This window comes from Pseudoalteromonas sp. M8, assembly GCF_018141365.1.
In the GTDB taxonomy this organism is placed as follows: domain Bacteria; phylum Pseudomonadota; class Gammaproteobacteria; order Enterobacterales; family Alteromonadaceae; genus Pseudoalteromonas.
The window spans coordinates 480,172-537,842 of sequence record NZ_CP047239.1 but is presented as its reverse complement, the minus strand read 5'-3'; the positions used below and the strand labels follow the sequence as shown (position 1 = coordinate 537,842).

Genomic DNA, 57,671 nt, shown 5'->3' with positions numbered 1-57,671 from the left:
CTGGGAATTGCCAAGACGACGGAACCGATATTCCGGTGTTTTATATTCCTGATGACCTTAAAGATCACTTGTCGTGCGGGTGCTCTAAGGCCAAAGCAATATTAAAAGGACTTGAAGAAAAAATGGCTAAGCCAATTACGCAAAAACGAGCTGCGAAAAAAGTGCCTCGCAGCGGTACTCGAACAAGACGGTAATGGATATGAATGGTACTCACGAATGTGATGTGCTAGTAATTGGTGCTGGCCCTGCTGGGGCTAGCACCGCATTAAACTTGCTCAATCACACAGACCTATCAGTCATTTTAATCGAGCAGTCTGATTTACAAAAATTAAGAATTGGCGAAAGTGTATCTGCAAGTGTGTTTTCGGTATTGGACTATTTGCAGATAGATAGAGCGGATTTCGGTCCGCACTGTTTTACTCCAACTCAAGGTAATAGTGCATTTTGGGGAAGTGAGAAATCTGCTAATCGTCACGCGATTTTTGCACCAGACAGAGCAACCTATCAAATTAATCGCGAGATATTTGATCTAACCTTGCTCGAAAGCACAATCCAGCGCGGTGGAACGGTGTTCCCGCGCACTAAAAGCAAAGCAATTACTCAGTTACAAGACGGTCGTTACTCAGTGGTGGTGAGTCATCCTGACTATGGTCAGTTCACCATTGTTTGCAAGTATCTAGTTGATGCGTCAGGGCGTAATTCGTCTATTGGCAAATCTCTAAGAGCGGCTGTTCAGCAATATGACAGACTTACTGGGGTTGGTGCCTTCTTTAAAGTAAAGCGGGGGGCGCTTGAGCAACTTCAACTAATTGAAAGTGATGAATGTGGCTGGTGGTACAGTGCGGCGCTTTCTAACGATATGTTAGTTGTAACGTATTTTAGTGATTTTGAATTGCTCTCAAAGCAGCGCTTAAATCGTTTGGCACAGTGGCAAGCGCACTTAGGTAGCAGTAAATATATGTCAAGGCGTGTTGAGGGGGCAAGGATGGTCGACGAAAACCTATGGGTCCGACCTGCCGGGAGCCATTTTAACAGTTTTGCTCATCTCAAAAATTATCTACCAGTGGGGGATGCGGCTTGTGCGTTTGACCCTATTTCCTCTATGGGATTAGGGTTTGCCATGACATCGGGATGCCAAGCAGCAGCCATTATCGGCAATACCAAAACATCTCAAGCGTTTATCCACAGTAGCAAGATGTATCAACAAGACTTAGCGCGTCAGTTTGATCAGTACTTAGCGCTAAAGCAGCAGTTTTATAATAAGGAAAAACGTTGGTGTGATGCGCCTTTTTGGTTCAAGCGGCAGCAACTTATCAACCAGGTTGCTTAGCTGAAACTAACCGAAGAATAACAACTGCTAGCACACAAGTTGTTATTCTGATCTCGGGTTAGCTCATATTAAAGCAAGCTTAAAATGTGTTTGGCGTTTTGTCGGGCAAGACAGCCCTTGACGGGATCGGTTGAAAACGTTTTAGCCGATATCTCCATAGGCTCCCCTTCATGAAGTACATCACCGCTATAGACTTTAACTCGACAGGTCGTTTTGTTTTGCTCTTCTGAATAAACAAGCTCCACTTTTTCGGCCTTCATAATTAAGTTTTTGTAGGGGTATCCCGCATCGGTAAATACTTTTTCAGTTTGTACCTGCTCGGATGTTGATGCGAGTGCTGCTAGAGGAAATGCAAGAATAATTGCGTATTTCATGATAAAGACTCCTTCCGTCTCTGATTTCACTGCTAAGTATTGTGTGCATTCATAAAACTGACAAACTAGAAATTCTGACCTATAGTTAAGTTTTAATTAAGTAAGATGGCGAATGAAATCACCTCCACTCAAAGGACTTTGGTATTTTAAAACGGCGGCGGAATTAGGCAGTTTTAAGCAGGCGGCGGAAGCCTTATTTGTGACTCAAGCCGCCGTGAGCCAACAGATAAGAACCCTTGAGCAACAGCTTGGATGTATGTTGTTTGAACGACAAACAAGAAAGGTATTGCTAACTCAGCAAGGACAAGACTTGTTGCCTTACTTACACAAGGCCTTTGGGCAAATGGAAATGGGTCTATCGACGTTAAAATCAGATCCTAACCCAAACACTATTAACCTGTCGGTTTTGCCTTCATTTGCTACTTGTTGGCTGTTGCCAAGATTGGCGAGCTTCAACAAAGCATTACCAGACTACCAGCTACGTATTGATCCAACCGAGCAACTCGCCGATTTTAACCACGACGATATTGATATTGGGATCCGCTTTGGATTTGGTAACTATCCGGGACTGAAAAGCGAGCTCATCGCGGAGGATGAGTTAGTCCTTGCCTACCGTCCTGGATTAATTGACCCAAACAAACCGTTGCGAGAACAGCTATCTAAACTCAATTTTATCTATGATGAAGGCCGGGATAATGAGCATGCGTGGCTTGAACTAAACAAACAACTGGATTTGAGTGGTCATACATTCAGTAATCTCAAAATTGATAATGCGGCGTTGGTACAGCAAGCAACGGTGGCAGGGCAGGGGTTTTCTTTGTTACGTCGACGTTTAGTGAATCAATCTTTAGAGCTAGGCCAATTAGAAATCTATCCCGACTTTGCATGGTTATGTGAATATCGGTATTACTTGGTCGCGCCAGAGCGCCATTTTGAGTGGCCTAAATTAAAGGCGTTTCGAGATTGGATTGTGGCTGAGCTTAGCGCATGTTGAAATTGCGATCTTATATGTTCTTGGTTAACTTTAGCTTGAGCCATAAGACGGCGAGTTGAGTACTGCAAAAATAAAGCGGATAGGATAAACAGGCCAAGCCACTGTTAAATACGCACCAGTGGCTAGGCTGAGTTATAAGCAGCTATTTCAGGTCAAATCGGTCTGCATTCATTACTTTGGTCCATACCTCAACAAAGTCACGGACAAACTTCTCTTTGCTATCATCTTGTGCGTACACTTCGGCGTAAGCGCGCAAAATAGAATTAGAACCAAAGACGAGATCAACGCGAGTCGCGGTCCATTTTACCGTGTCCGTATCACGTGTTTTTATCTCATATAGGTTCTCTCCACTTGGCTCCCAGCGATATGCCATATCGGTCAAGTTGACGAAAAAGTCATTACTCAAAGTGCCAACGTTATCGGTAAATACGCCATGCGATGTTTGCCCGTGATTGGTGCCTAGCACGCGCATTCCGCCGATCAGTACGGTCATTTCCTTGGCTGTGAGGCCCAACAGTTGAGCTTTATCAAGTAGCATTTCTTCTGGTTTTACGCTGTAGTGCTGTTTTTGCCAATTGCGAAAACCGTCATGTACAGGCTCTAATACATCAAATGACTCAATGTCGGTTTGCTCGTCTGTGGCATCGCCTCGCCCAGCGGCAAAAGGCACTTGGATTGATACACCGGCATTTTTAGCCGCTTGTTCAACGGCAGCGCAGCCACCCAATACGATTAGATCGGCCATGCTTACGGTAGGCGTAAAATTACTTTGCACGGTTTCTAATGCCGCAAGTACTTTCGCTAGACGCTCCGGCTCATTTCCAAGCCAATCTTTTTGCGGGGCTAGGCGGATCCTCGCACCATTTGCACCCCCTCTAAAATCGGAATATCTAAACGTTCTAGCACTATCCCACGCGGTGGCTACTAATTCTGAAAGCGTCACATTGGTTGCTAGAATTTGTTGCTTGAGTGCGCTAATTTCACTGTCGTTTAGGGTGTAGTTAACGCTGGGGACGGGGTCTTGCCAAAGTAAATCTTCGTTAGGGACTTCAGGGCCTAGATAACGGCTTTTTGGGCCAAGGTCGCGATGCGTAAGCTTAAACCACGCTCTTGCAAAAACATCGTTAAAATAGTCGGGATCGGCATAGAATTTCTCTGAAATTTTACGATAAGCAGGGTCCATTTTCAGCGCCATATCGGCATCTGTCATCATCGGCATGCAGCGTTTGGATGCGTCTTCAGCATCAACCGGCTTATCTTCTTCCTTTATATTAATAGGCTGCCATTGCCATGCACCCGCAGGGCTTTTGGTCTGCTCCCACTCGTACGTGAACAGCAAGTAGAAGTAGCCATTGTCCCATTGAGTTGGGTTCGTCGTCCAAGCGCCTTCAATACCACTGGTTACTGCATCAGAGCCAATGCCACGCGAGCTATGATTCATCCAACCAAAACCTTGTTCATGCAAGTCCGCGCCTTCTGGTGCCGGGCCTAATTCATCGGCATTGCCATTTCCGTGCGCTTTTCCCACAGTGTGTCCGCCAGCGGTTAGGGCAACGGTTTCTTCATCGTTCATTGCCATTCGAGCGAAGGTAACACGCATATCTTCAGCTGTTTTTAACGGATCGGGATTACCATCTACGCCCTCAGGATTAACGTAGATAAGACCCATCATCACAGCGGCAAGCGGGTTTTCTAAATCGCGTTCACCGCTATAGCGGCTGTTTGAATTATTGGAGGGAGCCAGCCACTCTTTTTCGCTGCCCCAGTAGGTGTCTTTTTCTGGATGCCAGATATCTTCTCGGCCACCGGCAAAACCAAAGGTTTTGAATCCCATCGACTCATAAGCAACGTTGCCCGCCAGCACGATTAAATCGGCCCAAGAAATACGATTGCCATACTTTCTTTTAATCGGCCAAAGTAAACGCCGGGCTTTATCTAAGTTTCCGTTGTCCGGCCAGCTGTTTAGCGGAGCAAAGCGCTGATTACCCGTGTTTGCACCACCGCGACCATCCGCAACACGATAACTGCCCGCAGCGTGCCATGCCATTCTGATCATTAATCCTCCATAGTGTCCCCAATCTGCGGGCCACCATGGCTGCGAGTCTGTCATAAGTTGCTCGAGATCTTTCTTCAGGGCGGGGTAATCGAGGCTGTTAAATGCGCTTTTGTAATCAAAATCGGCATCCATCGGATCGGTTTTCGTATCGTGCTGATGCAATATGTCTAAGTTCAGGCTATTTGGCCACCACTGGTGCTCGCTATGCTCTGACGACGTATTTGCACCATGTGCAAAAGGACAAATCGATGGTGTGTTTTGCTTCTTATCCATGGGAGATCCTTGTTTGTTCGATGACGGAAGATTGCTAGGGCCTGTTTATCTTTCAAGTTTGTTTCTGCAGCAGTTTGATTGATGTATACATAGGGCAAGTTGTACGCCGCGAGCAAAACACGCTCAGAGGAACAAAAATCAAACAGCAAAGGTCAACAGGCCCTAGATAAAGGTAGTCCCGATAAGTGCTTTTTACCAGATTTAGGTGGCCTTAAAGGCCAATATTGAATACCAAGAAAGTGGTGACATTTGTAACTTTCTGGGGTGTGTTCACGCCAAATCTGACTGATTACATGATTTTTAGTTAGATGCTTGAATATTCAATAAAAGTAAATAAATATTGCGCAAATCGTCTAGAATCATTTGTTGGAACGATTTAATTGTGTTATCAGTATAAAAAGGCGCAATAAATAACCTATTTCATTCCCTGTAGTGATAATAAGAAACTTTCTATCGTCAGCGTCTAACTATAATTTGGAACGTTACAAAGGAAACCGTTATGACAATAACAAAACAAAAAACGACTTTGGCGTTGGCAATAGCCAGCTTGTGTGGTTCGGGTGCTATGGTGTGGACGGCCCCTGTGTTTGCCGAGGAAGCAGCGTCGGAACCCGTTGAAAAGATTATGGTAACGGGGTCACGTATCGCGCGGGCAAACCTAAGTAAACCCGGCGCGGTAACCACAATATCTAGATCGGATATTGAGCAAACCGGGTTTAAAAATATTGGTGATATGCTGCAAAATCTAACGGTTTCCGCCAGTGCTCCTAATGCTTCTCAAAATGAAAATACGTCTGGCGTGACAAACTTCGACTTACGCGGTCTAGGTGCGCAGCGCACGTTGGTCTTGCTAAATGGCCGCCGCTTACCAAACGGGGGAAATGGCGCGGATGCTGCGGTTGACTTAAGTGCTATACCTACAGCGATTATTGAACGTGTTGAAATTCTATTGGATGGTGCCTCTTCTATTTACGGCTCTGATGCGGTGTCTGGTGTCGTAAACATTATTACTCGCCAAACGGGCGATATTTTTGAGGTCAGTGGCTCAATTGGCCAATCCGCTGAAGGTGATGCTGATACGACTTCTTTGGAACTCGTAACAGGGATTGTTGGCGATAAAGGGCGTTTTATGGTGAGTGCCAGCTACGATGAAAAACAAGAAGTGTATGCTGGCGACAGAGACTTTAGCCGCTATGATTTAACACTTAATCCCGATGGCAGTTACGGCCAAGGCGGTAGTTCCGCAATGCCATGGAGTAACCTAAAAGTCACGGATGAAAACGGTAAGGAAATATTTGTTACCCGAGGCCCAGAATATGGCGAGTGGCGTGAAACTATCTCCGATGCATCACTTGCACAAAATGATTTATACAACTACCAAGAGCCTAGCTTGCTACAAACGCCTTTTGAACGCTATAGCATGAGTGCGTTTGGCGAGTATGATCTTGGCAATTTGAAGTTTTCGGATGACGTGGTATTCAATTTCGAGGCGCTTTATTCACATCGAAAATCCACAACCAATGGCGCGCCTCAGCCATTAGTTCCAGTTTGGGGTGGGTATTTAGATTTTACCTACTCTCCTGATAACTACTACAACCAGCAATTTGGTCCGAAAGACAAAGATGGTAATCCTTATGCCATCAATGACTGGCGTCGCAGAATGGTAGAAACCAATGGCCGTATGAACCATGTGGAAAACAGCCAATACCGTATCGTGATGGCGCTTTCTGGTGATTTTAATGCAGATTGGAGCTGGGAGTTGGCCTACAATTTTGGTCGCAACTCAAACAAACGACTAAAAACCGGCATATTCAATTGGCCAGCGGCTAAAAATGCGGTTGGTCCTACCCACTTTGATGAGCAAGGTGTGCTGCGCTGTGGTGCTACACCGGATGCGCTAATTGCAGGTTGTGTGCCGCTTAATATCTTTGGCCAACCCGGTACCGACTCCGAAATTTCCGAGGACATGCTAAATTATCTCTCTGGTGATTGGCCGGGGATCCAACAAGGTCATAACCAGATTAAAATCGCCAGCGCGAACCTAAGTGGCGTAGTGGCGAGTTTGCCTGCGGGCGACCTAGGTGTGTCTTTTGGCATCGAAAATCAAAAAGTTGAGGCGCGTAATCAAACAGATGCCGTTTCTATTAATATTTTAGTCACGGATGGATTAGGTAGACCAACTGGCGGCGAATATTCGCTCAATGAAGCCTACCTAGAAGCTGTCGTACCACTACTATTAGACCACGATTGGGCGCAGAGCCTAGAGTTAAATCTCGCGACTCGATATTCAGACTTTGATACGTTTGGTTCGACCACCAATTCAAAAGTGGGCGTATTTTGGGCGTTGCATGAGCAGTTGAGTTTTAGAGGGACTTGGTCACAAGCATTTAGAGCGCCTAATGTGGTGGAACTCTATAAAGGAAGGTTACCTGGTTTTGAAAATGGCGACGATCCTTGTGCCGTAGCAAATCCAAACCAAAACTGTGTCAGCACAGGCGTTCCCGCAGATGGTAGTTACCGAGAAACGATCGGACAGATCAGAACTAATACTGGCGGTAACACCGAACTTGAACCAGAAACCGCGACGAGCAAAACACTTGGGGTGATATATCAGCCGAGCTGGCTTACTAACGGTTCAATCACCTTAGATTTTTACGACATCCAATTAAAAGATGCCATTGGTAACATTAGCGCGGTGACTAAATTGAGTGAATGTATGAATAATGGTTTGTACTGCGACTCTGTACATCGTGTTCAATCTGGAGAGTTTCAGGGGGTGATCACCGGTGTTGATGTGTTTAATGAAAACCTCAATGCGTTAAACCGTCAAGGGGTGGACGCGGAAGTTCGTTTTGACATCGGGCAGTTTTCATTTGGTGATTTGAGTACTGCACTAAACTGGTCATTTGTGAGTAAACATGAAGTTATTGAACCAGGCCTTGCAACCAAAGACAGAGCCGGACAGCGCGTTAATGGCCAGATGGCGGTGCCTGAGCACAGAGTTAACTTTGCACTTAATTGGCAGCATGACGACTTTAGCGCAAGTTGGCAAAGTTACTATATCGATTCAATGTTAGAAGAAGTATCGGTTAAACAAGGCGACCAAATCGTTAACTTTACCAATACCGTTGATAGCACGCTGACACATAATGCTCAAGTAACCTACCATTTAGACTCTGTTGATACTCAAATTACGCTGGGCGTTAACAATCTACTGGATGAAGCGCCGCCTTTCGCGACCGGCAATGGAAATAACGCAGATCCCATTCATTCGTCTTTATATTTGGGTCGTGAGTACTACCTAAGATTTAAGACAGAGTTTTAACTTCACATTGTTTCCCTGTGAGAGTAAGACAAAGCGGGCTATGTAAGCCCGCTTTTTTAGTTCGCAGTTTGGTGCGAAGTTTGTTCAGACGAAGTTGCGCTTGTGGTTTGCGCTGCGGCGTTGAACCGTGACACTGCCTTCCAACAGATCAAGGCCATTAGTGCTATTAGTCCAATCACAATCGCGAAGTCTACTTTAGTTTGTAGCGGTAACAAGTTGTATTGGTTACCGAAGTAGGCCAAATTCATCACTAAACTTAAACAATAGCAAATCCCACTTAATCCTAATAACACCTTGCTAAAGGACAAAACATCTTTGGCAAATTGGCTACTTATCAGGGCAAAGAAAAAGGCTATAAACATAGAGGACTTGACGGTTTCTAATTTGTCGGCATGCGTCGCAGGAAGTAAAGTGGTTAATGTAAAGCCAACAGCAACCGCTAAAATCACCCCAATAAAACTGCCGCTGGTCAGTCTTTTGACAAACATTAGGCTTTTAGGACTTTGCTTTTTCTGCTTTGCTCGTTTGTCAATCCACATCAAATTGCCAGTAACAATTAAGTAGGCGGTTGCAAGACCAAGGCATAAAAACGCCAGTCGCATGCCATATCCAGCAAAATCACCAAAGTGCAGACTTGCAATGGTAGAGAGTCCCGCTCGTACTGCATTATCATAGTTGTTTTCTGTGAGGTAAACTTGCGAGCTGTCACTTAGCTTATACTGAATTTCTTTAATATTAGAGAAAGCATCATTGCTTTTTGCTGTAAAGCCCACCACCGCATTCTTGTCACCAAAGTGGCTAATTTTAACCATAGTAAAGGTAACATCCCCAAGCTTAGCCTGTGCTTGAGCTCTTAGTTGATCAATGCCTTGCATGGGTTGTATTTGGTTTATGGCCTCAATTTTTGGCTCGTTAAATCCAGCTGCTTGCAGTAATGCAGTTTGGTTGCCACCATAGAGCATCACGGCGTATGAAATCTGGTAGATAATCACGAGGTTGAAAACAAGCCCTGTGAAGGCGTACATAATGTGAAAAGGTAGGCCCATCGTGCCGATCAGGTTATGAGCATCCAGCCATTTGTCTTTTTTACCTTCGGCGCGATATTGAAAGAAATTTTTTGCAATTTTACGCCAATGGATCACAACGCCACTTAGTATAGCAACGAAGAAAAACAACGTAATCACTCCAACAAAATAGAGTCCAGGCCTACCTAACCCCAAATCGAAATGGAGTTCAAAAAGCAACGTAGAAAACTCAAACTTATCGGCGTCAGCAAGTACCTCACCAGATTGCGGTGATATCAACAGGTGTTGGTCCTGATGATCCTCCCCCGTGATCGGGTGGGGCTGATCTAAATGGGTTGCAAAATATACTTCAATAAACGGATTATGCGGCGTAGGCTCTCGCATAAAAAAGCTATGATCGGTATCAACATCGTATTGTTGTTGAATAGAGTTTATGGCTTTGTCATAAGAAATTGTGGTTATTGACTCGTTTGATTGTACAGCCAGAGGTGCACGCTCCCAACCCCGAATATTATCTCTAAATAGGCTAAGTGAGCCTGTGATAAAAACGATAAATAATACCGTTGAAATAATGAGTCCAATCCAGGCGTGTGCTTCGGTTAATGATTTTAGTGTTTGATTTTTCATTGTTTATCTCATTAACAGTAATGCTGTATTTAGTAGCAGCGAAGGGATAAAAATAGCAAATAACGGCTTGCAGGCTGCCTTTGCACTTGGAAATGCATAGCTCCATACGATAAAACCCGCCCAGATAGGAAATGCTAAGATCAGACCCAGCATGAGTTTTGCCGATTCAGAAAAAGGTAGTAACAAGTTGAGGTTTAGCACCAAAGAAATAGACAGTAATAATCCCAATGAAAATCCAAGTAAGGTTTTAGGCCACATAACTTATTCCCCCTACAAATAGAGATAACAAGAAGACTAATGCTGAACTGAGATAGAAACGTCTTATTGAATACCCACTTAACAAAGTTACTGAAACTAAACTAAACATCAAGATAACAAGTGCTGCTAACATCGCAGAGATAACAGGATATTGCACAGTTAAAATACCAAGTCCGGACAAAATTAGTAGAGTGGCTAAAGGATATGCTGCGAGTCTACTAATAGATGAAGCCAAAAATCGTTGTTTAGGGCTTGCCAAGTAGAGTAACACTGCGGCAAACCAAAACGGTATAATTGAGAAAAAGCTCATGATGGTGATAATCATTATTGTTTGCAATTGATTGTAATGATTATAGGTATGTTCTTCAAGGCTTGAGTAATAATTGTCACAAATTAGATAAATTAATGATATGGCAAAAGCAGGGCTGCGCTGTGAGGCTTCAGGAAGTCACGGTTTGATCCCTGCTCTGTAGCACTTTTAGCTAAGTGTAAAAGTGCCTTGCATAATGGCGAAATGGCCCGGGAAAGAACAGAAGAACTTGTAGCTGTCACCTTGCTTTAACTGCTCAGTAGAGAAGGTCACTGTGGTTTGCTCGCCACCGCCAATCACCTTTGATACGGCTAAAACGCGACTGTCGTTTGGCTTTACATAGCTATTATTTGCACCTGCCGACATACCATCGGTTGCAACGGCTTGAACATCTGCTGCTTTGCTCAACACCCAGTTGTGGCCCATGGTGGTGGCTGGCAGTTTGCCCGTATGCTTTAACGTGACTGAAATTTCTTTACAGCTAGATGGCGCACTGAGTGATTTTTTAGAAAACTGCATCATGTCGTTGGCTTCGATGCTGAGTTCACATTCGTTTGCCGATGCAGTATGAGAAAACAGAAAGACACCTAGGCTAAGCAAAGTGATGGAAAGAGAGGTTTTCATATTTAACTCCTTAATTAAAAATCATTCTCATTATTATCTTTGCCGGGATGAATGTAAATGGATGCAGATCAATAAAACGGTTCTTTGCGTGAAGTGACTGAAATTAAAGAGTGAAAAGCAAAATGAAAGCTCAACAGGCCCAGATATTCAGGGCATCAATGCAATGGAAAGCCGTCAAGCAGCCAAAACAAGAGGGTAGTTCTTTTAAAACCATTGTCTTTTGGCTGATGTCGTTGATGTAATCATGATCAGTCAAGACATCAGCTAATCCGACTTATTGCTAATTTGTTTATGAAGCAGTGATAGTGCAGTTATCCACCCTGCGTACCTTTTGCAGTGCCGAAAAGAGTCTAGTTTTGTCGTTTGCAAAGAGCTGTTCGGTGTTTATTATTTGGTTAAACAAGCCTGCCAGTTCATCCGTGAGGTTACCGTGCTTGGCAAGATGCTGGGTCAGTGTTTCAAGAATGGCTGCACCAAGCTGATTTAATGTGCTTCTTAGCTGATCCAAATTGGCATCTTCGTTTGGTACGCCTTCAGCCAGCCATTGTGCCCGGTATCTGTATTGAATCGCCTTTGCAGCATCCATTTGTGCTTGGAAAAACGCCTCAACGCTTGCACTATCCAGACATTGCTGGCGGGCTTGCTCTAGCGCTTTTGAGAGCACAGTGGCTTCACGGGATAAGTCTTCAATTGGCCTGTGTTGTTGTGCTTTAAACAGTGCTACAGGCTGCATCTGAGCAAGACGTTGGTTGATATGTGAGAATAGCACCTCAGCAGAGTCTGTTCGCGTTTTGACCAATGTATTTGCCTTTTCAACGACCTGCGCCAGCGCGCTGCGAGCTTCATCTTCGCTTATCGGCTGAGACCGTTTCTCCACTTTCATCAGACCAAACAGCGTATGGTTATCCGCGTTATCCTGAACGCTTACTTCGCGCAGTATCAGCTCTGGGTAAACCACTTTGAGTGCGCAGCTACCTACGGCAACGGTGTTTTGGTCAAATTGTCCATTTGCAAGTAAGCGAGCCGCTTCGTTGGTGCCTTTGGGCACGGGCTTGGTTTGTACCTGATGAGCATTGAGCCAATGACCAATTTGGTTCAGGGCTGCCGGGTGGGATGCTGCATGCGTAATTTTAGTTGTCTTGTTCAATCCAAAAACACACATTTCGATGGGCATATGCACAGCGGCACTCAGCTCCGTTACCTTGTAGTTACGCATCGCATTGACAATGGCTGGGACCAGTTGTCCTTCAATAGTGGAGTTGGCCAGCGCGCTAAAGGCCCAGCTCTGCGCTTGTGCGGCATTGGCATAAGTATGCTCCGGGGTGCCCGAGTAAAAACGCTCATACTCCTGCGACTGGCGGTTGGCGAGTAGGTTAAGTGCGGCATGATTAAAACTCCCCGGCCCGGCTTGTATATAAACAGACTCGGCCTGAGTTGTCAGCGTAAACAGCAGCGCGGATAACAACAGTAAGCGAAACATAAATGACAATTTCAAGGGCTTTTCCAAAGGTTCTACAGGCAAAAAACGCATCCTAACAGAACCTCTACGCGCTGTCCTGCAAGCGGAGTGATTTATTGATAACTCACAGCGTACTTTATGTGCCTGCTTAATCGCCTTTTAGCATCAATAAGTGCTTTTGTTGTTACCGCCAGCCAGACGCTTATGAAACGAAAAAAGAATCATACCAAGCACGTTAAAAAGCGGATGAAACTGTGTCAGTGACAGGGCGGGAACGGCGGTCTATGCTTGAAATGACTGCAATTAAAGGGGGATTTTAAAGATGAAAAAATACTGGCTGCTGCCATTGTTGTTTACTCCACTATTTGTCAATGCGGCGACATCTTCTACCGTAACATTGGCTTCCGATTATTTATTTAACGGCGTGAGTCAAACTAAGGAAGACGAAGCGCTTCAAGTTAGTCTTGATTGGTTTGGAAAAAGTGGTTGGTATGCTGGAGGCTGGGTATCTCAAGTAGATTTTGGTGATGGTACGGATTTAGAAGGAGATCTGTATGGTGGCTACAAATTTACGCTAACTGAAAAATTAAAGCTTGATGTTGGCCTCTCCCAATATACCTATCATGGTGATGATGTGAGTTCTGATTACAACTATGCAGAAGCCTTTGCAAAGTTTAATTATGGCCAGACAAATTTAGACTTTTGGTATGCATGGGATTACTTTGGAACAGGGGCTGCTCACGGGATAGTGATGCTCACGCATAGTATCCCAATTACAGATCGGTGGTTACTGACGCTCGGGGTTGATCATTCAATGAGCTTTGATAGTGATAAATACGAATGGGAGTCGGGTGATGATGACTATACCCACTGGCATCTAACTGGAACTTACTCGATTAGTACTTGGTCTTTTTCATTGGGTTATGAAAGCAATGACATTGATTCTTATGCAGATTCTACATTTGTGGCGTCAATTTCAAAAACATTTAACTTCTAAATTTACCTTTTATTAACTTTTGTGTTGATTTTAGTTGCGAATTGTACTTTTATATAGCTATATGATTGATGCTCCATAACTTTTTATAGGAGTAAGCAATTGATGAGGTAAATAGTGATAAAAGCTATGGAGTCGCAATGATGAAGGATACGATAAAACTAACAGCACTCTCTTTGGCGGTATTTTCTCGGTTTAGCTTTTCAAGCCCGCTAGAATTTGCCGGTGGTGCAGACATGTCTAAGTTAGTCGAGGCAGAGCACATATTGCCAAATCTTAATGACTACACAACAAACCTTGTGACCGTAAAAGGGGTGGTCACTCATGTTTGCAGAAAATTAGGTTGCTGGATGACGCTACGAGTAGCAAATGGCCTAGACGTAAATATCGCAGTTGAGCAAGGCGATATGGTGTTTCCGCTTGCTGCGATTGGCCGTGAAGCCCATGTGACGGGGCGCTTCGAAGCGCTAAACCAGCGCGCATTGGTTTGCGTGAGTAAAGCAGGCGATGAAACGGCACTTATGCGCTTGGGATTTAATCCAACGGCTGTAACCATTTCGCATTTAGTACAGCAAGTAAAACACAGCTAGGCTCCCAAACGTGGTGATATAGAGGTTTTTAAAGCGAAATGCCAGTATTACCGCAACCGTTGCGGCGACCAAATAGGGGTTGCTTGGCGTGATGGCAAGTTGCTTGTTCTGAATGAATACAATGGGTACCCAAATGGCAGTCAGTACGCAAGGGGCGCTAAAACTTAAAAAGCGTTGTAGTTTAGGGCCGATAGTAAAAGGCAGTTGTTTTGCCAAAAATAAATACCGAGTTGCAAACGTGACGCAAGCCATGGCTAAAATAGTGGTGATCATACACGCTCCTTTTTACTTTGTAGCACATATCCTACCGACATTCCGAGCAGTGCTGAGGCGATTAAACCAAATTCAAAATGGATCAGTTTGAACACTAAGATAGTTACGGCCGACGTTAAACAGGCGCATAACACGGGTAATGCGTTAATACTCGGGACCACTAAAGCAATAAATATTGCCGCAATCGCGAAGTCTAAGCCAAGGTTGGTCAAGTCAGGTAAAAACTGACCTGCGACAATACCAATGAGCGTCCACAGATTCCATGCAACATAAAAGCTACCACCAGCGATGAGCGCATACACGAGCCGAAGTTTGCCTTGATAGGCACGGTGGTGATGGGAAAACGCAAATAATTCGTCAGTGAGAAAAAACGCGATGGGGCCACGCCATTTAAGGGGCTTATCTATCATTTTATTGCGGATAGCAAGGCCATAGAGTAAATGTCTCGCGCTAATAATAAAGGTAGTCGCAAGCAAGGTGATAAGCGCGGTGTCTTTGGCAATAAGCTCTATTGCCACTAACTGCGCCGAGCCTGCAAAAACTAATAACGACATTAACTGTGCTTCGAGCGGCGTAAAGCCATTTTGCACGGCAAGGGAGCCACACAATATTCCCCAAGGAAGCACGGCGAGATTTAATGGCAACATATCCCAAAAGCCTTTGCATACTGCGACTTTCATATTAACAAGCCTTGCTATATTGACTGGGAGTGATCCCCATATTCTTTTTAAAATGACGGTTGAAATGGCTTTGGTCATAAAAGCCTACACTTAATGCTGCATGGGAAACACTTTTGCCACTGCGCAGTAATGCCTTGGCATGATTAAGCCGGTGTTGTATTTGAAAGGCATGGGGAGTGAGGCCGGTGTGGGCCTTAAACACACGAATAAAGTAAAAGGGACTCATGCCGACAAGGCTCGCTAAGGAGTCGAGTGATACATCTTCAAATAAATTATCCAAAAGAAAATGGCGTGCAGTGGTAATTCGTTGCTTAACCGAAGGGGTTTTTGTATCGAATGTGACTTTGCCTTGCTTATTGCTTAAATAAGATAGCAGAGTAATAAGCTGAGACTGCTTTTCAAGCACGCTGGTATCACATTCTAAGACGTTAAAAGTGGTGTCCATGAGTGCCGCAAGCGCTCGGTCGTGTACCACTGCATCATGGAAAAAAGGAGCTATTGCCTTGCCATCACCAAGAAACTGATTAAATAGTTCAGGCGTTGGGTAGAGTGAACGGTACGAAGACTTATCTTTTGACGCCTTTCTGCAATCGTGCACCTGCTCTGCATTAATCAAAATGACACTATGCTGACTAGCTAAGTGTTCACCGCCACTGCGGTAGAATCGCTGTGCACCACTATCCACTAAGGCAAGCGTATAGCCGCTGTGGCTATGTCTACCAAAGTCTTCCTGCTTATCAATGTTGTGTAGTACTTCTAGGCCACCGAGTTCACGATGAAAACTAAACTTTGAGTGTTGCATAATTCTCTCCCCCATTGATGAAAAGCGTATCTGTCTTCACTCAAAAAGTCTTGTACAAAATTGCACAATGCCACAAACAATAACTGGGTTAATAACGCCTAATGCCAAGTCTCTTTTTTGATCACGTTAACAAGGCGGTGATTGATTAAGCATCGGCCATCGATTACTTTAAGCTCGTCTTCATACACTCCGTTAAATACGGTGATTGGGGCATCTGATTGAGATTTTGGCTGCTGATAAAGAACAAAGTAGCTTTTAGCACTAAACTTATTTGCCTCGATAGGTTGAATATCGGCACTGGTTATCATGTGCATACTTTTTGTTGTTTTTATGGCTTGTTGCTGCCTTATTGTTATTTCTTCAGCACCAGTAATATTGATACTGAGTGCTGGGATACTAAATGTTGCATCCTGTGTAAAAACACTTTGGTATGCTTGTGCTGAACCCGAATCTCGATATTTTATGTAATTGTGCAGTGTCGTTTCACAGAGGCGCTGGTTACTGCTTGGCTTGGTGGTCATGCAACCACTCATAACACCTGCCGCTGCAACTAAAAGGAAATATGATTTCATAACGTAACCCTAATTTTTTGCTAATAATCTCAGTGAATTTAACCGTATTGTCAACCAAGCTAAAGCGTATGATTTATCTTGACGTAACGATTGCGTAAACATGTAAAGCCCCTTTACGGCTTTTTCTGCTATGGTTTTATTAGATGCTACTGATCTGTTAAGTATGTATTTATATCATGCAGATTTTCACCTTATGACAATTTAATATTGACGAATAAATTAACTTAGTTTACTTTTGTGAAAGCGCTTACATTTTGCGGTTGTTTTTTTAACTTTATTTGTAAGCGCTTACATTTGTTGCTGGGAACGCGCTGAGTAGTCTTCCAGCGTATAGCTAAATAACCTGCTCTGAGAAACGATGAGTTAATCGACGGCTTATCTAAGCCTCAGGTTAAATAATAAAGTTCTTAGCATTCAACCATTTGACAACGACGTTTTGCATCGGGGTAACTGATGAAAATTGCAGCAAGAAAATTAACAAGGCTATGCACCGCAATCTCTGTGGCTATCATAGCGGGATGTGGCGGAAGCGCCGAGACAGAAACTAATTATAAATCCGTTGATACCACAGCGCCGGTTTCAGACTGGACGCTAGTGTGGAGCGATGAATTTGATAGCGATGCGATAGACACATCTAAGTGGACGCACGAGGTAAATTGCGACGGCGGTGGCAACAATGAAAAACAGTGTTACACCGACAGTGAACAGAACGCGTTTATTGCCGATGGCATGCTGAATATTGTCGCTACCCCTGCGCAAGCAGGCGCACAACTGCCGTATACCTCGGCAAGATTGAACACCAAATATAAAGCTGACTTTAAGTATGGCAGATTCGAAATGCGGGCCAAGCTACCAAGCGGGCAAGGCAGTTGGCCCGCGTTTTGGATGTTGCCTACGGATGAGGTTTACGGTGGCTGGCCCAAGTCTGGTGAAATAGACATTATGGAAGCGGTAAATCTCAAGGTCGCTAGTGAAGACGGCTCGGTTGAATCTAACGTGCATGGCACGCTTCATTACGGCCGTGATTGGCCTAATAATGTTCACACCGGTAAAGCATACGCCATACCTGATGGTGTAAATCCAGCCGATGACTTCCATACCTATGCTGTGGAGTGGCAAGAGGGTGAGATCCGTTGGTACGTTGATGGTTATCTCTATGCCACGCAACGTCAATCGGAGGTTCGTTACAACTCAAAGCAAGAAGCGGTTGGTTTAAAACACCGTGGATGGTTTGCTGAATACTACGAGCAAGGCTCAGGCGAGCTGGTTACTCATTGGGATAGTGCGCCTTTTGATCAACAGTTTCACCTTATCTTAAACCTTGCCGTTGGCGGTGATTGGCCTGAAAACGTTAATAATAAAGGTATCGACTCGGACGCCTTTGTGAACGGACAATCGTTTGTGGTTGACTATGTCAGAGTGTATGAATGCGGCTTTAACCCTGAAACGGGCAAAGGATGTGAAACGGTGCGTCCAGGCTACGACGACCTTGAGGATGCGTTAGTCGAAGGCGAAGCACCTATTCCGTCGCCACCTTCTTCGGGTACCGCTAAAAACCTAACCATCTTTGATGATAATTTTAATGTTAATTGGCCAGCTTGGGATTGTTGTGGTGGCTCTACGCCTGCATTGGTTGCAGACGAAAGCCGTGGCAATGTTGTTGAGTTTGTGGTCGGTGAGACGCCAACCGTAAATGGTTTTACCAGCCGTGCCGAATTTATCACAGATCCAAGCGGTAAAGCCTCGCCATTTGATGCAACGAGTATGCTAGAAGCGGGCTATATTCGGTTCGATATGCAAGTGAAGCAAATGCCTTCAGACCCAAGCGCAGCATGGAAATTTAAAGTTGAAAGCCAAGGTGCTTCTAGCGCTGCTGAACTCGATCTTTTTGCAAGCGTTGAAGGACAATCACCAGCCGCAGGCTCGTGGCAAACTTATACCTTCCCACTACAGCAGTTGGCTGATGCAGGACTTGATGTATCAGCTATTGATGTCGTGATGATCTTCCCAGCATGGGGTGCCGGAAACGGTGCTATCTATCGTGTTGATAAGGTTGAGATTGCACAGGATACAAACTTACCTTCGTTGACCTTATTTGAAAATGCCATTAACGCTGAGTGGCCGCTTTGGGATTGTTGTGGTGGCTCGACACCGACTGAAGTCTCTGACGATGCGACGCATGGTATTGTTGCTGAATTTACGATTGGTGACACACCAACGGTAATGGGGTTTTCGTCTCGAACAGAAGTGGGCGGAGCTGGAAAGCCGTTTGATGCAACTGCAATTTTAGCAGGTGGCGTAGTACAGTTTGAGATGAAAGTCATGAGCTTACCGTCAACGCCTGATGCCCCTTGGCTACTTAAAATTGAGTCTGACAATGCCGCGAGTGCGGTTGAGCTACCACTATCTGAATCACAAGAAGGTGCAGCGCCACAGGCCGGTGAATGGCAAACCTATACTTTCTCAATTGAAGCTTTGGCTCAGGCTGGTCTTGATCCAAGTGCAATTGATGTGGTGATGATTTTCCCAGCTTGGGGCTCAGGTAGCGGTGCGGTTTATCGTGTTGATAACGCAAAAATCTTTCATCCTGACGGTGACAAGGCGAGTGGCGGTCTAAGCTTATTCAAAGATCAAGCTGCTGAGCAGTGGTCAATTTGGGATTGCTGTGGTGGCTCTACACCCACAATAGAAGTAGACGAAGATGCAGCCCATGGTCAAGTTGCGCAATTTGTTATTGGTGCAACCCCAACCGTGATGGGGTTCTTAGCGGATGACGATGTCTATTATGATGCTTCCCATTTACTAGAAACTGGCGTAGTTAAGTTTGATATGAAGGTGACTTCAGCACCTGCAAATATTGACGCTCAATGGCTGTTTAAAATTGAGTCAAATGATGCTAGTGCGGCGGTAGAGCTTGCTCTAAACCAAAGCGCTGAAGGTCAAGCTCCAGAAGTTGGCAAATGGCAAACGTATACGTTTCCACTTCAAGCTTTGTACGATGCAGGACTCGATATTAGTGCCATTGATGTCTTGATGGTATTCCCCAGCTGGGGAATGGGTGAAGGCGCCGTTTACCGCATAGACAATGTTGAAATCATCAGTCAATAAGCCAGTGTGGATCGCCAATAGTGCTTTGAACTCGGTGATCCAGCAGCAAGAATAGAATCGCAGGGCAGTCATGAATAACAAACAATTCAATAAAAGTAAGCTTGCCGTTCAGTTGTCGCTAGCAATAGCGATGAATGCGGGTATGGTCAGCATAGCTCAAGCAGAAGAGCAACAAACAGCCGAAAAAGTCGAAGTGATCGAAGTGAAAGGGATCCGCGGAAGTTTGATCCGTTCAATGGATTTAAAGCGCTCCGCATCGGGGGTTATGGATGCCATTTCGGCAGAGGAAATGGGGAAATTTCCAGATACCAACTTAGCCGAGTCTTTACAGCGGATCACCGGTGTTTCGGTCAGCCGCGCCAACGGTGAAGGCAGCCAAATTACCGTACGTGGTTTTGGGCCTGATTTTAACTTGGTGACATTAAATGGTCGTCAAATGCCGGGCACAGGTAATACTCGTTCGTATAACTTGGAAAACCTAGCCGCAGAAGGCGTGAGTGCGCTTGAGGTATATAAAACCGGACGTGCTGATGTACCAAGTGGCGGTTTAGGGGCTTTGGTCAACATTGTCACGGGTAAGCCACTACAACGCCCAGGGCAACACTTTAGCGCAACAGCAAAGGCGATTGTTGATACCTCTAACGAAGCGGGAGATGATGTTACACCTGAGGTTTCCGCGGTTTATAGTAATACCTTTGCCGATGAAACCTTTGGTTTTGGATTTTCCTTCTCCCATCAGCAACGTGATTTTCAAAAGCAGCAAGCCAATATTCAAGGCTGGCAGGCCAATGTTGATCTACCTGATTTAGACCCATCTAAAATCATTGATGGCCGTGCTGAAGATGCCGAGGGTAATAAAGTCGGAAATTACTTTTTTCCAAAAGACATGAACTACGGCATCGAAGATCTAGAGCGAGAAAGAACGAACGGTCAAGTTACCTTTCAATATGCACCAACTAACGGTTTTGTTGCCACCTTAGATTATACGGCAAGCCTTGCCGTAACTGGCTCTAATACGGTGGGGTGGGGTATTTGGAATGAGTTTGGCGGTAATATTAACGCCTATGAGTTAGATGCAAATGGCACCGCGGTTTATGCCGATATTGGTGGTAATGATGCGTCGTTTACTGCTAATAGGAATACGACGGAAGTCGAGGCGCGTTCACTTGGCTTAAATCTGGACTGGCAAATTAACGATAATTGGCATGTAGAGCTTGATTATCACGACTCGAAAAACGAAACCGATAATGGCGCAGATAAAGGCTTGGGTAGTGATGGTCAAATCATCTTAGGCTCAGATCAGTTACTCACTAAGATTTATGACTATCGGCAGGGCGAAGTGCCACATGCAAATGTGCTTTGGAAAAATGGCACGAATGAACTCATGGCAAGTGAAATTGATTCTAACTTTAGCCAATTTATCCATTCTCCCGGAGAGGCGACAGTCGAGCAGTTACAACTTGATGCCACTTGGTTTAACGACAGTTTTGATATTGGCCTAGTCAGTGTGCAGTTTGGTGCAGCTCGCACTGAACAGTCAACTGGGGATATGAAGCGTGGAGTGGTTTGCGAGGAGGACCGGGTTTTAACCCTTCGTTTAAAGAAATTTTCCCAGATAGCATGTTTACGCGCCATGAAACTGGCGATTTGCTAGACCAATTCGCTGGTGGTGGCAGTGACCTACAGCCGGGGTATTACTATACCTATGACTTTGATGAAGCTATTGCAAGGCAGCTTGCGTATCTTACAGAAGATGTGATCGGTGCTGACTACTACTCGGCGGATGCCTATTTTGATGGCATAGATAGCCAAAGTCGAGTTGATGAAACCACTGACAGCATCTACTTGCAATCCAAATGGGAGTTTGAATTTTCTGACTACTTTGTGCAGATCAACGCAGGCCTACGCTATGAACAAACGGATGTGACAAGTGTGGTGCGTCAGCGTGTGGAAACGCAAGTGAATTGGGACAGTCCATCTGAGTGGATTATGCAATACGCTGCAGGCGGTGATGACAATTTCTTAACGCAGGAAGGGGATTACGACATTCTATTACCGATGATCGATGTGCGTTTTGATATCACCGAAGATTTAATTGCACGAGCGTCTTGGGGCAAAACAATGTCGCGTGCGCCGCTTAGTAATCTTGCGGGTGGCAGAAGTTTGTCAGGCAGCCCAAAACCAGGAGCGAGAACTGGCTCTCGAGGCAATACAAATCTATTACCGTTTGAGTCGACAAACCTAGATTTTTCACTTGAATATTATTACAACGAAGGAAGTTACGCGTCACTTGGCTACTTCAAAAAAGAGGTCGATAACTTTATTCAAACCACAATCACGCAAACCACCATTGAAGGTCTTTACGATATTTACAATGGTCCAAGGTATAAACAAGCGATTGCAGACATTGAAGCCCGTGGAGAGCAGGCAACCAGTGATGCCATTTTTGCGCAAATGATCGCCAATGGTCACGGTAATGCCGATGGCAAAATTGAACCAAGCAGTGACGATCCATTGATGGTATGGAACATCAGTCAGCCACAAAATACCGATAGCAAATCGGTTGATGGTTTTGAAGTGGCGGTACAGCACCTATTTGGTGAAACGGGTTTTGGCCTTGGTGTTAACGCAACTTATGTTGATGGCGATGTTGAGTTTGATAGTGAAAGCCTAGTGCAGCAAGCACCGCTGACGGGGTTGAGTGACTCGGCTAACTTCCAAGCATTTTACGAAAAAGACGGGTTATCTGTGAAGTTAACCTACGCATGGCGTGACGCTTATCTTATCGGGGTAGGTCAAGCGCAAGGCTCGGCAGATGCACCACCGCAATATGCCAAGTCTTACGGTCAATGGGACGTTAGTGTGAATTACGATATTGATGAGCAGTTTACGGTGTTCTTTGAAGGTATAAACTTAAACAATGAAACCGAGCAAGGATATGGTCGTTATGAAGAGCAATTCTTATTTGCTCGTCAATACGGTCCAAGATACTCGGTTGGTGTGAGGTATACTTTTGAGTGATCTTTTTCGCATCAGTTCACTAGGGCCTGTTGACCTTTGCTGTTTGATTTTTGTTCTCCTGAGTGTGTTTTGATCGCGACGCTCGACTTGCCGCCTAGTAATCTAAGCAAAAGTTGAGCAACAATGAACAAAGCGCACTCAGGGGAACCCAAAGGGCAGCGCTTGATTGGCATTTCTACTGTGTTATCGCCTAACTTACATAGAATAACTATGCTACGCAGGCTCTGCCTTGTATAAATACCAATCAAACTGCTGCAAAAACAAACTTGAAAGATCAACAGGCCCTAATACCAATTTCACTTAATTAAGCAAATTGGCATAAAAATGCAGACCGATGAGTCTGCATTTTTTTGGCTCTAAACTACTTACTTTAGTAGGGGCGACTTTATGTCGCGCTCATTCAAGCGCATATTGCATAGGGAAATGATAAGGCTGAGTTCGAAGATGAATATCATTGATAAACTCAGTACGTAGCTCCAACCTATCGCATATTACTTTGTAAATTCATGATTTAGTGTGATGATGCAGTGAGTGTGAATCGGACATGTTTGCGGGGTTGATGTTTTGGACAATTATTTGCTGTTTGTAGGTGTCGCTTTGGCGACAATTTTATTACCAGGGCCTGCGGTGATGCTGACTATCAATAACTCAATTCAAAGAGGCTTTGCCAAGTCTTTAGCTGGTATTTGTGGTGTCGCGCTCGGGATTTTGATTGTCGCTGCGGTATCGGCATCAAGTTTAGGTGTGATCTTAGCCAGTTCCGTGTTGGCATTTACGGTCGTTAAATTTATTGGCGCTGCATATCTTTTCTATTTAGGCTACAAAATGTGGCGAACTAAAGGTGAGAGTAAATTAGGCAAGTCTATTGCTGCAAGTACGATGAAAAAGTGCTTTTTAGAAGGCTTTTTTGTTTCGATCACCAATCCTAAGGCTGTTATTTTCTTTATGTCTATCTTTCCGCAATTTATCAATGTGGAAAATGCCTTTATGCCGCAATTTATGTTGCTGGTTTTTACCTTTAGCCTGCTGGTGTTTATGGTGCATATTTCTTATGCGGTGTTTTCTGGCCTTGCTAAGACTAAATTGTCGTCACCGAAGAGCATGACGATGATGAACAAAGTGAGCGGTGGCGTGTTTTTTGGGTTTGGCGCCGGTTTAGTTGCCGCCGGTAAGTAGTTTGAGTGGCTTAAAAATGTAAGCATACTCCCTTTTCCCGCGAGTAGTTAAAGGGAGCAAAGCTTGAATTCGGCATCGCTTAGCTCCGCACTGCAGCAGGCTTACTCGCCTTAGTGCGACTGGTTGGGCTACTTAGATTTGAATAAGCGCTTGAAGCACTCATTAAGCCAAAACAACCCAAAGTTGTTAATATGCCAATGACGACGTAAATAATAAAATCGATTACCATGATGTTGCTCATATCTAGTTCCTCTCCGTTGGTACAATGTGCATTAAATTCTGTGGGTTTCTACGTGTGATTCGACGACACGGAAACTCTGTGGGACCTCAAACTGAGGCATTAAGTTAAAAACAATCGCTGGGTACTTAAACTTTCTGTTTCTCGATGCGCTTGTAGGGCTTAAACAAGTGATATAAAGCGGCTCGCCATCCAAATTAAAATGAAAATTATTGCTGCAATCTGACGATTGAGAATGCGGCCCTCTCGGAGTGCTCTGCGAAACTAGGTTTTGCAATTCCTGCAGTTTACGCCAAACAGACTTATTAAAGTCGCTGTCATCTAAGTGTTGGCTCTGCTCAAAAACCGCCACAAACGCGGCACTTTTCATGCTGTCAAAATCTACCTTTTCGACAAAAGAATAGAGGCTCGTTATCAAACTAAAGTTGTTGTGTCTTGAGGTGAGATCGCCAAAACCTAAAACCTCAACATGGTTAAACGCTAATTCGGCTCTATTACCACCACAAATGCATGGAAATTGCTGCTTGTTCACGAAATCAATAAAACTATCTTGCAGCTCGGGTTGTGGTGTCATGTTTTATGCTCCTAATATTGTTATTTGCGCTAGTTGGTTTTGGTGGTTTCCAATGCTGAATGGCGAAATGCATCTACATTGTTTATCTATCACTATGTAAGCAAGGCTCGAACCACAAATTTAAATGTTTAAGTTATTGAATTTAATTGATTTTTAATCTTCGTGTTTTAATGGGGTAAATTTTTCACGTTTTATTCAGGTAAGAAGTACACGGTTGTAAAAATTGGTAACGGTGGGTTTTTCGCTCCGGGCAAGGTTTACCCAGATTGGTTGTTATTGTCCGAGTAAAGGTAAGTTTTTGAGGTTTTTATAGTCCATTGCAATGGCGATACAGCGGTAGAGTAGCGCAGCTGGCATGTCTTCTTCCAGTTTAAGGACTATCGCTCGGTTTCCTTCAAACTGTAACTCGTCGGAAAATAGTACTCTAAATGTATCAACTAGCTTCGTTTGACAGTGAAAATAAAGGTGATAGTTAGTAGGCGTTTTGGCTTTCCAAGCCATACGGAAAGGACTACCCGATTTAACATTAAAGCTTAACTCTCCCCACTTTATTGCCTCAATCACTGCGCCAAAGTTTTGCTCACTGGCAACCTGCATAACGAGGCTTCGCAGTGCCCTGATTTTTGCTTGTGCAGCAGGTGGATAGGTACTAATCACTTGTTCGGCTATGTTTGACACTCTGGCTCTTCCTTGGTGTTAGCTCATTTAGCTCATAAAGTAGAGTATTAAATTGAGCAGGTGAGGGCAAGTGTGCTCTTGGTGTGACTTTTTAAATCGCTTGTTTGTGCCCTGTAAAAAGAATAAACGAGCGCATCAGACAATTGGCTTACCTTAGATCTCTTAAATTCTAGTCCACATTAAAGTTGCTTCATTAGACACTAAAAAACGATGTGAACACAGCCTCGTGCCCACATCGTGTTAAGGGGACTAATTGCAGCTTAGTGTTGGTGATGCTTCTGAAGAGATCTGTATCTCAGACAGCGTTACCTCTAGTATTCCAGCGGTTGAAAGCTCGAAAGGGACAACGGTTTTAGTGAAGTCCATGCCTTGGGCTGTAAAGCAATTGAGGTCAATGCTTAGTGATTGCCATTTGGCTAAAGGCATAGCTTGAAGTTGCTTAGCAATATCGACTTTTGCGGTGCATGAGCCGTTTGCGTCCGCTTCGCCTTCACAGCTCATCGCTACCCAAACCGGTTTATCTGGCGCTGCATCAACTTGTACTTTAAAGGTAAGAGCGCTGTCGGTTGGAATACTTGGGCTTATGTCTTCTCTAAAGTAGCTTTCACTAGCGAGTCTAAAGCCGCTGCGTCGACTACCGTCAAAAAGTAGCTGAATGGCATCTTCTTGTACTTCTCTGTCCGTTGTGCGGTAGCTAATACCACCAAGCGTATGGGTGTTGGCATTTATCAGTTGATTTTCGGCACTGCTGTATAAATGGCCTTGCCAAGGTTTATTGATTGATCTTACCAGCAAGTCTACACCGCTGGCGAGATTTGCCTGAGTTTGTATTTGCTCTGGTAAATTATCTGCTAGTACACTTTGGCCTGAATAACGTAAGCCAAAACCATAAGGTAAAAGCGGGTCGTAATTTTCATCTTGGTAATTTACGATTTGTATCGGCGTTTTTGGCCAAGAGTAACTAAGCTTGCCAGTAAAATCATACTTAACTTGGCCATTTTTGTCGGCCAATAATACATCGCTTATCCCAATTCCCTCAGATCCCGGTAACCATGCCGCCACAAATGCATCGGATGCGTTGAGTTCGGGGTTTACCCACATTGGGCGACCACTGATAAACACCGCCACTGTAGGAATTCCAGCTTGTTTAAAGCGTTTGAGTAATGCGAGATCAGATTTATCAGACGGCTTGTATTCAAGTGTTGCTCTATCACCGTGGCCTTCTGCATAGGGATCTTCGCCAAATACCACAATGGCAACGTCAGGCTTATCTTCGAAATCACCGCGAGTATATAATGTGACGGTGCCACCAGCCGCTTCTGCTTGCTGCTTTATACCATCATAAATAGAAGTAGCGCCCGGGAAGTCGGCATTGGTGTTGTTGGTACCTTGCCAGGTAATGCTCCATCCGCCCGATTGTTTGCCGATATTGTCGGCACCATCGCCTGCTAACAAAATATGTTGGTTCGGTTTAAGTGGTAATAGTTGATCTTTGTTTTTGAGTAAAACCAGTGACTCACGTACGGCTTGGCGCGCGACTTTACGGTGCGACTCTGCGCCAATGATTTCTGAGTTGCCAGCCAATGGACGATTTGCAGGACTTGGTTTTTCAAAAAGTCCCGCACGGAGTTTAACTCTTAAAATACGACTTACTGCATCATCAATGCGAGACTGCGCGATAGCGCCGCTTTTTGCTTGCGCTAGCGTATTGTTGTACAAGGCTTTCCAGTCGTTCGGGGCCATGACAATATCAATGCCGGCATTAATGGCCTCTGCACAGCTGTCGTTCGTACAGCCTTTTATTTGGCCGTGACCATTCCAATCGCTCACCACAAAACCATCAAAATTCATTCGCTCTTTGAGCACTTGGGTAAGCAAATAATGGCTGCCATGCACTTTTTCGCCATGCCAACTGTTAAACGATGCCATCACCGATTGTGCTCCGGCTTCAAGTCCGCCTACGTAGCCTTGAGCGTGAAGTGCAATTAACGCTTTTTCAGAGGCGATGTTGTCGCCTTGGTCGTCACCATCAACTGTGCCACCATCGCCGACAAAATGCTTTACCGTGCTGATCACGCGGTTCTTACCAAGAAAGTCCGCCTTAGGATCGCCCTGTAAGCCTTTAACAATAGCGCTGGAATACGCTTTTACGATGTCGGGATGCTCCGAGTATCCTTCATAGGTGCGTCCCCAGCGATCATCACGTACCACCGCGACCGTCGGGGCAAAGATCCAATCAATCCCGGTGGCTAACACTTCTTTTGCGGTAATGTGGGCGATTTTCTCGATGAGATCTGGGTTATTTGCCGCGCCAAGGCCAATGTTATGTGGAAATAGCGTAGCGCCAATGACGTTATTGTGGCCATGAACCGCATCCGTTCCCCACATGGTAGGAATAGTGCTGCCATCTAGGCTATCGTCAATCGATGCTTGGTAAAGCGCTTCGGCAAGTTTGACCCAATCAGCAGGCGTTGCATGTTTGTTGTTGTAAGGAAATGCGCCACCACCATTGAGATATGAGCCGAATCCGTATTCTCGCATTTCTGCGACGGTAATATTTCGAATCTCAGGCTGGATCATCTGCGCAATTTTTTGCTCCAGAGTCATCTTAGCGAGTATCGACCGAACTCTTTCTTCTAGATTGTTATCGGTTTGGATAGCAGGCGTCAGCGCTGGCCAATTTTTCACTTGGCGAGCTGCATCAACACTGGTTTTATTTGGGCTTTCGCTACATCCGGTTAAGGTTGCGACAGCCATTGCAAGACTTAGCATGGTTATTTTCGTTTTCATGTCTTAATTACTCTTGAAACGCTGGGGAGTTGCGCCTGTTAATCCAAAGTAGGCGATGTAGATATAGCATAAAGCTGGCAGTAAGAATGATAGCTGCAGATTGATTCCGTCTGCTAGCATCCCTTGAAATAGCGGGATAACTGCACCGCCAACAATAGCAAGACAGAGAATACCAGAGCCTTGTGCCGTTTGTTTTCCAAGCCCATTCAACGATAAGCTAAAGATAGTCGGGAACATCACTGAGTTACAAAGCCCGACCGCCAAAATGCTCCAAAGGGCGAGCTGACCGCTGCTAATTACTGCGATAAGTACTAATGCAAATGCACAGGCTGCATTAAAGGCGAGCACGGTTCGACCCGATATTTTCTGCATGACTAGCGCGCCAATAAAGCGTCCGACCATGGCTCCACCCCAATAATATGCGATGAGCTTTGCGGCTTGGGCTTCGGTCATGTTGCCAATGTCCGGTTGATGTAAGAAGCTAACGAGTGTTGAGCCAATCGCCACTTCAGCCCCAACATAAACGAAAATACCGATTGCACCAAGCACCAAATGTTTATGCTGCCATGCCTTGATTTCACCTGTGGTGACTTCCTCAGTAGTACTACTTAGCTGGGGAAGTTTGATAAAGGCAAAGATCAAAGCCAATGACGCGAGCATGGCTGCTAACATTAAGTAAGGCAATTGGGTTGCGCTGGCATTGCCCACCTCAACTGTGCTTCCCTCACTGAAGATGAGCATGGCGCCAAAAAATGGGGCGACAGTCGTACCAAGAGAGTTAAAGGCTTGGGTCATGGTGAGTCGTGCAGGGGCAGTTTCGGGAGAGCCAAGTACACTAACAAACGGGTTAGCAGCAACTTGTAGCACTGTGATCCCTGCCGCTAGTACAAATAGCGCGAATAAAAACACGCCGTAGATACCACTTTCAGCCGCTGGGTAAAAAAGCACACAACCAACGCCTGCGGTAAGTAATCCAGTTACAATGCCTTTTTGATAGCCGATTTTTCCAACCAATTTGCCAGCTGGCACCGAAACAACAAAATAGGCGCTAAAAAAGCAAAATTGGATCAGCATCGCTTGAGTGTAATTAAGCTCAAACGCGCCTTTGAGGTACGGAATTAAAATATCATTCAAGCAAGTAATGAAACCCCACATAAAAAATAGTGAGGTGAGGGCCCCCAAAGCAAATCGGTACTGACCAGTATGGCCCGTGGCGATTGCTGCTGAAACCTGTGGTTGAGACGGTACGCTCACGACAAACTCCTAGTTGATTTTTTTTGGTAAAGCGCTTACATTTATAAAAATGAAAGCGCTTACATTTTTAATGATGATTGCAGAAAGCGAACACGAATTCAAATAAAAAATGTTTTTGCTTTGCACTGTGACTAACACAACACGCTCGTACCTTGGCGTGAACACATAACTTGGAACGATTAACCATGAATAAAATTATCCTGCCAACACACTCGGCCATGTTGAAGGCAGACTATATTTTCGGCGTTGCGACTTCGTCATTTCAAATCGAAGGTGAGCGGCGTGGGCGTTGTGAGTCAATTTGGGATAGGTTTTGTGAACATGATGGCGCGATAAAGGATAGTAGTAACGGTGATATTGCCTGTGAGCATATATCTAGGTGGCAGCAAGATGTTGAACTCATAACCAGTTTGGGGGTTGACGCCTATCGCCTTTCTATTTCTTGGCCAAGAGTAATGAATGATGATGGCACGGTTAACGATGCTGGACTTTCATTTTACCAACAATTGGTCGATGCGTTGGTTGCTAAAGGCTTAAAAGTGTTTGTCACGCTATATCACTGGGACTTACCACAAGCGCTTGAGGATAAGGGCGGGTGGCTGAATCGAGAAACGGCTGTGGCGTTTGCACGGTATACCGAGGTGGTATGTAAAGCGCTTGGCGATAAAGTATATGCGTACACCACGTTAAATGAACCATTTTGTAGTGCACATTTGGGGTATGAATTAGGTATTCATGCACCGGGCTTGCGCTCCCAAGCGGCGGGACGACAAGCAGCTCATCACCTGCTTCTTGCCCATGGTTTAGCGATGCAAGTGTTAAGTGCGCATTGCCCAAATAGCCTCCATGGAGTCGTGTTGAATTTTGCCAATGCGGATCCTGTGTCTACAGCGCATTGTGACGTGGAAGCGGCAAAAATCGCGGATGATTACTGTAATCACTGGTATATCAAGCCAATTCTTGAAGGGCAGTACCCAGATTTACTTGCCCAGCTCCCCAAAGACGTACAACCAGATATGCTAGCTGGAGATTTAGAGATTATTGCTGCCCCCATTGATTATCTTGGCGTGAACTATTACACCCGAAATATTTATCAATCTGATGGTAATGGATGGTATGAACAAGTTGAGCCTAGTGCCGAAACGCTCACTACAATGGGCTGGGAAGTCGTGCCAGACTCATTTTGTGCATTGCTTCGGGAGTTACATGCTGAGTACCAGTTGCCACCACTTTATATCACAGAAAATGGTGCTGCCTTTGACGACAAAATGGAAAATGGCGAAGTATTAGACGTGCAAAGGCTGGCTTACTTCCAATCTCACCTGCTCGCGGTTAATCAAGCAATGGAGCAGGGCGTTGATATTCGTGGCTACTTTGCATGGAGTTTAATGGATAATTTCGAATGGGCAGAGGGGTATACGCAACGCTTTGGTATTGTGCACGTTGATTATCATACTCAGCAAAGAACCTTAAAGGCGAGTGCAAAAGCCTACCAAACGATGCTGTTTGAGCGTAAATCAAGTGTCTAAAACTATGCGCATTTTTAGCCAAAATTGGTATAGTGCGCAGATACAACTGATGGAATAAAAGTAATAGATATGGCAACGATTTACGAAGTCTCAAAAGCTGCAGGGGTATCATTAGCCACGGTGTCACGGGTGATGAATGGCAATGCAAAGGTGAGTGACAAAACCAAAGAGAAGGTGCTCGCGGCAATGTCAGAGTTAGGTTATAAACCTAACGCCATCGCGCAATCTTTGGCTTCTAACCGCAGTAACAGTGTGGGGCTTATGGTATCTGAGCTACACGGCTCTTTCTTTGGTGACATGATGAGCACCATAGAGAGTACGCTAAGAACGGCGGGTAAACATGCCATTATTGCTGCGGGCCACAGTGATGAAGAAAAGGAACAACAAGCCATCGAATTTTTATTGGATAGGCGCTGCGATGCCTTAATTGTGCATGCAGAAGCAGTCAGTGATGAATATCTCATTGAGCTTGCGGGACGAGATGTAGAACTGGTGCTAGTGAACCGCCACATTCCAGAGTTGGCAGAGCGCTGCTTTTATACTGACAACGAACTGGGTGGATACTTAGCGACTGAGGCGCTATTGCAGCGCGGACATCGAGATATCGCGTATATCAGTGGACCGTTATTTAAGCTTGACGCCAAAGCGCGTCTGGCTGGTCATCAAAAAGCCTTAGCTGAATACAATGTGTCATTTGATCCTAAGCTCTCATTTGAAGGCGGTTATCATGAAACCGATGGCATCGCGGGATTTAATCATTTAATGCAAACAGGGCAGCGCTTTAGTGCCTTGGTTTGCGCAAACGATGAGATGGCATCAGGTGCGATGACTGCGGCCAGAGAAGCTGGACTTGATGTCCCATCAGCGCTTTCCGTTGTAGGCTTTGACGATGTGTTATTTACCAAATATCTTTATCCAAAACTCACCACCATAGATAACCCCATTCGTAAAATGGGCAATGCGGCGGCGCGTTGGGTACTTAAGTATGTGTATAAAGAGAAGCACCAACCCGATGTAGAAAATCTCTACCCACCAACTTTAATCTTGCGCGATTCTATCGCCGTAAAAGCAGAGTAATAAGCGATGACCAGCTTGTCGATATCCAATGCATTAAAGTACACCTTAATTGTATCGTTAGGCGGGTTTATTTTTGGCTTTGATGCGTCGGTGATTTCGGGTGCAATTGGCTTTATCAGTGAGGCCTTTAAGCTCACCCCATGGCAGCAAGGGATAGTCGTGAGTGCACCTACCTTAGGAGGGTTGGTCGCAACACTTATTGCAGGACCGGTGGCAGACGCTATTGGCCGTAAGCAAACATTGCTGATGACCGCGTGTTTGTATTTTGTCTCCGCGATTGGCTCGGCTTTCGCAACTTCGTTTGAAGCATTGGTGATTGCGCGTTTCATTGGTGGAATGGCATTTTGTTCTTTGATGGTGGCGCCCATGTATATTGCTGAGATCAGCTTAGCGGATCAGCGCGGGCGTTTAGTATCGGTTAATCAGCTCAATATAGTCGTTGGCCTATTTATCTCCTATTTCACTAACTATTTCTTACTTCAGCTCAGTCATAGCGAAGCAATGTGGGTGTCTGGTTGGCAAATAGATACTCAAACATGGCGCTGGATGCTTGGTGTTGAGGCGCTGCCAGCACTGGCGTGGATTTTGTTGTTACTGTTATTGCCACGAAGCCCTCGGTGGTTATTGATGAAAGATCAGCAGCTAGAGGCTAAACGCACATTAACGCGATTATTTGGTAGCAACAATGCACAACAGCAACTTGATGCTATTCAAGCGGCGTTACCTAAACTGCAACTGAGTAGTTTGTCGCTTGCGCGCAAAATGGGCAGTTTGTTTAGTAAGAGACTTCGTGTCCCTTTGATGGTAGGGGTTGTGCTTGCCATCGCGCAGCAAGTCACCGGGATTAATGTGGTGTTTTTTTATGCCCCGACCATTTTTGAGCAAAGCGGTATTGGTACTGATGCTGCATTTATGCAAGCGATTTGGATTGGTCTGATCAATGTGGTTTTTACCATCGTTGCGCTATTGACCATAGATAAACTCGGACGGCGGCCATTGTTACTCATCGGGTTAACTGGCATTTGCTTTAGTATGGCGTTGTGTAGCTGGGGTTTTAAACAAGCAACTTATCAGCTAAATACAGCACATATTGCTGAAATTAAGACAGAAGTAGCCGATTTTCCTACGCATGCATTAGCACCAATATTAGGGCAGACTTTCACCTCCGATGTTGCATTTAATGACGCGATAAAACAGCGTTTAACTGCAGATGAGTACCGGCAATACAAGTCAGTGATTTTCGCACACAGTATTAATATGCCAGCAAAACTGGTTCTGCTTGGGATTTCCCTTTTTGTCGCGTCGTTCGCGATGTCGCTGGGGCCAGTCATGTGGGTAATGTTTTCGGAGATATTTCCAAATGCAATTCGAGCCGTTGCGATTTCCGTTGTCGGTGTGATTAATAATGCCGCCAGTTTTACTGTACAACTAGTGTTTCCGTGGGAGCTTGAATATTTAGGGGCAAGCACGACCTTTTTATTGTACAGCCTGTTTTCATTGCTTTCGTTTGCGCTGGTATTTTTGTTTGTGGAAGAAACCAAAGGTAAGAGCTTGGAGCAGCTAAGCGAAAGTTTGGAAGCAAGAGCAGGTTAGCAAAACCCCGCGATAAAATATTTTTTCATGTAATTTTTTTGTAAACGATTTTTCATGTTTGGGATTTATTATCTTTCTTGGACTAGTCCAGAAATTCACATTTAAAGGAAAGATAATGAAATTACCCGTGCTTAGCAGTGTATTACTTGCACTTTCATTTACCGCAAGTGCAGATGCATTTGAAAACAAAGTATTGCTTATTGGTATCGATGGCCTGCAATACGAAAAAATTGGTGCCAATAATACACCGAACTTTGATCGCCTATATCTAACTCAAGCTTACACTGGCGGGATCGCAAAAACACAAACACAGCAAAAAACCAAAAGTGGCCCAGGTTGGGCGACAATTTTAACTGGGGTTTGGGTGAATAAGCATCAAGTGCCGAGCAACGACTCAGGTCTAGCAAACAAAGCCTATCCCAGTCTTTATCGTTACATCGCAGAACATGATGCTAACGCCGATATCTCAAGTTTTAGTACTTGGGGACCTATTCATACGCAATTCTTCAGTGACGATGTTGCCTTGATGGACAGAAGATCGGAGGGAGGCAGCGACGACGATAATTTAAATAAAGCGCTGGCTACCTTAAACAGCGGCTCACCAGATTTTGTCTTTTTACATTTAGATGAACCGGACGCTGTGGGCCACAGCTTATGCTTTGGTTCTGCCTACAATAAATCGGTAGAAGATGCGGACAAGCGACTGGGTAAACTGCTCGACGCGGTTGAAGCAAGAGAGCAAAGCGGTGAGAACTGGTTGGTGATGGTCACCACTGATCATGGCCGTACACCGGTTGTTGGCTGTCATCACGGTGAGCAAACCGAGCCGGAAAAAACCATCTTTATGGCCACTAACAAAGTGTTGAATAAAGAATTTAGCTTAAAAGATGTTAATCCTGCTAATACCGACTTTTCTGGTTTATATGGCTATCCAGCACAAACAGCGATTGTACCGACGATTTTATCTTACATGGGCATTGAAACAAATGTGCAAGCGGGTTTTGAAAGCACGCCGATGTACGGTGACTTAGGGGTTCGTAAACTCAATTATGGTAATAAACTATTTACGTGGCTAAATGGTGCGAATGTACAAACGCGTGTTTATCGAAATGATCAACTGATTGAAACTTTGCCTGCGGGTGTTGCCCAGTGGCAAGACCCGCAGCCCGTATCTGGCATCAATAACTATAGCTTTGAGCAACAGGGTGTGCATGTTGGTTATCGAGTTACCGAGCTGAAACTCAGTGCGGCGCATCAGTGGCACAATACTAAAAGCTACTTTTTCTCTGAAGATGCACGCTACTGGCGTTACGATACTGTGTTAGATAAAACGGATGATGGCTATCCGGTATCGGTGACTAATGGCAACTGGCCGGGACTTGGGGATTATGCAGAACAAATTCGTGCAAGTTTTTATAAAGACAGTGGTACGGTGTACTACTTCCTATCGGATGGTCAATACCTAAGCTATGACGTACAGAGCGATAAGGTACGAGCAGGTTACCCTAAAACAATTGATAACAATACTTGGCCGGGACTTGCTGCCTACGCAAATAAAATAACCGCAACCCTTCGTTGGACGTCCGATAAGGTGTATTTCTTCCTAGATGATGGTCAATACTTACGCTATGACTTGGGAGATGACCGAGTGGACAGTGGGTATCCCAAAGCTGTCAACGATAATACTTGGCCGGGACTTGGTGCCTATGCGACAAAGATAAGTGCAGCATTAAAGTGGAACGACACGCGTGCCTATTTCTTCTTAGCTGACGGTCGCTATCTAAGATATAGCATTACTTTTGACAAAGTGGATGCGGGTTATCCTAAAGCCATTGATAACGGTACTTGGCCCGGGTTGCAGTAAACACTGCAAAAGTAACGGATCTTGAAGGGAGTGAACAACTCCCTTTTTCATCTTGTTTTTTACTTCAATCCGCGTTTTTCAGTTATACTGTGTGCTCCTCTTTTGACAAGGATAAGATTGATGGATTTTAGATCTGATACGGTTACGCAACCGACCCCCGCCATGAAACAAAGCATGTTTGACGCGCCGCTTGGTGACGATGTTTATGGTGATGATCCGACAGTGAATGCACTTGAACAGTTTGCGGCTGAGCGTCATGGTTTTGAAGCTGCGCTGTTTACCAGCTCAGGCACGCAAGCAAACCTGCTTGCACTGATGAGCCATTGTGAAAGAGGGGATGAATATCTTTGTGGCCAACAGGCGCATAATTATAAATTTGAGGCGGGTGGAGCGGCTGTGCTTGGCTCTATTCAGCCGCAACCATTGGAAAACGAGGCCGATGGCAGTATTTGCTTAGAAAGAATTAAGCAAGCGATTAAACCTGATGATTTTCATTTTGCGAAAACTAAGCTGCTTAGTTTAGAAAACACCATTGGTGGCAAGGTGTTAAGTCTAGAATATATCGCACAAGCCAGAGCGCTGTGTGACGAACATGGCTTAAAGCTCCACCTTGACGGTGCAAGAGTCTATAACGCTGCAGTCGCGTTAAAGGTTGATATCACAGAAATCGTAAAGCATTTTGATTCATTTACTATTTGCTTATCTAAAGGACTTGGCGCGCCGATTGGCTCTTTATTGCTTGGTGATATAGCATTGATAGAAAAGGCGAGAAGGCTTAGAAAAATGCTTGGAGGTGGTATGCGTCAGGCGGGCATGCTCGCGGCGGCTGGTCTTTATGCTTTGCAACATAATGTAGAGCGTCTCGAGGAAGATCATCAAAACGCGCAATATTTAGCTGATAAACTTGAGCAACTGCCTGGGTTTAAGCCATGCAAGCACTTAGTACAGACGAATATTATCTTCGCTGAAGTGGAAGCTGGCATTGATCTTTTTACTATAGCAAAGCAGTTAAAGGCAAAGAGCATCAATATCACTCCAGGATATCAAGGCATGCGATTTGTGACGCATATGGGAGTGAGCCGCGCCGATGTGGATGAGCTAATAACAGAACTCACCAATTTGTTGATGTGATAGGTATTATATTTCGTTACATTTAACGTATTCTATTTGGGAACGTTTACTGCTAGTTTTGTGCGAAAGTTATATAAGGAAAATTCAATGCTCTCTTCGTTGATAAAGGCGACGTTTGGTATTTCTGCTTTGCTAATCAGCACCGTAAGCATTGCCAATTCGGTCGATTTTTCTGTTGGTACTGGCTATCCATTTTTTGGTCAAATCGAACTTTCTCTTCCACAAGCCGATAGTAATAGTCGGTGGTACGGAAATTACCTTATCGGTTTAGATGATGGGTTTTCTATAGGCTATGAGAAAGCGGTGTCTGATAATAACAAACATGCAATAGGCGTGGTGTTAGGGGCTTTGGGGGCACGAGATGCTGGGCCAGCATGTGAAGATGATGATGATATTACATGTGGTATTTTTGAGCCAATTATCGATTTACTTGATGATGAAACCACCAATGGCGCAGGTTTAAGTTATAGCTATCACTTCTCGGGTATAAATCAGTCTGGATGGAGTGTGAAGCTGGTGGCTGGTTATGGCGAAAGCGGCGAGTCTCATAAAAAGCGTGCTGATGGCAGCTTTTTAGTTAGTTACCAATTTTAGCGCTCTCTTGTGATGGCTCTTAAGAATATTTCACCACGGATTTAGATTAGACAGGAGCTGACTTACCACTTTTATACCAATCAGCTACATTGAATAGTCTATTTTGGACTCAGAAAGTCTCGCTGATAATACCAATTTGCTTAATTAAAAGATTGATTAAGCGCTATGAAGAATAAAAGCCAAGTGCCTAAAGAAACTTGGCTTGTTAACGAGTAGTACAATATTTAGCACTACTGCTTAACTACTGACGATACTTTTAGCTGGCGTGTTGCTCTTGTTGGGTACAGGTGTTTTCGCGTTAGACGTTAAAGGCATTACCGCTGGGAAAGTAGCGATTTGAGCGAAGCTATAGGGATAATAAAGATTAAGGTTTTTACTTAACTTAAAGTCTATGTGCTCGATAGAACCTCTTTCGTGGCAGGTGATTGCAGCTTCAAGTCGAGAAATAGTTTTGTTCATCGTTATCTTCTTTTCTCTATTACCCTGACTATTTATCAATTCATCAATTTGCAATATATATTTTATCGGATAGTAGTTATATAACGAGTAACTTACAGGGTTGTATCGTGTGAGTTCAAATGGTTGATCGCCATTGTTATCAAATTGAATTTCAAATCGATTTTTCAGCGTGTGGTCCACGATTAACGCCACGCAACGCTCTTCATTCAAAAATAAGAGAATATAAGCAAGTAAAACATCGACCCAGCTGCCACGGTTATTTTTTCTCGCAACTTCAGTTAAACCGCTTTTGGAGCTGAGGATCCACTTTGCAAATTCTCGTAGCCAAACTTTGAAGCCATGAAGCGTTTCTAATGTCAGCTTATCTACAACCAATGCACAAGCTTCAATCGCGAGTAAAAGCCAGCGCGAGTCTATAATACCCAAGCCATATTTATTGCCCGTCCAAGGCATAATTTGCGCAAATTCCATGTGAGGCGTCATTGCTGTATTTTCATTGATAAACCAAGTTTTTATTTGTGACTCAATGAATTCGATTTTATCGTTGCTGGGCGTATCGCGGTATGAAAGAGAAACAGCATGCAGTCTTGCACAGACTTGTGCTAACTTGGGCTTATCAGAAATACTAGCTAAAAAAGGGTTGGATCTACTATCTCTATGTTGAACTGTTTCTCGACTTTTCGTCAATGGGTTAGTATTTTCATTAACATAGTAATAGGGAGCGAAAGAGAGGTAATCTCTATCACAACCACTAGGTGGTAATATGGTTTTTTCAGATATAGAAATGACACCTTGTTCCATGGCTTGTTCAGCAAGGCTGTGTAAATCGGCTTTGTTTGCTTGAAGTAATGCTTCTTGATACTTAGACTTAAGATGCACAAAGTACTTGTGTAAGTTTGCATCGCTTTCAATCTCTAAGTTTTCAACAACACCTCTGACTTTTTTTCTGTAGTTAAATATAAGTTTAGATATTGATAGGTTAGTTATAACCTTTAGATTTTCCTTCATGCAACTTCTCTAAATCATGGTTTGTTGCATATAATAACCTAATTGCCCCTGTAGTAGGTAATGATTTTGAAATCATACAGTTGAGTTGATATTGAGAAAAATAAACGAGATAGGGCGGGACAAGGCCGCCTTATCTCGTAAAGGGGATTAAAACTTATACTTAACGTTAGCGCTGATAGTTCTACGTTGTCCATAGAAACAATCGCCACGGAACAAACAGCTGGTAATAACCGTTTTATCGGTGACATTATCGACTTGTAAACTGAATTGATATTGTTCAATGTCATAGCCAATCATCATATCAATAAGGTTAAAGTTATCAGTCACTAATTGCTGGTGTAGTGTTTGGCCGTTTAATTCAACTGTGCGACTGCCATCATAGGTTTTTCCTACATGTCGAATACCCGCGCCAAATTTTAGCCCTGGAAGCCATTCATCTGCGCGGTACGTCGCCCAAATTGAAGCTAAGTGCTTAGGTGTTGCTGAGAGCTGAGTATCATCTGTGATGAGCGTAACCAAATCTTGTGCTACATAGAGCTCTGTAGGTGACAGCGGAGAAACGTCTTGTTCCGTATCTAAATAAGAATATGCCGCATAGATATCAAGGTGCTGCCACTCAAGTTGGGCCTCAAGCTCTAACCCTTTTACCGTGATTTCACCGTCTTGTACTTCAAATTCGGGGGAAACTTTTCGTATTTGATTTTTGTCTTTAATTTCAAATACAGAGGCAGTGATAAGGTGTTCAGTACCCGTTGGCTGATATTTCAAGCCAAGTTCAACTTGCTCGCCCTCAAGCGGTTTATATGCGCCACCTTGTGGTTTTTGTCCAAATACAGCCTTAAATGATTCAGAATAGCTAGCATAGGGTGCTATGCCATTCTCAAACTGGTAAAGCAAACCGATCCGACCTGTAGTGGCATTCTGACTATTTTTTATTGCACCTGCTGTTTGCACTTGATTTGAAACGTCATCATAGCGAAGTGCCGCATTGAGTACCCAGCTGTTTACTTCCGCAGTAACTTGCGCATAAGCACCAAGCTGCTTGTTGTTTAGCGTATTTTCGGGGTTATCGACAACCGCTGTTGGTAACTCAGTGCTTAGTCCATACACTGGGTTATATAAGTCTAATGGTGCTGCAACGCCGCGGCCGCGATCAGAATCCGTATCCGCATTTTGGTAATCAACACCTGATACCATAGTGAGTTTAACCGCATCCAGTTCCAAATATTTATGGAATTGAAGATCCATCGTCACACTACGTGCACTTGAGTCGGTGAGGCTGGCGATACGCTTAACAGTGCGTTTGTCGGCTTCAAATTTTGGTGGCCAAGAATAAATGGTACGGTACTCGGATGAACTATCGCTGTAGCGACCGGAGAACTTAATATGTGTGTCTAAATCAAAGCTGTGCTCAACAATAGCGGTGATCGCTTGTTGCTCAGTATCATATTTATCCCAGCCAGGCTCGCTGACGAAACGCTCACTGGGAATTTGGCCGTATTTTGCAGGTAGAATAGTGCCTTCATGCGGGAAGAATTGCGTTGAAGAGCCTGATTCATTTCTCTGAAGGTTGGCAAGCAAGGTAATTTTAGTTTCATCTGAAGCAAGCCAGCTAAAGCTTGGTGCAAGCATCAGTGTGTTGTCATCAACATAATCGGTCTGCGTGCCGCTGTCTCGATACATGGCAACAGCACGTGCTTGATACTCTTGCTGCTCACCAAATGTGGTGTTGTAATCAAGTGCTAGTTGCTTACGGTCGTAGTTGCCCACTTGTGCCCAGATCTCACCTTCAGTGTCTGCTTTTGGTAATTTTGATACTGCGTTGACGATACCACCTGTAGACCCCTGTCCGTAAAGCACGGATGAAGGACCTTTTAAGATCTCTACGCTTTCAAGTGCATATGGGTTAGTACGGGTATTGTTGTAATTGCCAAACAATTTTTGCAGGCCATCAACATAGAGTAAGGGGTCGACGCCACGAATTTTAGACCAGTCGCCTCGAGTATCAACACCATATGGCCCATTATAAACACCTGCAACATACCCAATCGCATCTTGCAGCGTTTCTGCACCTAAATCAGAAATACGTTGCGCTGTTAATACCGAAACTGAGACAGGCGTTTTGACGATAGGAATTGCTGTTTTTGACGCGGTAGCACTAACGTACGAAATTAAGCCTCTTGGGCTAACTTCAATAATTTCAATGTCGTCTTTATCTTGTTTTGTTTGCTCTTGTGCAATTGCCGAGCAAGACAACGCCAATGCAACACTGGCAATAAGGCTTGGATATTTGTATTTAAATGAGCGCATGATTAATCCCTATGATCTAAGTTTGCGCAAATGATATTGTAGATGAGAGTGATTATCAATATTACTGTTCTGTAATTTGCAAATATTACAAAGCATTATTCTAGTTACAACATTCGCCACGTTTTGTTAATTGTTGTGCCCTATACTTGAGCGTCGCTCAGCAGCACAGCGCTTTGAGCAGTATTTAACGTTTTCCCAATCTCTTCGCCATTTTTTCCGCCAATAAAATGGGCGTTTGCAAATAGGACATACTTTATAAGGTAGGTTTACTTTCTTATGAGCCATTTGAGGTTTATACCAATTAGTCTTAATATTTGCTCAATTTGAAGGAGCCAATCTGACGCTAGCTGCGTTAAAAATTTCTCATTTAGAACAACTAAATAACCTGAGCTGCGGATAATTAATGCCTTTCTAGCAGCCAGTTTTAGCGCTAACTGCGTTGAATTCACTTCCAATAGCCAGCTATTGGTGCGTAAATTCGCCTTGCCTACAGGATGTAGGTACCTTAGCGAGAGCAGGACGCGGAAGCGGTGTTTTCCCTAAAACTCTCTGGCTAGACAAGGAAAAAACTAAGTTATTCTTTAGAAACAATGAGTTGGAACATTTCTTATCCAAACCTCAGGTTAAATAGCAAAATTTTCGTCTTGCCTACACGGATGTAGGTACCTTGGCGATAGCAGGACGCGGTAGCGAGGTTATCGACAAGGTTTCCTCGCCTCAAAATAGATCACTTAATTAAGCCAATTGGTATTAGTCATTTTTAGTATTCATACGGTAGTGATGAAAAGTGAGATCAAAAAAGCCCCATAGCGAGCGCTGTAGGGGCTTTAGAAAGGAAACAGTGAAGGTTATGCTGATGGGATGAGTGCATACCCTCCTTTTAAATGTCCGATATTATTAAAGCCGAGTCGTGCTAGCGCCTGTGCTGCAACTTGTGATCTACTGCCGCTGCGACACACCAACACCAACTCTTTCGTCTTGTCTTGGCTTTGTTTGCAAATAAAGTCAGTAAGGCGGGTTAGTGGCACATTTTGATCAAACGCTCTGTTGTGATTTAGAGCATATTCATGCGGTTCACGTATATCAATTAACAGCACACCTTCGTTGTTAGCGATGTGAGCATTGAGCTCTGTTGTGTTGTACTCGTGCAATTCAAATTGGTTTTTATTGCAAACCGTTGCGCCACACATGATCTCACTGCCAGCCTCATCAACAATGTTTTTGTCTATTTGCGCCTTTTTCTCAACAAATACATCAACCGCAATGTCATGTTGAAGCACACTATTTAATAGTAAATTTCGACTACACTCTGCCGCTAGGGTGGTTGCAAACTCATTGTTGTAGTCGTGACTTGGGCATAACAAGGTATCTGTGTCGATGAGCTGAGCAAGTAACTGAATGCTATTCAGCATCGCTTTTGGTGAGCTGGTGGAGAAGTTGGTTCTACCTAATGCCCCATCAGGATTAGGTCACCACAAAAAACGTATCTGATGGCGTACTTATCTTGTTGTTGCTCCAATAGCATAAAGGTGACGCTATCTTCCGTATGTCCTGGGGTGGTTAGTTTTGCAAGACGGTAGTGACCAATAACTAGCGCTTCAAGTGACTGGCCTTTATAGTCAATTTGTGTAGTTTGAGTTGGCCAGCCTAAATGGTCGCATGTTTGTTTTGGTAAATTCAGTGTGGTTCGACTCGATTCGTGATCGGCGTGCCCATGTGTATCAAGCGCAGCGAGCAGTGTTAGCTGCTGGCATTCCAATATCGTATTAAGACGTTCTACCAGCTCAGGAAGTGGATCGATAATAATCGCCGTTTTTGACTGCTTATCAGCAAACAACCAACAGCATGCACCACCCACTTTAAATTGTACTAGGCCGTCAAGCGCTTCTTTATTGTTAACGCCATTCGCCGCTTGCATGAGACAACTGTGACCGAGTGCCTGAGCACAATGGAGAATGCGCTCACACGCCGCGTCTATTTCAGTTTGGGTTGTGGCAGGACCAAAAGACAGTCGAATAGCCGATTCGCTTTGCCATGCAGGGAGTCCCATGGCATCTAGCACAAAACTGCGCGTTACCTTTGAACTGCACGCTGAGCCCGAGCTGACACGGATGTTTGCTGCGTCAAACAAATCCATGATTTCTTTTGAGCTAAATCCCGGAATTGCAAAGTTTAGTGTAGTCGGAACGCTATTACTGAAGTGATTATTAAATACAATAGTCGGGAACGCATCTTTGAGCGTTTGTGCTAGTTGATTTCGAAAATCGTGTAGTTTATCTACGCTTGCAAATTGGCTGTCATTTTCTTTTAGCAGTTCATCAAAAATCACATTCAGCGCGGCAAGGCCTGGTAAGTTTTCTGTCCCAGAGCGTAAACCGCTCTCTTGACCACCGCCAGCAATAAATGGCGTAAACGGCGCGGTTTCTCGAATATAAACAAAACCGATGCCTTTTGGTGCATAGAGCTTATGACCGCTAAAAGGTGCGTAGTCAATAGTTGTTCTCGCTAGGTTTAAATTGCGTTTACCCAGCGCCTGAACACAGTCAACCATCCAAAAAATATTTGAATTATGCTTTCTTATTACGTTTTCTAATTGGTTCAGGTCTTGATATACACCGGTTTCATTATTGACAGCCATAGTGCAAATCATTAGCGCATTAGGTACTTCATTTGCGATAAACGCTAAATCCAGATTACCTGCACCATCAACCGGAATGGCTTTGACATCGGCATTAATTTCTAAAATTTGATTCCAATGTTTAAGTGACTCTGGTACTGCTTTGTGTTCAGTTGCCCCGTAAAGTAGTGTATATTTTTTGTTTGGCTGTATCTTCTTTTTTGCTTCACAAAGGGCTGACAGTATGCCGGTTTGGATGCCCTCGGTTGCGCCACTGGTGAAAATCACTCGACCATGACCAGAACCCAGCACCGCACGTGCTTTTTGGCGAGTTTGTTCCATCAGTTGCTTAGCCTGTAGGCCTGTAATGTGGCTGCTGCTCGGGTTACCAAACATGGTTTTCATGGTAACCAATGCTGCGTCTGCTGCTTGCTCTAATACAGGGGTTGTTGCATTAGCATCTAGATATATTTGAGGTAACACCGATTCTACTGTCATGATTGTGCCTTTAGGTATAAGCAAATTACCGATATAACAAAAAGTAATAAGTAATTATTTATAGTTATAATAAGGGAGATAGGCGTGCGTTTCAACTATTGAGGATGTGTTTATTGCATTCAGGTGTATTCACTTTTAATGTAAATTTAATTTGAAAAAAGTGTATTCATCATGTTTAATTGCGTTCGCTCAAATACTAGATGAGTATGGTAACGGGTATTAATAAGGAAAGGCTCTTTGAGTAATGGATGAATAATGTTGCAACGAATAACAAAACCGACGATGTGGCCCTTATTTTTTACACTGGGTGTGTACGCTACGTTGATCTGGGTACAAGGCTTTTATCAAGCACTTAGTCAAATTATCAGTGAATCCCATATTGCGCTGACCATGGCGTTGGGATCGTTTGTGGCAGGTGGAACGGCATTAGGCGGTGGCGCCGTCGCCTTTCCTGTGATGACTAAATTATTAGACATAGATCCCGCTACGGCCAAGGTATTTTCTCTCGCGATACAAAGTTTTGGTATGACAGCGGCGACCATTACTATTTTCTGTCGCCGTATTCCGGTATATAAAAACGTTATTTTAATGGCGTTGCCAATGGCTGCGCTTGGTGTAACGCTCAGCCTATTGTATATCGCGCCTCTGGCACCAAGGCTCCTAGTTAAGTCTATTTTTAGTTTTTTGTTGCTCTGCTTTGCACTAACACTGATTTTGAGATGGTGGCGTAAGGCACATCATCAACCTAGCAGTGAGTTTATCCAACCTAAAATGCTACGCTTTATGGCCGTAGCGTTAATCGGAGGTATAGCGAGTGGATTAGTAGGGTCGGGTGCAGATATTGCACTCTTTGCCTTGTTGGTGATTGCTTATAATGCAGATGTGAAAAAGGCGACTGCAACCTCCGTCGTGGTGATGACGTTTACCTCATTGATTGGAAGTAGCATTAATGCGTGGCACCTCAATACGATCAGCAGTGAAATAAATGGCTATTTGCTAGCGGCAATACCGATTGTGGTCGTTGGTGCTCCATTAGGCGCTTATGTTTGTTCAAAAGTAAAAGTGGGGCATCTGGTCAGTTTTCTTTTAGTCTTGATTGGGCTTGAAGTGAGCTTTACCTGTTATGAGTTATATCCGACGCTGCTAGGATTGTTTTAATCTAACGCGGTTTACAAAATTGGGTAAGCCGCGAAGCGAGCAAATAACGAAGTTAGATTACGCTCGCTAAATAAAAATATCCATCTGTTACACTTTATTATCATCTTTTCGTGTATTGCAAAAAACATTACATTTTTAAAATGTAAATGATAGTTGTTATCATTACTATTGTTTTGCTAAACTTCGCCCCCTCTCTGATAAATTATTTTCTGAAATAGGTATTTGGCTTATTTCACCACTATCCAATTGCGTAGTTTGGAGTTAAAAATGCAATACTCTCGCTCTTCTGTTCTTTCCGCCTCATGCGTTGCGGTTAAGTTGGCTTTACTAGGTGCAAGCACAACGGCTTTTGCTTCTGAAGACATAGAAAAAATCAGTGTTTATGGCAAACATAATAAAATTATTTTGCAATCTGGAACTGCAACTAAGTCCAATATGGATCTTATGCAGACCCCCGCCGCGGTTGTTGTTGTTGACAAAGAGCTACTAGATTCGCAAAGCGCAGCGACTTTACAAGAAGCACTACGCAACGTAAGTGGTTTGTCTCAGGCCGGTAATAACTACGGCATTGGTGATTCACTAATGGTTCGTGGCCTAGGCGTAAACTATACCTACGATGGTATGTATGGTGGTGCTGACTTAGGGAACAGCTTTAACCCAACACGCTCCTTAACCAATATCGAAAGTATTGAAGTGTTAAAAGGTCCTGCTACAGGCCTTTATGGTATTGGTGCTGCAGGTGGTGTAGTTAACTTAGTTGAGAAAAAGCCACAGTTTGAACAAGCGCTCTCAATTAACGGTAAAGTGGGCGCATGGAATACTTATGGTTTGGGCGTTGATTTTACAGATGCAATTACTGACAAGCTTGCCTACCGTGTTGTTGCAAACCATGAGCGTAGCGACGGCTATCGAGATCTAGAATCTAATAGAGACGAAATCTATGCAAGCTTACGTTTCGACCCAAGCAGCGAGCACTCATTTTTACTTTCAGCGGCCTATATTGATGATTCGCAACAAGTAGATTCAATTGGCGATCCGGTACGGATTATTAACTGGGATAGCATTACTGGGCAACCAGGACTGGTTACAGCTGATCGCTTGCCAAATGACCCACAATATGATGCTGAGAAAGGTAAGTGGTTAGGTGTACAGCTGAATGATGAACAGCGCGCGCAACTTGCTGAGTCAATTCGTATTGGCGATGGCCTAAAGCCTTTCAATCTTGGCGATGGGAATCTGATTTCTCCTTTATCTCGTCCTAATGAAGGTGAAGAGTTACGGATAAAGCTTCGTCACGATTGGTACTTAAATCGCAACTCGAAGCTAACCCAGCAGGTATTATGGCGTAGCTATGATTCTGATTTTGTTCGCCAAACAGGTGCTTACAATTATGTTTATTGGGAGCGCAATGGTGTGATCAATGCAAACCCAAGAGCTCCGCTTGTGATTGATGATGTGCTATATCCTTATGCGGCTCGCCGTCAAGAGTATCGCCGTCAAGTTGCCAGCGAAAAAACTTGGCAGTACTTTGCTGATTTACAGTTAACTTGGGATATGGCTTCTTTGAGCGGTGAGCATTTAGTCAGCGTTAACTATGAAAATCGTGATATGCGCTTAAAAAGTTGGTCTGCATATGATGCCGATGGTAAAGGTTCAATTCCATATATCTTAGACATTCGCAGTCCAAACTGGCCAACAGGCGAATTCGAGGATTATAACCCATCGCTACGTAGTAACTACGATAAAACGCTTACGGCGTATGGCATTAGTGCACAAGAAGTGGTGTATATCACTGATGCACTAACTGCTCGCGCTGGTCTTGCATATACTAGCGTTGAACAAAAATATCAGCATTTAGGTACTGATCGTTCACCAGAAGAGAGTGAAGAGCTGGACACGGATGATGCAGGTATGACGTATAATATTGGCTTGAATTATCAAGTGACCTCTCAGCTTTCGGCTTTTGTAAATATGGCAAAAGGTCGTACTGCATACAGTGTACTGGGTAGTCTAGAAAATGAAGCTGATGCAAATCGTAAAAACAGACCTGACTCGGAATCTGAAACGTTAGATATTGGTGTGCGTTTTACTGCCTTTGATGAAGATTTATTGGGCTCATTAGTGTGGTTCGAAACTAAACGCACAAACCTAATGTATAACAACCCTGAGTATAACGAGCAGCCAGGTGACGACTACAATGTCAGCGTTCCACGCTATTTCTTCGATGATGAAGATGAGTCAAAAGGTGTAGAGCTTGACTTAAATTTAGCATTGAATGACCAAATCAGTGTGAATATGAACGCGACTTATCAAGATGCTGTTGAGATCCGTTCGAATGAACGCTCAGGTCAAATGAAAGGGGTACCGAAAAAGTTTGCCAGCACGTGGGTGAAGTATACCCAGCCAGCTAATTGGTTTGGAGGGACTCTAGAGTACAGTCTTGGAATTAACTATGAGAGTGAACGAACAATTAACTCTGTTTCTTTCGGCCTGCCTACGGCAACTATTGATGGTTATACTCGCTGGGATGCTGCAATTAAGTTCGATGCTGAGCAGTTCGATATTCAGCTAAACCTTGAAAACTTAACTGACGAGCGTTATTACAGTAAAGCATTGTTCTTAGGTGGCACGCCTGGCAACGAGCGAAATGCTAAATTGAGCTTTAACTATAGGTTCTAATTGGTTCGCAAATAAATAAGGAGGGAAGTCCCTCCTTATTCTTTCTAAGCAGTCGATGCTTAGTCGCGTTTAGATTAGTTAACCCCTGAACAGGATAAAAGTCAGTTATTTAATGTAACAAGTGATACGAGTGAGAAGCTCGTGTGGTGGTGTATCTCTAACATCATTTAAGTATTCTTCGATAACAGGCACATCGGCAGGTTCGAACTCACTGTTAGGTAACCATTGTCCAAACAGGTACTCGTAAGGCGTTTCAAGAGAAGCATAGTCACCTTGGTAAAGTAGGCTAGCTGTTTTGCCCGATGGAATGGCGAATTCACAAAGCCCCTCTGGGAGAGATGCGGTTGTCTTTGGCACTAAAATTGTTGCCATTGATTTTAGTTTGCTTTCCTCGACGGTTTTTGGGTCGTCAAAATATACACCAAAGAAACGCGTATCCGCACCTAATAAGCCTTGTTGCTGCGCCAGTACGTTTAATTTTTCAAATGCTTGACCGATTTGCATGTAATCGCCATGGTGCTCAAGTCCGATTAACGTCATTTGCTCATTACTGCCTATTTCTACATTAAACATATTCGAATCCTCTTCTACCTTAATGATATAAAACTCGGCCGCACAGCCTTTTGCCTTGGCCTGTTCATGTTGGCGAAATAGGCTAGGTGGTTGCTTATATCGTTGAGAAAATGCTCGGCTAAACGCTTCAATACTTGCATAACCGGTCTGCTCAGCCACCTTTGCAATGGAGTCTTGGGTGCGAATTAACATACCTGCAGCAACATGTAGTCGCATTCTTCTTACGGTTGCATTGATGGTTTCCCCAGCGATTGAGCGATAAACACGGTGAAAGTGATAAGTCGACATATGGCATTGATCAGCAAGCGTGATCACATCAAGTTCGCGATTAATATTGTTATAGATGTAATCAATAACAATATTTAAGCGAGTAGTGTATTGGCTCAGGGTTGTTGCTTTTCTAGTCATCATTCACTTCATTGTTGGTTTATGCGGCCACTTTTACCAATTCGCCTCAAAATAGATCACTTAATTAGGCGAATTGGTATTACAACTCCGAAACTTACGTCAGAGTTGATATGGCTTATCATGGCAGAACTCGATTTGATAATGTTTGCTGATTTGTACTTTACGCAACTTATTGGTTTTCCGTAAGTGCTTTTTCCACAGCTTTTAAAATAGATGATTTGGTAGACGGTTTGGTGATGTACCCAGTGAGCCCCAAAGACGCCCACTTTCTGATTATATCTTTGTTTTTATTGCTGGTTAGCGCAATGATAGGAAGTTTTTTACAATGTGGAATATTGCGAATATTTTTGGTTGTATTGTAGCCATCAAGCTCTGGCATAAATAAGTCCATAAATACCATGGTGAATTTATGTTTTCTCAATGTTTTTATAGCACCTAACCCGCTGGTTTCACAGTCTACTTTATACCCCTCATCACGTAGGATCTTGGCTATCATCTCTCGATAAATTTCGTTGTCTTCCACCACCATTATTTTTACTTCTTCTTGCTTGGTTTCAAGCGCTTTTGGTTCGCTAACATCAACCTCACCGGTATCACCTACTGGCAATACATTTTGCGCTAATTGCGCGCACTTAGAGTTGTCTTTTTCGCTCAGCAATGCTGTAAGCTCAGCGATAGAGAATTGTTTATCTTTCAATCTTTTTGTTAATTCATGAACGCTATCTGCCAATTGGTGTTCTAGTTCATCCAGCAGTGGCGATAAGTGTTTTTGTTTTAATTCATTTAGCAAGTCATCTTGAACTTTATTAATCCCTTTTTCATTGTCGAGATTACGTCTTACCGTTTGTAGCGTCTCATCCGCTTTTTGATGATACAAAGCTGCATCATCAATCAATTGCTTTAGCTTGTCATCTATGCGACCAAAATGCTCCTCTCTGATTTTAGCAACCTCAGACGTGCCTTCCGTACGAACCAAAGCATTATGTAAGATCATACGAAATCGGTAGTTCTCATACATCGGTTTGTAGACAAAATAATCGGTAAAAATACCTTTCATACAACATCGAAAGGCCACGCCTGACTCTTTGTTTTCACACAGTAAAATATTTTCATGAGCATAGTTAAGTAAGCCATGCTTGGCGAGCAAACTATAGATTTCGACGCTTTTTGCGACAGTCTTTCGAGCAATAACAATGACATCTGGTGGAGACTCAGTTAGCACTTCAGCTACTTCTTTATGACTAGTGAGAGTACGGTATTCATTGACTTGAGAAGCAACAATATCAACAACGCCAGTCATTTCTGCAGGATCGTCGCAAATAATAATCACTTTTGGATGTCGTTGTGCGTGTTCAACGTCTTTTTTATGCATAGATTCCCTCTAACTATGAGAGTATATCAAAGCCTATTAAATTTAATTATTTACTAGAATGAGACTTTTGCAATGCGGATTCAGAGACAGTTTGCAAAAACTCCGACGGGGTACAAGGTGGGTAGTAATAATAGCCTTGAACCGATTCTACTTCGTAACTTTGTACAACGACTAGGTCCTCAATCTCTTCGACACCCTCAGCGACGACCTCTAGTCCAAGTTGGTGAGCCATCTCACAGGTGCTCGCGATAATGACGCGTTTGTTTGGTTGCGTTGAGCAGCCATCAACAAAGCATCTATCGATTTTGAGTTCATCAAACGGTAACTCGTTGAGCTGCTTAATAGAAGAATACCCTGTACCAAAGTCGTCAATAGACAGCTTAAAGCCTTTAAGTTTTAAACGCAGCAACACATCAAGCGCACGCTTGATGTTATCTAACAAGTGACTCTCAGTTAACTCTAGAGTGATTTGAGAGGTGGGGGTGCAATACTCTTCGCATATAGACTCGAGTTTTTCTGGGAGTTTTATGTCTTCTAGCTCTTTCACGCTCAAATTAATGCTGAATTGAAGCGCTTTAAGAATATCTCGATTATAGCTAAGCAAGGACAAGGTTTGTTTCAACAGGCTATAGGATAGCAGGTGAATTAATTCGTTCTCTTCCATTGTCGCGATAAACTGTGAAGGAGGCACAGTGCCATCGGTACTATGATGCCATCTTGCAAGCACTTCTGCGCCAATGATTGCACCGGATGAACTTGCGACTTTAGGTTGAAAATACGCACAAAACTCTTCTCGCAATAATCCCTCATAGATCTCATCTTTACTATAGTTTTGTAGAGCGTGTTGGGACTTTGTGGATGTATTTTGAGACTGAAGCTGACTGTAAAGTTCTTTTAGCTTAGTTGCAGAAAGTGGCTTTTCTAAACTAGATATAATGGTGAGGCCATGAAGCTCTGCCAGTGCAGCGGTATTTTTGATAAATAGACCTTTTTCACCACTTAGCAAAGCGATAGGTGCTTGGATACTTAGTTCGGCAAATTTCCGCAATATCTCTACGCCATCCATTTGCGGCATGTTGATATCAAGTAAAATAAGGGAAGCTTGATGGAGTTCTTGACTTTCTAATGCAGACAGCCCGCTGTTAAACCCTTTAAAGGCGCACGGTGTCTGGTTAGAAATCAACAATTGCAATTGTGTGAGAATAAGCTCGCTATCATCAATCGCAATAATAAGGTGCTTTTCATTTATCATACATACTAGACCTGAATTTTTAGCACGTGTTACGTGAGATCTTCCACATTAAGTATAGAAGCGATTTCAGCTTGTGCATTATCAAAAAGCATCAAACATTGATTCAATAAATTTTCAATTTTTATCTGCTTACCTTCACCTGCTGCATGTTCAAGTTCTGCCATTTTTTCAGAGAGTTGTGTTGCGCCGACAGCCTTCGCCGAGGTTTTCCCTTGATGTGCAATATTCTTGACACTTTCAGGATGTTCTAGGTCTACCCCTTGTAACAGTTTTTTCGTGTCGTCGACAAAGCTTCTTAAGAAAATACTCTGTAACTCTTTATCTGTACCTACATATTCACTGAGTATCACCAAGTCGATATGTCTGGTTGGCGCATCTAGTTCCTCCATCAATGAGGAAGCATGCTCTGCTTCTTGGCTGTTTGCTGGAATGTTGCTCGAAAACCATTTTTTTAGCTTTTTGTTTAATTTCTGCAAGACAATGGGCTTTGCAATGTAATCGTCCATCCCGGCGTTAAAGCAAATATCTTTCTCACCGTCTAACGCATTAGCCGTTGCAGCAATGATAGGAATGTGCTCTAGATTGCGTTCACGTTCATGCTCGCGACGTTGTTTTGCGAATTCATAGCCATCCATCACAGGCATATGGCAGTCTGAAATAATAAGCGAAAAGTGATACTGTTCGAGTAGCTGCAAGGCAACTTTACCATTGTCGGCAATAATGCATTGATAGCCTAGCAGAGCTAGCTGTCTTTTGAATAAATCCTGATTATAAACATTGTCCTCGACGACTAAGATAAGCTTGTTTAGTGCTTGGGCATCATTAATTGTGGGTAGTGCCTTAGATTTAGTCTCGCTGTCGTCACTTGTTGATTCACTGTCAATTAGCCCTTCTAAGGTGGCGATGTGTGAAACGACTTTATAAGCGTAATAAGGATATAGCGCGAGGTTTGAGACGTTGATATTGTTTGCATGCGGAAGCTTGTCCTGATTATTGTCTAGTAAAATATACTTGCACTCGCTTTCCGCGATGAAAACTTCTTTTCCTTCTGTAGTGAGTTGTTGGAAGGCTTCTGCAGTGATAACGAGATAATCAAATTGTTGACTATCAATCAGTTGCGCGTTAAACAGTTCTCGAGGGAATATTTCACATTGGGCTTCATAGATGCGCAGTTGATTTTGCAGGTCTTTTTCAAATTTGTCCTCGTCGCCCACCACAGCAATTTTTAGTCTGTCTAAGGTTAAGCTAATATCACGGGTTTGTTTTGGCACTTCACAGTATGGCAGAGTAACAATAAAGTTACTGCCAAAACCCTCGAGGCTTCTACAGTCAATTTCCCCTTCCATCATGGCTACAAGTTTGTGGGTAATGGAAAGGCCCAGTCCGGTGCCGCCATATTGGCGTTGAATACTGCTATCTGCTTGAACAAATGGTTTAAAAAGGTTTTCTACTTGTTCTTCGGACATACCTTTACCATTGTCTTTCACGCTAATTTCCATATAACCATCATCGGGAGAGCGCCCAATAGTCACTTCTACAAAGCCAGCGGCGGTTGCAGTAGTTTTGGTGAATTTTAACGCGTTACCGATTAGGTTTAATAAAATTTGGCGCAGTCTAACTGGATCTCCTAATTGCCAATTAGGTAACTGTGGCGAAAGATAAAAGGCAAGCTTGAGCTTTTTAGAGTCCGCTTGATATGCAAGGAGCTCCGCGAGTTCTCTAATAATTTCTTGCCAGCTAAATGGCGTAGATTCAAGTTGCATTTTCCCTGCTTCGATTTTTGAAAAGTCTAATATGTCGTTAATTATTCGAAGTAGTACTAATGCTGAGCTTTTTGCGACTTTGGTGAGGTGAGATTGCTCGTGATCAAGGTTAGACTGGGCGAGAATATCCAGCATGCCTACCACGCCGTTCATCGGCGTTCTTATCTCGTGACTCATTGTTGCTAGGAACCGAGACTTTGCTTCACTTGCTTGCTCTGCTTTTATGCGAGCTTGCTCAAGCTCTGCAGAAAAGTTGATACTTTTAGTAATATCATTCTGATAGATGAGGGTGTATTTCCCTGAATCTGTGGTGATGTTTTTCACTAACACGTTGAACCAGTGCAGGATATCTTCACTGACATACTGGCACGTTGTTAGTGCTTGATACTGTTCTTTGTCTTTTGCCTCTTCTAACATGGACAGTAATTCGCTATTGTCTGTCATTGGAAGCTGGGTAATAAATGCTATAACGTCAGAGCCTTTGTTGAGAGAGCTTCCCATGAATTGGTATTCGTTGTGATCAGTTCTTTTGATGTGTTCGTTAAACTGGTTCAGCATGGCTATATGCTGGTCTTCATCAATTAGCAGGATAAATGCTGGGAATGAATCAATGGCTTCTTGAAGCAGCTTTTCTGTCGACTTTTGGACTTTGAGTAAATGCTGCGCTGACATTCTTTCCACATCCGCTTCATGCATTTTTTCTAGGGCCGCTTTTCTCGCGGCAACGAGTTCTTTTTGTATTCTCTTTTGGCGATTGTTTTCATTAACTTGATTCGTTACATCTTTTACAACCCCGACAACAAACTGCGAATTTTCACTTGAGTAGTATTTTAAATTGAGAATGACATTTAGGTATCTAGTTGAAGATTCGTCTCTTATTGTCAATTGAAGTTCACTAGATTGATCGTGAGTTAAGGAGCGTAAGTTTGATTGTAACTTCTTCCTATTGCCATTATCGAGTAACTTTATAATTGGTTTTAAGTTATGGTACTCAAGTTTGGGAGTTAAGTTAAACAGCGTCCTAAATCCTTCTGAGGTATGTGCTACGTGTTGTCCAACAGGCACCTCAAAACTACCGATAGCGGCAAGCTTTTCAGATGAATTCAATAAAGTTTGACGCTTTTGAATCGCGTCTTTTGCAGCTTGCTTGTCTAATTTAGCTTTTTGTTGGGCACGATAGCTAATTGCTAAACCAAATAAGCAAAATGCAACTAATGACAACACCTGCCAGATAAACTTAATTTCTATGGTGTAGAAGAGATCTTGATTAAATGCTTCACGTGAATAAGCATAAGCACCCACTTGAAGTTCTTGATCCCAGATTTTTGCACTTAGAAAGTCGGTTTGGTCAATATTATTAGTAAGCAGTAATTGACTTAGTGGAGTATGCGTGCCGCTAATTTTAATCGCCTCGACTTCCTGCATAGTGTAGTAACCCGATGCGTTTTCTAGGCGAGTATCAAGGCTGAGTTCTAGGCTGCCAAGTAAGACATCCAGCTGAACTTCGTACCAATACAGTGTTTCTGTCAGCCCCTTATCGGACAGCCCAAGACCCGCCATAATCAATATTCGATGGCCATCATTACCCTTTATAATTTGTGTAACTACCCCTCCACGGTGCAAACTTTCTTGATATTGAGAATAAAACGACGCGATCTGGCTTTTGTCTACATACTGAGTGTTATTAAGATTATTAACGGCTAGCGTTTGCAACTGAGACGGTTTAGCGAGATCGGCATTGGTGCTAATACTGGCATACCTAAGGCTTTCAACATGTGGCTTGTACCATAGCGTTTTAAGGTGGTTTATACGCTCCAATGAGTGGTTGTTCAGCTGCCTAAGAGTTTGTACTTCAGAGAGGTATAATAGCTGCTTTTGACTTGCAAAATGTTCCACAAATAGCACGGCAAGTACTGACGAAAATATCACAATGAGTTGTGCGGTTTGTGTTCTAAGCGGTGCCGTTTTATATATTTTTAATTCGGTAAACGCTCTAATCAATAGGCAAATTAAAATGATATAAAGCAGCGCAATGATCAAAGAGATAATGAGTGAGGTTTGAGCTCGCTCTTGTGAATTTTGCATAGATGCGGCAGCAGAGTCCTTCATATATTCAAGTAAATTCAGGCTGCCACTAGCGAGCAAGTTCAAATAGGCAGTACTGTTATCCCACCACACATAGTGTGGTAAGTTGATTTCAGCTCCACGGCTAAAGCGGTTTAGGGCTGAGGTGACATAGTCATACTCTCTAGACGCCGTAGCGGCATTGTATAGCTGTACGGTATTTTGATTATCTTTGAGGCTGTCCATCAGTGTGACATGAGTGGCGTAGTATTGTAGCGCGCTTCTCATTGCACTTAATCTAGTGGGCTCTTCATCTGCCGTTAGGTATCGGCTGATCTTAGCTCTGAGTCTGCCCCCTAACTCAATTGCTCTGATAAGTGTGTGAATATTCTGGTACTGTGTTCTATTCTCATTGCTACCAAAATTATGGATGAAGGACTGCTCAGTTTGTATGGTTCGGACTGTATCGATTAAGTGATTAATCAAAATCGTGTAGCGAAGAAATAGTTGCTCGTGGTTGATATTTGCCTGTCTATTGAGCTTTCTCAGTGTTTGTATATCGTCTTTTATGGTCAATTGAAACTGATCGAAGTTATTAATGCTCGTGAGTTTTTCAGCAGTGAGTCTTATTATTTTTTCGTCCGTTTCCTGATAATATGCCAGTAGTCGCGCGTCGTGTTCTTCTTCGGACTTAAACCCCGTAGACATGCCGCGTTCACGTTGCAGACTAAAGATCACTTCAATCGCTTTATCTAGGGCGGAAAGGTTGTTGTAGTATAAAGTCAGACTCTGGTGAACTACACGATTTTTATTAAACTCGTTAATTTCAAGGTAAAAACCACTTAAGCAGACTAGGGAAAAAAGAGTTAGGGAGATTATTTTAAAATACTTGCTCACATTTGCCACCTGCGTTATCTCACAAAACAAACTATAGTAGAAATATAAACACTGTCTAATTAAGTAAGTAGATTATGAAAATCCCTGAGGTACCTAAAAACGAACCTGCTAGGTTACATGCGCTTAGGGAGCTTGCGATACTCGATACAAAACCAACACTTGAATTGGACCGAATTACTCAATTTACTGCCCATGTTTTTGATGCTCCAATTGCATTGGTGAGTCTTGTTGACAAGAACAGGCAATGGTTTAAATCTCGCTTTGGATTGGATGCTGAGCAAACGTCTCGCGATGTTTCATTTTGTGGTCATGCAATATTAGAAGACACGGTATTTGTGGTTCATGATACGCTCGAAGATCCTCGCTTTATGGATAACCCTTTGGTGTTAAATGCCCCTCATATTCGATTTTATGCTGGTGCTCCTATCATATTGTCCAGCGGTTTTCGCGTTGGGACCGTATGTGTTATCGATATAGAACCCCGAGAGTTGAGTGAAGCTGATTGTGAAATATTAAAGCAAATCGCAACCGACGTTGTGACTCAGTTGGAAAAAATCTAATTGTACTTTACCGCAAGTAAAAGCGATGGGTGTCAAAATTTTCTATAAAGTCGGCCGTTACAGCCGCAAATGTTAGTGCATTTAGCTCGTGGAAACGTTACAATTGAGACTGTATATCATTGCCATTTAGGGCAATGTTTAAACGATAACTAACCTGAGGTTTAGATGAGGAATGAGGTAACTCATTGTTTCTAAAGTAACATTAAATTACTACCTTATCTAGCCAGAGAGTTTTGATGATAACTAGGCGAATTTGCGCACCAATAGCTGGCTATTGGAAGTGAATTCAACGTAGTTAGCGCTAAAGTTGGCTGCTAGAAAGGCATTAATTATCCTAAGCTCAGGTTAACTACGTATATTTCTAGATTTATTTCTGTATTTTTGAATCACAGCTTTTTCCTACACGGTATAAAAAGATAAGGTGAGGTGCATTTAGTCAAGTGGCTCCATCTTATGCTGTGGTTGTACGTAGCATCTTATATTAAATTAGGTACACGACTCATTTCATGACAGATATCACTACGCATCAAGCTTCTCGCCGAAGATTATTGATTGCGCTTGCAATCACTTGCTCTTTTATGATCATTCAAGTTATTGGTGCTTATTACGCTAATTCTCTCGCTGTGTTAGCTGATGCTGGACACTTGTTTGTGCACAATAGTTCTTTATTTATCGCGTTGATAGCGTCAAGTGTGGCAGTTTATCTTGCTAAAACATATAACGATGGTTACAAGCGTGCTGAATATACCGGTGGACTTATCAATGGCATTCTCTACCTTTCAATTGCGGTAATTATCTTGCTCGAAGGGAGTGAGCGATTGTCTCATCATGCGGGCGGTCATGACCTAGAGGTGAATAGC

The 57,671-nt window shown here is 43.6% G+C and carries 40 protein-coding genes and 2 pseudogenes (2 of these 42 only partly in view); 19 read left to right on the top strand and 23 right to left on the bottom strand.

Translation table 11 applies throughout. The features are described 5' to 3' along the window. Both lodA and lodB read left to right on the top strand, forming a co-directional pair. On the top strand, window positions 1-194 hold the end of the coding sequence (gene lodA, locus GSF13_RS02150) for a CTQ-dependent lysine 6-oxidase LodA (RefSeq protein ID WP_010607464.1). It extends 1,891 nt beyond the left edge of the window; the window shows 194 of its 2,085 coding nt (coding positions 1,892-2,085); the start codon falls outside the window, past its left edge; the stop codon is at window positions 192-194. A gap of 5 nt (window positions 195-199) precedes the next feature. Beyond that, on the top strand, window positions 200-1,330 hold the full coding sequence (lodB, locus tag GSF13_RS02145; protein ID WP_249122668.1) for a lysine-epsilon-oxidase maturase LodB: 1,131 nt from the start codon (window positions 200-202) through the stop codon (window positions 1,328-1,330). Window positions 1,331-1,398: 68 nt separating this feature from the next. Here lodB and GSF13_RS02140 read toward each other — a convergent pair whose 3' ends face one another. Next, window positions 1,399-1,704, bottom strand: coding sequence for a hypothetical protein (locus tag GSF13_RS02140; RefSeq protein WP_010375339.1), 306 nt, complete (start codon window positions 1,702-1,704; stop codon window positions 1,399-1,401). 112 nt (window positions 1,705-1,816) lie between these two features. Here GSF13_RS02140 and GSF13_RS02135 point away from each other — a divergent pair, with 112 nt between their 5' ends. Beyond that, a complete protein-coding gene (locus GSF13_RS02135) occupies window positions 1,817-2,698 on the top strand; it encodes a LysR substrate-binding domain-containing protein (protein ID WP_010607467.1) in 882 nt (293 codons plus the stop codon). Window positions 2,699-2,840: 142 nt separating this feature from the next. Here GSF13_RS02135 and katG read toward each other — a convergent pair whose 3' ends face one another. Further along, on the bottom strand, window positions 2,841-5,027 hold the full coding sequence (gene katG, locus GSF13_RS02130) for a catalase/peroxidase HPI (protein ID WP_211865871.1): 2,187 nt from the start codon (window positions 5,025-5,027) through the stop codon (window positions 2,841-2,843). A 499-nt stretch (window positions 5,028-5,526) separates the two neighbouring features. Here katG and GSF13_RS02125 point away from each other — a divergent pair, with 499 nt between their 5' ends. Beyond that, complete coding sequence (locus tag GSF13_RS02125) at window positions 5,527-8,352, top strand: TonB-dependent receptor (RefSeq protein ID WP_211865869.1); 2,826 nt, start codon at window positions 5,527-5,529, stop codon at window positions 8,350-8,352. 56 nt (window positions 8,353-8,408) lie between these two features. On the opposite strand, the gene GSF13_RS02120 is transcribed toward GSF13_RS02125, so the two are convergent. From GSF13_RS02120 to aroQ, 5 genes are all read right to left on the bottom strand, one after another. Further along, entirely contained in the window at window positions 8,409-10,004 is a 1,596-nt protein-coding gene (locus tag GSF13_RS02120) for a PepSY-associated TM helix domain-containing protein (RefSeq protein WP_211865867.1), read from the bottom strand. 3 nt (window positions 10,005-10,007) lie between these two features. After that, the gene (locus GSF13_RS02115) at window positions 10,008-10,262 is read right to left on the bottom strand and encodes a hypothetical protein (RefSeq protein ID WP_010607471.1); all 255 of its coding nucleotides are present in this window, start codon (window positions 10,260-10,262) and stop codon (window positions 10,008-10,010) included. Beyond that, complete coding sequence (locus GSF13_RS02110) at window positions 10,252-10,587, bottom strand: hypothetical protein (protein ID WP_157782821.1); 336 nt, start codon at window positions 10,585-10,587, stop codon at window positions 10,252-10,254. The genes GSF13_RS02115 and GSF13_RS02110 overlap by 11 nt, the downstream gene beginning before the upstream one ends. A 153-nt stretch (window positions 10,588-10,740) precedes the next feature. Further along, window positions 10,741-11,196 carry an azurin gene (azu, locus tag GSF13_RS02105; protein ID WP_010607472.1) on the bottom strand — a complete coding sequence of 152 codons (456 nt, stop codon included), beginning with the start codon at window positions 11,194-11,196 and terminating at the stop codon, window positions 10,741-10,743. Window positions 11,197-11,485: 289 nt separating this feature from the next. Then, window positions 11,486-12,691 (bottom strand): gamma subclass chorismate mutase AroQ, encoded by a 1,206-nt coding sequence (gene aroQ / locus GSF13_RS02100; RefSeq protein ID WP_249122667.1) that lies wholly within the window; start codon window positions 12,689-12,691, stop codon window positions 11,486-11,488. Window positions 12,692-12,977: 286 nt separating this feature from the next. Here aroQ and GSF13_RS02095 point away from each other — a divergent pair, with 286 nt between their 5' ends. Beyond that, on the top strand, window positions 12,978-13,652 hold the full coding sequence (locus GSF13_RS02095; protein ID WP_193522174.1) for a TorF family putative porin: 675 nt from the start codon (window positions 12,978-12,980) through the stop codon (window positions 13,650-13,652). Window positions 13,653-13,789: 137 nt separating this feature from the next. After that, a complete protein-coding gene (locus GSF13_RS02090; protein ID WP_211865864.1) occupies window positions 13,790-14,239 on the top strand; it encodes a DUF4920 domain-containing protein in 450 nt (149 codons plus the stop codon). On the opposite strand, the gene GSF13_RS02085 is transcribed toward GSF13_RS02090, so the two are convergent. From GSF13_RS02085 to GSF13_RS02070, 4 genes are all read right to left on the bottom strand, one after another. After that, window positions 14,213-14,512 (bottom strand): AzlD domain-containing protein, encoded by a 300-nt coding sequence (locus GSF13_RS02085; RefSeq protein ID WP_174170682.1) that lies wholly within the window; start codon window positions 14,510-14,512, stop codon window positions 14,213-14,215. The two genes, GSF13_RS02090 and GSF13_RS02085, sit on opposite strands and share 27 nt — an antisense overlap. Continuing rightward, the gene (locus GSF13_RS02080) at window positions 14,509-15,192 is read right to left on the bottom strand and encodes an AzlC family ABC transporter permease (RefSeq protein ID WP_010607477.1); all 684 of its coding nucleotides are present in this window, start codon (window positions 15,190-15,192) and stop codon (window positions 14,509-14,511) included. Before GSF13_RS02080 ends, GSF13_RS02085 begins: the two co-directional genes overlap by 4 nt. A 1-nt stretch (window position 15,193) precedes the next feature. Next, window positions 15,194-15,994, bottom strand: a complete 801-nt coding sequence (locus GSF13_RS02075) for an AraC family transcriptional regulator (RefSeq protein ID WP_010607478.1) — start codon at window positions 15,992-15,994, stop codon at window positions 15,194-15,196. Window positions 15,995-16,092: 98 nt separating this feature from the next. Continuing rightward, on the bottom strand, window positions 16,093-16,566 hold the full coding sequence (locus tag GSF13_RS02070; RefSeq protein WP_010607479.1) for a nuclear transport factor 2 family protein: 474 nt from the start codon (window positions 16,564-16,566) through the stop codon (window positions 16,093-16,095). Window positions 16,567-17,019: 453 nt separating this feature from the next. On the opposite strand from GSF13_RS02070, the gene GSF13_RS02065 reads away from it, so the two are divergent. The 3 genes and pseudogenes from GSF13_RS02065 to GSF13_RS02055 all read left to right on the top strand — a co-directional run bounded on the left by GSF13_RS02065 (window position 17,020) and on the right by GSF13_RS02055 (window position 23,871). Continuing rightward, window positions 17,020-19,674 (top strand): glycoside hydrolase family 16 protein, encoded by a 2,655-nt coding sequence (locus GSF13_RS02065; RefSeq protein WP_211865862.1) that lies wholly within the window; start codon window positions 17,020-17,022, stop codon window positions 19,672-19,674. A gap of 70 nt (window positions 19,675-19,744) precedes the next feature. After that, a pseudogene (locus GSF13_RS02060) lies at window positions 19,745-22,695 on the top strand (TonB-dependent receptor). A 597-nt stretch (window positions 22,696-23,292) separates the two neighbouring features. After that, window positions 23,293-23,871 carry a LysE family translocator gene (locus GSF13_RS02055; protein WP_249122666.1) on the top strand — a complete coding sequence of 193 codons (579 nt, stop codon included), beginning with the start codon at window positions 23,293-23,295 and terminating at the stop codon, window positions 23,869-23,871. A 272-nt stretch (window positions 23,872-24,143) separates the two neighbouring features. Here GSF13_RS02055 and GSF13_RS02050 read toward each other — a convergent pair whose 3' ends face one another. From GSF13_RS02050 to GSF13_RS02035, 4 genes are all read right to left on the bottom strand, one after another. Next, a complete protein-coding gene (locus GSF13_RS02050; protein WP_045990757.1) occupies window positions 24,144-24,683 on the bottom strand; it encodes a YqcI/YcgG family protein in 540 nt (179 codons plus the stop codon). Between the two features lie 273 nt (window positions 24,684-24,956). Further along, a complete protein-coding gene (locus GSF13_RS02045) occupies window positions 24,957-25,361 on the bottom strand; it encodes a DUF1801 domain-containing protein (protein ID WP_130165296.1) in 405 nt (134 codons plus the stop codon). Window positions 25,362-25,610: 249 nt separating this feature from the next. Continuing rightward, window positions 25,611-28,151: an exo 1,3/1,4-beta-D-glucan glucohydrolase gene (locus GSF13_RS02040; protein WP_211865858.1), complete on the bottom strand. Its 2,541-nt coding sequence runs from the start codon at window positions 28,149-28,151 to the stop codon at window positions 25,611-25,613. A gap of 3 nt (window positions 28,152-28,154) precedes the next feature. Next, the gene (locus GSF13_RS02035; protein ID WP_206471127.1) at window positions 28,155-29,405 is read right to left on the bottom strand and encodes a sugar MFS transporter; all 1,251 of its coding nucleotides are present in this window, start codon (window positions 29,403-29,405) and stop codon (window positions 28,155-28,157) included. A 185-nt stretch (window positions 29,406-29,590) separates the two neighbouring features. On the opposite strand from GSF13_RS02035, the gene GSF13_RS02030 reads away from it, so the two are divergent. The 6 genes from GSF13_RS02030 to GSF13_RS02005 all read left to right on the top strand — a co-directional run bounded on the left by GSF13_RS02030 (window position 29,591) and on the right by GSF13_RS02005 (window position 37,193). Continuing rightward, complete coding sequence (locus tag GSF13_RS02030) at window positions 29,591-30,934, top strand: GH1 family beta-glucosidase (protein WP_211865857.1); 1,344 nt, start codon at window positions 29,591-29,593, stop codon at window positions 30,932-30,934. Window positions 30,935-31,003: 69 nt separating this feature from the next. Beyond that, the gene (locus GSF13_RS02025; RefSeq protein WP_010607488.1) at window positions 31,004-32,011 is read left to right on the top strand and encodes a LacI family DNA-binding transcriptional regulator; all 1,008 of its coding nucleotides are present in this window, start codon (window positions 31,004-31,006) and stop codon (window positions 32,009-32,011) included. Between the two features lie 6 nt (window positions 32,012-32,017). Then, window positions 32,018-33,604 (top strand): sugar porter family MFS transporter, encoded by a 1,587-nt coding sequence (locus GSF13_RS02020; protein WP_211865855.1) that lies wholly within the window; start codon window positions 32,018-32,020, stop codon window positions 33,602-33,604. Between the two features lie 115 nt (window positions 33,605-33,719). Continuing rightward, a complete protein-coding gene (locus tag GSF13_RS02015) occupies window positions 33,720-35,468 on the top strand; it encodes a hemopexin repeat-containing protein (protein ID WP_211865853.1) in 1,749 nt (582 codons plus the stop codon). Window positions 35,469-35,588: 120 nt separating this feature from the next. Beyond that, window positions 35,589-36,599 (top strand): low-specificity L-threonine aldolase, encoded by a 1,011-nt coding sequence (gene ltaE, locus GSF13_RS02010; RefSeq protein WP_211865851.1) that lies wholly within the window; start codon window positions 35,589-35,591, stop codon window positions 36,597-36,599. A gap of 87 nt (window positions 36,600-36,686) precedes the next feature. Further along, a complete protein-coding gene (locus GSF13_RS02005; RefSeq protein ID WP_206471123.1) occupies window positions 36,687-37,193 on the top strand; it encodes a hypothetical protein in 507 nt (168 codons plus the stop codon). A gap of 237 nt (window positions 37,194-37,430) precedes the next feature. Here the strand turns inward: GSF13_RS02005 and GSF13_RS02000 are convergent, their stop codons facing one another. From GSF13_RS02000 to GSF13_RS01985, 4 genes and pseudogenes are all read right to left on the bottom strand, one after another. After that, a complete protein-coding gene (locus GSF13_RS02000; RefSeq protein WP_211865849.1) occupies window positions 37,431-38,660 on the bottom strand; it encodes an alginate lyase family protein in 1,230 nt (409 codons plus the stop codon). Between the two features lie 147 nt (window positions 38,661-38,807). Next, window positions 38,808-40,970 (bottom strand): TonB-dependent siderophore receptor, encoded by a 2,163-nt coding sequence (locus tag GSF13_RS01995; RefSeq protein WP_206471121.1) that lies wholly within the window; start codon window positions 40,968-40,970, stop codon window positions 38,808-38,810. A gap of 126 nt (window positions 40,971-41,096) precedes the next feature. Then, a complete protein-coding gene (locus GSF13_RS01990; protein WP_206471120.1) occupies window positions 41,097-41,255 on the bottom strand; it encodes a DUF2256 domain-containing protein in 159 nt (52 codons plus the stop codon). A 563-nt stretch (window positions 41,256-41,818) separates the two neighbouring features. Then, a pseudogene (locus GSF13_RS01985) lies at window positions 41,819-44,085 on the bottom strand (aminotransferase class V-fold PLP-dependent enzyme). Window positions 44,086-44,340: 255 nt separating this feature from the next. Between GSF13_RS01985 and GSF13_RS01980 the strand changes: the two are divergent. Both GSF13_RS01980 and GSF13_RS01975 read left to right on the top strand, forming a co-directional pair. After that, complete coding sequence (locus GSF13_RS01980; protein WP_211865841.1) at window positions 44,341-45,243, top strand: sulfite exporter TauE/SafE family protein; 903 nt, start codon at window positions 44,341-44,343, stop codon at window positions 45,241-45,243. A 267-nt stretch (window positions 45,244-45,510) separates the two neighbouring features. After that, window positions 45,511-47,922 (top strand): TonB-dependent receptor, encoded by a 2,412-nt coding sequence (locus tag GSF13_RS01975; protein WP_211865839.1) that lies wholly within the window; start codon window positions 45,511-45,513, stop codon window positions 47,920-47,922. A 105-nt stretch (window positions 47,923-48,027) separates the two neighbouring features. On the opposite strand, the gene GSF13_RS01970 is transcribed toward GSF13_RS01975, so the two are convergent. The 4 genes from GSF13_RS01970 to GSF13_RS01955 all read right to left on the bottom strand — a co-directional run bounded on the left by GSF13_RS01970 (window position 48,028) and on the right by GSF13_RS01955 (window position 56,251). Continuing rightward, the gene (locus GSF13_RS01970; protein ID WP_233525275.1) at window positions 48,028-48,906 is read right to left on the bottom strand and encodes an AraC family transcriptional regulator; all 879 of its coding nucleotides are present in this window, start codon (window positions 48,904-48,906) and stop codon (window positions 48,028-48,030) included. 166 nt (window positions 48,907-49,072) lie between these two features. Continuing rightward, the gene (locus tag GSF13_RS01965; protein WP_010607500.1) at window positions 49,073-50,275 is read right to left on the bottom strand and encodes a response regulator; all 1,203 of its coding nucleotides are present in this window, start codon (window positions 50,273-50,275) and stop codon (window positions 49,073-49,075) included. Window positions 50,276-50,321: 46 nt separating this feature from the next. Next, on the bottom strand, window positions 50,322-51,527 hold the full coding sequence (locus GSF13_RS01960; RefSeq protein WP_010607501.1) for an EAL domain-containing response regulator: 1,206 nt from the start codon (window positions 51,525-51,527) through the stop codon (window positions 50,322-50,324). 29 nt (window positions 51,528-51,556) lie between these two features. Continuing rightward, on the bottom strand, window positions 51,557-56,251 hold the full coding sequence (locus tag GSF13_RS01955) for an ATP-binding protein (protein ID WP_211865837.1): 4,695 nt from the start codon (window positions 56,249-56,251) through the stop codon (window positions 51,557-51,559). 74 nt (window positions 56,252-56,325) lie between these two features. Between GSF13_RS01955 and GSF13_RS01950 the strand changes: the two genes are divergently transcribed. Beyond that, complete coding sequence (locus GSF13_RS01950) at window positions 56,326-56,811, top strand: GAF domain-containing protein (protein WP_206471117.1); 486 nt, start codon at window positions 56,326-56,328, stop codon at window positions 56,809-56,811. Window positions 56,812-57,317: 506 nt separating this feature from the next. Beyond that, a protein-coding gene (locus GSF13_RS01945) for a cation diffusion facilitator family transporter (RefSeq protein WP_010375246.1) crosses the window boundary here: on the top strand, window positions 57,318-57,671 show its 5' portion. The gene runs 537 nt beyond the window's last position; only the first 354 of its 891 coding nucleotides appear in the window; its start codon is at window positions 57,318-57,320; its stop codon lies beyond the right edge, outside the window.

Excerpts from the sequence above, each read along its gene's own strand:
- GSF13_RS01980 (WP_211865841.1), top strand. The coding sequence starts at position 44,341 with ATGTTGCAACGAATAACAAAACCGACGATGTGGCCCTTATTTTTTACA.
- GSF13_RS02080 (WP_010607477.1), bottom strand. The coding sequence starts at position 15,192 with ATGAAAGTCGCAGTATGCAAAGGCTTTTGGGATATGTTGCCATTAAAT.
- GSF13_RS02090 (WP_211865864.1), top strand. The coding sequence starts at position 13,790 with ATGATGAAGGATACGATAAAACTAACAGCACTCTCTTTGGCGGTATTT.
- GSF13_RS01995 (WP_206471121.1), bottom strand. The coding sequence starts at position 40,970 with ATGCGCTCATTTAAATACAAATATCCAAGCCTTATTGCCAGTGTTGCA.
- GSF13_RS02110 (WP_157782821.1), bottom strand. The coding sequence starts at position 10,587 with ATGATTATCACCATCATGAGCTTTTTCTCAATTATACCGTTTTGGTTT.
- GSF13_RS02020 (WP_211865855.1), top strand. The coding sequence starts at position 32,018 with ATGACCAGCTTGTCGATATCCAATGCATTAAAGTACACCTTAATTGTA.
- GSF13_RS02120 (WP_211865867.1), bottom strand. The coding sequence starts at position 10,004 with ATGAAAAATCAAACACTAAAATCATTAACCGAAGCACACGCCTGGATT.
- GSF13_RS02140 (WP_010375339.1), bottom strand. The coding sequence starts at position 1,704 with ATGAAATACGCAATTATTCTTGCATTTCCTCTAGCAGCACTCGCATCA.
- GSF13_RS02115 (WP_010607471.1), bottom strand. The coding sequence starts at position 10,262 with ATGTGGCCTAAAACCTTACTTGGATTTTCATTGGGATTATTACTGTCT.
- GSF13_RS02040 (WP_211865858.1), bottom strand. The coding sequence starts at position 28,151 with ATGAAAACGAAAATAACCATGCTAAGTCTTGCAATGGCTGTCGCAACC.
- GSF13_RS01970 (WP_233525275.1), bottom strand. The coding sequence starts at position 48,906 with ATGATGACTAGAAAAGCAACAACCCTGAGCCAATACACTACTCGCTTA.
- katG (WP_211865871.1), bottom strand. The coding sequence starts at position 5,027 with ATGGATAAGAAGCAAAACACACCATCGATTTGTCCTTTTGCACATGGT.
- GSF13_RS02125 (WP_211865869.1), top strand. The coding sequence starts at position 5,527 with ATGACAATAACAAAACAAAAAACGACTTTGGCGTTGGCAATAGCCAGC.
- GSF13_RS02030 (WP_211865857.1), top strand. The coding sequence starts at position 29,591 with ATGAATAAAATTATCCTGCCAACACACTCGGCCATGTTGAAGGCAGAC.
- lodB (WP_249122668.1), top strand. The coding sequence starts at position 200 with ATGAATGGTACTCACGAATGTGATGTGCTAGTAATTGGTGCTGGCCCT.
- GSF13_RS02000 (WP_211865849.1), bottom strand. The coding sequence starts at position 38,660 with ATGAAGGAAAATCTAAAGGTTATAACTAACCTATCAATATCTAAACTT.
- GSF13_RS02070 (WP_010607479.1), bottom strand. The coding sequence starts at position 16,566 with ATGAAATCATATTTCCTTTTAGTTGCAGCGGCAGGTGTTATGAGTGGT.
- GSF13_RS02135 (WP_010607467.1), top strand. The coding sequence starts at position 1,817 with ATGAAATCACCTCCACTCAAAGGACTTTGGTATTTTAAAACGGCGGCG.
- GSF13_RS02085 (WP_174170682.1), bottom strand. The coding sequence starts at position 14,512 with ATGATCACCACTATTTTAGCCATGGCTTGCGTCACGTTTGCAACTCGG.
- GSF13_RS02095 (WP_193522174.1), top strand. The coding sequence starts at position 12,978 with ATGAAAAAATACTGGCTGCTGCCATTGTTGTTTACTCCACTATTTGTC.
- GSF13_RS02025 (WP_010607488.1), top strand. The coding sequence starts at position 31,004 with ATGGCAACGATTTACGAAGTCTCAAAAGCTGCAGGGGTATCATTAGCC.
- ltaE (WP_211865851.1), top strand. The coding sequence starts at position 35,589 with ATGGATTTTAGATCTGATACGGTTACGCAACCGACCCCCGCCATGAAA.
- GSF13_RS01990 (WP_206471120.1), bottom strand. The coding sequence starts at position 41,255 with ATGGCTCATAAGAAAGTAAACCTACCTTATAAAGTATGTCCTATTTGC.
- GSF13_RS02015 (WP_211865853.1), top strand. The coding sequence starts at position 33,720 with ATGAAATTACCCGTGCTTAGCAGTGTATTACTTGCACTTTCATTTACC.
- GSF13_RS01960 (WP_010607501.1), bottom strand. The coding sequence starts at position 51,527 with ATGATAAATGAAAAGCACCTTATTATTGCGATTGATGATAGCGAGCTT.
- GSF13_RS02050 (WP_045990757.1), bottom strand. The coding sequence starts at position 24,683 with ATGACACCACAACCCGAGCTGCAAGATAGTTTTATTGATTTCGTGAAC.
- GSF13_RS02065 (WP_211865862.1), top strand. The coding sequence starts at position 17,020 with ATGAAAATTGCAGCAAGAAAATTAACAAGGCTATGCACCGCAATCTCT.
- GSF13_RS01975 (WP_211865839.1), top strand. The coding sequence starts at position 45,511 with ATGCAATACTCTCGCTCTTCTGTTCTTTCCGCCTCATGCGTTGCGGTT.
- GSF13_RS02005 (WP_206471123.1), top strand. The coding sequence starts at position 36,687 with ATGCTCTCTTCGTTGATAAAGGCGACGTTTGGTATTTCTGCTTTGCTA.
- azu (WP_010607472.1), bottom strand. The coding sequence starts at position 11,196 with ATGAAAACCTCTCTTTCCATCACTTTGCTTAGCCTAGGTGTCTTTCTG.
- GSF13_RS01950 (WP_206471117.1), top strand. The coding sequence starts at position 56,326 with ATGAAAATCCCTGAGGTACCTAAAAACGAACCTGCTAGGTTACATGCG.
- GSF13_RS01965 (WP_010607500.1), bottom strand. The coding sequence starts at position 50,275 with ATGCATAAAAAAGACGTTGAACACGCACAACGACATCCAAAAGTGATT.
- GSF13_RS02075 (WP_010607478.1), bottom strand. The coding sequence starts at position 15,994 with ATGCAACACTCAAAGTTTAGTTTTCATCGTGAACTCGGTGGCCTAGAA.